37 protein-coding genes are annotated in these 41,443 nt (G+C 55.0%); 21 read left to right on the forward strand and 16 right to left on the reverse strand.

Going from position 1 to position 41,443, the window contains the following annotated elements:
- A partial coding sequence (locus tag IK012_RS11025; RefSeq protein WP_290954393.1) for a dihydroxy-acid dehydratase occupies window positions 1-1,191 on the forward strand: 1,191 nt, incomplete at its 5' end.
- A gap of 110 nt (window positions 1,192-1,301) precedes the next feature.
- On the opposite strand, the gene IK012_RS11030 is transcribed toward IK012_RS11025, so the two are convergent.
- Window positions 1,302-5,222: a response regulator gene (locus tag IK012_RS11030; RefSeq protein WP_290954395.1), complete on the reverse strand. Its 3,921-nt coding sequence runs from the start codon at window positions 5,220-5,222 to the stop codon at window positions 1,302-1,304.
- A 59-nt stretch (window positions 5,223-5,281) separates the two neighbouring features.
- Window positions 5,282-6,352: an HD domain-containing phosphohydrolase gene (locus IK012_RS11035; RefSeq protein ID WP_290954397.1), complete on the reverse strand. Its 1,071-nt coding sequence runs from the start codon at window positions 6,350-6,352 to the stop codon at window positions 5,282-5,284.
- A 268-nt stretch (window positions 6,353-6,620) separates the two neighbouring features.
- On the opposite strand from IK012_RS11035, the gene IK012_RS11040 reads away from it, so the two are divergent.
- Complete coding sequence (locus tag IK012_RS11040) at window positions 6,621-8,483, forward strand: glycoside hydrolase family 43 protein (protein WP_290954400.1); 1,863 nt, start codon at window positions 6,621-6,623, stop codon at window positions 8,481-8,483.
- Here IK012_RS11040 and IK012_RS11045 read toward each other — a convergent pair.
- The gene (locus IK012_RS11045) at window positions 8,480-9,094 is read right to left on the reverse strand and encodes a thiamine phosphate synthase (RefSeq protein ID WP_290954403.1); all 615 of its coding nucleotides are present in this window, start codon (window positions 9,092-9,094) and stop codon (window positions 8,480-8,482) included. The two genes, IK012_RS11040 and IK012_RS11045, sit on opposite strands and share 4 nt — an antisense overlap.
- Window positions 9,095-9,163: 69 nt before the next feature.
- Here IK012_RS11045 and IK012_RS11050 point away from each other — a divergent pair, with 69 nt between their 5' ends.
- The 3 genes from IK012_RS11050 to IK012_RS11060 are packed head-to-tail and all read left to right on the forward strand — an operon-like array spanning window position 9,164 to window position 11,178.
- Entirely contained in the window at window positions 9,164-9,367 is a 204-nt protein-coding gene (locus IK012_RS11050; protein ID WP_290954406.1) for a hypothetical protein, read from the forward strand.
- Window positions 9,368-9,374: 7 nt separating this feature from the next.
- Window positions 9,375-10,553, forward strand: coding sequence for a GTPase HflX (gene hflX, locus IK012_RS11055; protein WP_290954409.1), 1,179 nt, complete (start codon window positions 9,375-9,377; stop codon window positions 10,551-10,553).
- Between the two features lie 28 nt (window positions 10,554-10,581).
- On the forward strand, window positions 10,582-11,178 hold the full coding sequence (locus tag IK012_RS11060; RefSeq protein WP_290954412.1) for a phosphatidylglycerophosphatase A: 597 nt from the start codon (window positions 10,582-10,584) through the stop codon (window positions 11,176-11,178).
- Here IK012_RS11060 and IK012_RS11065 read toward each other — a convergent pair whose 3' ends face one another.
- Both IK012_RS11065 and fabF read right to left on the reverse strand, forming a co-directional pair.
- Window positions 11,179-12,132, reverse strand: coding sequence for a hypothetical protein (locus IK012_RS11065; RefSeq protein ID WP_290954415.1), 954 nt, complete (start codon window positions 12,130-12,132; stop codon window positions 11,179-11,181).
- 136 nt (window positions 12,133-12,268) lie between these two features.
- The gene (gene fabF / locus IK012_RS11070) at window positions 12,269-13,498 is read right to left on the reverse strand and encodes a beta-ketoacyl-ACP synthase II (RefSeq protein ID WP_290954417.1); all 1,230 of its coding nucleotides are present in this window, start codon (window positions 13,496-13,498) and stop codon (window positions 12,269-12,271) included.
- A 180-nt stretch (window positions 13,499-13,678) separates the two neighbouring features.
- Between fabF and orn the strand changes: the two genes are divergently transcribed.
- Genes orn through lgt form a run of 3 tightly spaced genes read left to right on the forward strand, consistent with a single transcriptional unit; the run spans window position 13,679 to window position 16,581 of the window.
- On the forward strand, window positions 13,679-14,224 hold the full coding sequence (orn, locus tag IK012_RS11075; RefSeq protein ID WP_173384363.1) for an oligoribonuclease: 546 nt from the start codon (window positions 13,679-13,681) through the stop codon (window positions 14,222-14,224).
- A gap of 18 nt (window positions 14,225-14,242) precedes the next feature.
- Entirely contained in the window at window positions 14,243-15,652 is a 1,410-nt protein-coding gene (locus tag IK012_RS11080) for a penicillin-binding transpeptidase domain-containing protein (RefSeq protein WP_290954422.1), read from the forward strand.
- Between the two features lie 44 nt (window positions 15,653-15,696).
- The gene (lgt, locus tag IK012_RS11085) at window positions 15,697-16,581 is read left to right on the forward strand and encodes a prolipoprotein diacylglyceryl transferase (RefSeq protein WP_290954425.1); all 885 of its coding nucleotides are present in this window, start codon (window positions 15,697-15,699) and stop codon (window positions 16,579-16,581) included.
- A gap of 102 nt (window positions 16,582-16,683) precedes the next feature.
- Here lgt and rpmA read toward each other — a convergent pair whose 3' ends face one another.
- Window positions 16,684-16,947, reverse strand: a complete 264-nt coding sequence (rpmA, locus tag IK012_RS11090; protein WP_173378830.1) for a 50S ribosomal protein L27 — start codon at window positions 16,945-16,947, stop codon at window positions 16,684-16,686.
- Window positions 16,948-16,950: 3 nt separating this feature from the next.
- Window positions 16,951-17,436 (reverse strand): 50S ribosomal protein L21, encoded by a 486-nt coding sequence (rplU, locus tag IK012_RS11095; protein WP_173378831.1) that lies wholly within the window; start codon window positions 17,434-17,436, stop codon window positions 16,951-16,953.
- A 120-nt stretch (window positions 17,437-17,556) separates the two neighbouring features.
- Here rplU and IK012_RS11100 point away from each other — a divergent pair, with 120 nt between their 5' ends.
- Window positions 17,557-20,391 carry a glycoside hydrolase family 2 protein gene (locus tag IK012_RS11100; protein WP_173384365.1) on the forward strand — a complete coding sequence of 945 codons (2,835 nt, stop codon included), beginning with the start codon at window positions 17,557-17,559 and terminating at the stop codon, window positions 20,389-20,391.
- Window positions 20,392-20,455: 64 nt separating this feature from the next.
- On the opposite strand, the gene IK012_RS11105 is transcribed toward IK012_RS11100, so the two are convergent.
- Window positions 20,456-21,004 carry a hypothetical protein gene (locus tag IK012_RS11105; protein ID WP_290954432.1) on the reverse strand — a complete coding sequence of 183 codons (549 nt, stop codon included), beginning with the start codon at window positions 21,002-21,004 and terminating at the stop codon, window positions 20,456-20,458.
- Between the two features lie 86 nt (window positions 21,005-21,090).
- Window positions 21,091-21,585 carry a hypothetical protein gene (locus IK012_RS11110; RefSeq protein ID WP_290954435.1) on the reverse strand — a complete coding sequence of 165 codons (495 nt, stop codon included), beginning with the start codon at window positions 21,583-21,585 and terminating at the stop codon, window positions 21,091-21,093.
- A 439-nt stretch (window positions 21,586-22,024) separates the two neighbouring features.
- Here IK012_RS11110 and IK012_RS11115 point away from each other — a divergent pair, with 439 nt between their 5' ends.
- From IK012_RS11115 to IK012_RS11150, 8 genes are all read left to right on the forward strand, one after another.
- Window positions 22,025-23,296 (forward strand): glutamate-5-semialdehyde dehydrogenase, encoded by a 1,272-nt coding sequence (locus IK012_RS11115; RefSeq protein ID WP_290954438.1) that lies wholly within the window; start codon window positions 22,025-22,027, stop codon window positions 23,294-23,296.
- A gap of 1 nt (window position 23,297) precedes the next feature.
- On the forward strand, window positions 23,298-23,648 hold the full coding sequence (gene hisI, locus IK012_RS11120; protein ID WP_173378837.1) for a phosphoribosyl-AMP cyclohydrolase: 351 nt from the start codon (window positions 23,298-23,300) through the stop codon (window positions 23,646-23,648).
- A gap of 55 nt (window positions 23,649-23,703) precedes the next feature.
- Window positions 23,704-26,115 carry an MMPL family transporter gene (locus IK012_RS11125; RefSeq protein ID WP_290954442.1) on the forward strand — a complete coding sequence of 804 codons (2,412 nt, stop codon included), beginning with the start codon at window positions 23,704-23,706 and terminating at the stop codon, window positions 26,113-26,115.
- Window positions 26,112-27,311 carry a pyridoxal phosphate-dependent aminotransferase gene (locus IK012_RS11130; protein WP_290954445.1) on the forward strand — a complete coding sequence of 400 codons (1,200 nt, stop codon included), beginning with the start codon at window positions 26,112-26,114 and terminating at the stop codon, window positions 27,309-27,311. Before IK012_RS11125 ends, IK012_RS11130 begins: the two co-directional genes overlap by 4 nt.
- 5 nt (window positions 27,312-27,316) lie before the next feature.
- The gene (locus IK012_RS11135; RefSeq protein ID WP_290954448.1) at window positions 27,317-29,392 is read left to right on the forward strand and encodes an ATP-binding cassette domain-containing protein; all 2,076 of its coding nucleotides are present in this window, start codon (window positions 27,317-27,319) and stop codon (window positions 29,390-29,392) included.
- Window positions 29,389-30,894, forward strand: coding sequence for a serine/threonine-protein kinase (locus IK012_RS11140; RefSeq protein ID WP_290954450.1), 1,506 nt, complete (start codon window positions 29,389-29,391; stop codon window positions 30,892-30,894). Before IK012_RS11135 ends, IK012_RS11140 begins: the two co-directional genes overlap by 4 nt.
- A 116-nt stretch (window positions 30,895-31,010) precedes the next feature.
- Window positions 31,011-31,445: a YraN family protein gene (locus IK012_RS11145; RefSeq protein ID WP_173378842.1), complete on the forward strand. Its 435-nt coding sequence runs from the start codon at window positions 31,011-31,013 to the stop codon at window positions 31,443-31,445.
- 60 nt (window positions 31,446-31,505) lie between these two features.
- A complete protein-coding gene (locus IK012_RS11150; RefSeq protein ID WP_290954454.1) occupies window positions 31,506-32,099 on the forward strand; it encodes an L-threonylcarbamoyladenylate synthase in 594 nt (197 codons plus the stop codon).
- Window positions 32,100-32,121: 22 nt separating this feature from the next.
- Here IK012_RS11150 and IK012_RS11155 read toward each other — a convergent pair whose 3' ends face one another.
- From IK012_RS11155 to IK012_RS11170, 4 genes are read right to left on the reverse strand one after another with little or no spacing between them, the layout of a single operon-like run.
- Window positions 32,122-32,568, reverse strand: a complete 447-nt coding sequence (locus tag IK012_RS11155; protein ID WP_290954457.1) for a hypothetical protein — start codon at window positions 32,566-32,568, stop codon at window positions 32,122-32,124.
- On the reverse strand, window positions 32,565-34,313 hold the full coding sequence (locus IK012_RS11160; RefSeq protein ID WP_290954460.1) for a c-type cytochrome: 1,749 nt from the start codon (window positions 34,311-34,313) through the stop codon (window positions 32,565-32,567). Before IK012_RS11160 ends, IK012_RS11155 begins: the two co-directional genes overlap by 4 nt.
- Window positions 34,310-35,188: a 4Fe-4S dicluster domain-containing protein gene (locus IK012_RS11165; protein ID WP_290954462.1), complete on the reverse strand. Its 879-nt coding sequence runs from the start codon at window positions 35,186-35,188 to the stop codon at window positions 34,310-34,312. Before IK012_RS11165 ends, IK012_RS11160 begins: the two co-directional genes overlap by 4 nt.
- A gap of 3 nt (window positions 35,189-35,191) precedes the next feature.
- Window positions 35,192-35,719 (reverse strand): cytochrome c3 family protein, encoded by a 528-nt coding sequence (locus IK012_RS11170; RefSeq protein WP_290954465.1) that lies wholly within the window; start codon window positions 35,717-35,719, stop codon window positions 35,192-35,194.
- 326 nt (window positions 35,720-36,045) lie between these two features.
- On the opposite strand from IK012_RS11170, the gene IK012_RS11175 reads away from it, so the two are divergent.
- Together IK012_RS11175 and IK012_RS11180 are read left to right on the forward strand one after the other, a co-directional pair.
- Window positions 36,046-36,315, forward strand: coding sequence for a type II toxin-antitoxin system RelB/DinJ family antitoxin (locus tag IK012_RS11175; protein WP_290954468.1), 270 nt, complete (start codon window positions 36,046-36,048; stop codon window positions 36,313-36,315).
- Window positions 36,312-36,608 carry a type II toxin-antitoxin system YafQ family toxin gene (locus IK012_RS11180; RefSeq protein ID WP_290954476.1) on the forward strand — a complete coding sequence of 99 codons (297 nt, stop codon included), beginning with the start codon at window positions 36,312-36,314 and terminating at the stop codon, window positions 36,606-36,608. Before IK012_RS11175 ends, IK012_RS11180 begins: the two co-directional genes overlap by 4 nt.
- A 9-nt stretch (window positions 36,609-36,617) precedes the next feature.
- On the opposite strand, the gene IK012_RS11185 is transcribed toward IK012_RS11180, so the two are convergent.
- From IK012_RS11185 to IK012_RS11195, 3 genes are read right to left on the reverse strand one after another with little or no spacing between them, the layout of a single operon-like run.
- Window positions 36,618-36,986: a c-type cytochrome gene (locus IK012_RS11185; protein WP_290954480.1), complete on the reverse strand. Its 369-nt coding sequence runs from the start codon at window positions 36,984-36,986 to the stop codon at window positions 36,618-36,620.
- A 2-nt stretch (window positions 36,987-36,988) separates the two neighbouring features.
- Window positions 36,989-38,038 carry an NAD-dependent epimerase gene (locus tag IK012_RS11190; protein ID WP_367273790.1) on the reverse strand — a complete coding sequence of 350 codons (1,050 nt, stop codon included), beginning with the start codon at window positions 38,036-38,038 and terminating at the stop codon, window positions 36,989-36,991.
- A gap of 43 nt (window positions 38,039-38,081) precedes the next feature.
- Window positions 38,082-38,987 carry a hypothetical protein gene (locus IK012_RS11195; RefSeq protein ID WP_290954489.1) on the reverse strand — a complete coding sequence of 302 codons (906 nt, stop codon included), beginning with the start codon at window positions 38,985-38,987 and terminating at the stop codon, window positions 38,082-38,084.
- A 52-nt stretch (window positions 38,988-39,039) separates the two neighbouring features.
- On the opposite strand from IK012_RS11195, the gene IK012_RS11200 reads away from it, so the two are divergent.
- Together IK012_RS11200 and IK012_RS11205 are read left to right on the forward strand one after the other, a co-directional pair.
- Entirely contained in the window at window positions 39,040-39,711 is a 672-nt protein-coding gene (locus IK012_RS11200; RefSeq protein WP_290954491.1) for a hypothetical protein, read from the forward strand.
- A gap of 19 nt (window positions 39,712-39,730) precedes the next feature.
- A complete protein-coding gene (locus tag IK012_RS11205) occupies window positions 39,731-40,861 on the forward strand; it encodes an FISUMP domain-containing protein (protein WP_290954496.1) in 1,131 nt (376 codons plus the stop codon).
- Window positions 40,862-41,443 lie beyond the last annotated feature (582 nt).

Consider the following 41,443-nt stretch of genomic DNA (forward strand, 5'->3'; position numbering starts at 1 on the left):
GCCACCCACGCCGAACGCAAGAAGCTCTTCGAAGCCGCCGGTAAGCGCATCGTGGAACTCTGCCACCAGTATTACGACTTGAACGACGAAAGCATCCTCCCGCGCAGCATCGCCACGAAGGACGCCTTCGAAAACGCCATGCGCCTCGACATCGCCATGGGCGGTTCCTCCAACACCGTGCTCCACTTGCTCGCCGTGGCCCAGGAAGCCGGCGTCGACTTCACCATGAAGGACATCGACCGCCTCTCCCGCAACACGCCCTGCATCTGCAAGGTGGCCCCGACCGTTCACAACATCCACATCGAAAACGTGAACCGCGCCGGTGGCATCATGGGCATCCTCGGTGAACTCGACCGCATGGGCCTGCTCCACAAGGACGCCAAGACCGTTCACGCCAAGACCATTGGCGAAGCCCTGGAACTCAACGACCTCAAGCGCAACCCGACGGAAGAAGCTAAGCAGCGTTACCTCGCTGGTCCGGGCCGCAAGTACAACCTGGTCGCATTCTCCCAGAACTTCATGTACCCGGATCACGACCTCGACCGCGCTAACGGCGCTATCCGCGACGGCGAACACGCCTACACCAAGGACGGCGGCCTCGCTGTTCTGTACGGTAACCTCGCTGTGGACGGCTGCATCGTGAAGACCGCCGGCGTCGACGAATCCATCTTCAAGTTCACCGGTCCCGCCGTGGTGTTCGAAAGCCAGGAAGATGCCGTGAAGGGCATTCTCGACCCGAACGTGGTGAAGGCTGGCGATGTGGTCGTTATCCGCTACGAAGGCCCGAAGGGTGGCCCCGGCATGCAGGAAATGCTCTACCCGACCTCTTACCTCAAGAGCCGTCACCTCGGCAAGTCCTGCGCCCTCCTCACCGACGGTCGTTTCTCCGGCGGTACGAGCGGCCTCTCCATCGGCCACGCTTCTCCGGAAGCCGCCAACAAGGGTAACATCGGCCTCGTGCACACGGGCGACGTGATTGAAATCGACATCCCGAACCGTTCCATCAACGTGCAGCTCACCGACGACGAACTCGCCGAACGCCGCAAGGAAATGGAAGCCCGTGGCGCCAAGGCTTGGCAGCCGGAAAACCGCGACCGTGTGGTGTCCAAGGCTCTGCAGGCTTATGCCGCTATGGCATCGAGTGCTGATAAGGGAGCCGTTAGAGACCTGTCTCTTATTGGTGTGAAGTAAAAACAAATCCTTCGACTTCGAGCTACGCTCTCCGCTCAGGATGACACACTCGAAGCCGGGGTGACAATTCAGGAAAGTCTCTGGTGACTCGTACTAACGAGTCGCCTTTTTTATCCCAGCTTGGTTTCGAGTTCGGCGAGCGTTTCGGCCGCTTCGCTGAATTCGTAATCGTCGACCTGGTTTACAATCTTCTGCAACAGGGTCTCGATTTCGGGATCGAACGCGATATTTTCGTATTCGTCCAAAATGCGCTTGCACCGCGTCGAAGAGCAGGAATCCAAAGCGACCTTCAGGTTGCCCAGCACGCCCTTCAAGCGACCCACAGCTTCCGGGTCTTCGCGTTTCGTAGGTTGCACCGGCATGTCGGCATCGATATCCTTCAACACTACGCTCAAATCCTCGATTAGGTTGTGAAGCGCTTCTTCGAACCTGTTGTATTCCGGGAAGTCGTGCTGCTTCTGCGAAAGCGTGTTCTCGACGGCAGCGCCGAGCGTCTGCACATGCGACGAACCGATTGTCCCGCAAAGGCCCTTGATGGTATGCGTGATGCGCGTGGCCTCCTCGAATTTCGAGGTTTCGACAAGCTTGCGCAATTCGAAATTGTTCCCGCTGTAATCGCGGACGAACCCGTGCAAGATTCTGATATAGATGGTCTTGTTGTTGTTCGCGTGGTAGAGCCCGACAGAAGCGTCGAAATCGCGGACCTTCGAGAACTGCGCGAGGAAATTCGCATCATCGTCGGCAAGCTGCACATTCCCGGTAGAAACAAGCGTCCTGTTGTGCGGCACGGAACTTTCAGAAGCAATCGCCAGGTAATTCGCGAGGTCTTCGTACAGGAGCGAAGGATCGATGGGCTTCACGATATACGAATTCATGCCCGCTTCGAAACACTCTTCCTTGTCTTTCTGGAACGCGCGCGCACTCATCGCGAGAATCGGTACATTCTTGAAATACGGGTCTTCCATGTCGCGGATTTCCTTCGTCGCCGTAAGGCCATCCATGATAGGCATCTGCAAGTCCATGAGCACAAGGTCGAACGAACCCGGCTTCAAAAGGTCGAGCGCTTCCTTTCCGTTGTTCGCAACCATCGTGGTAAGGCCGACGGAATTCAAAAGCGAAACGGCGAGTTCCTGGTTCATCAGGTTGTCTTCGACAAGCAAAATCTTCGCCGGTTTGAAGTATATCTTGCGGTTTTCCTTCTTGGTCGCCTTCTGGTACGTGAGCTTCATGCCCATCGCTTCTTGCAAGGCGCTGAGAATCGAGCTTATCTGTGGCGGCTTCGCGATACAGCTGTTGTACCCGAGCTTCGTCGCCGTATCCTGTTCGGCTTCTTCGAAATGCAGCGGGTGCATGAGCACCTTCGGAATCTTGCGCATTTTCTCGGGAATTCCCTTCGCAAAATCGAAGCCGGTCTCGAGCCCCATCTTGTAATCGACAAGGAAAATATCGTACGGGTCCTCGCCCGCTTCTTCGTGAGCCTGGATGAGGTCGAACGCTTCCGCAGCCGAGCACGCCTCCTCCACGACAAGGTGCAACTTCGTGAGGATATGCCGGAGCACGGAGCGCATATTGGCGCAGTCATCCACCAGCAAGATGTTCTTGCCCGCGAAACTGTTGACCGATTTCCACTTGGGTTCACCCGCCTGCGGCGCAATCGGGAGCGATATGCTGAAGAAGAACCGCGAGCCTTCGCCGGAAGTACTTTCGACCTGAAGCTTGCCGCCCATGAGTTCCACGAGGGACTTCGAGATGACAAGCCCGAGGCCCGTTCCGCCATACTTGCGCGTAGTGGAGCCGTCGGCTTGCGTAAACGCGTTGAACAGGCGCCCCAGTTGTTCGGGCGTCATGCCGATACCCGTATCCTTCACGCTGAAGGCAAGGCGCACGTTCTTTTCGGTAACGTTCTCCATTTCCACCTTGAGGGTGATATCGCCCTTCTCGGTGAATTTCGTAGCGTTGTTCACGAGGTTCGTAAAAATCTGGGACAGGCGAAGCGGGTCGCCCATGAGCGTCTCGGGAATATCGGGATCCACGTCCACGATAAGTTCAATCGGTCGCCCGGCGATACGCACTTCGGCAAGGGAAGCCACCTCGCTGATGACATCCTGCAGCACGAACTGCGTGACTTCGAGTTCCTGCTTCTTCGCCTCGATTTTCGAGAAGTCCAAAATGTTGTTGATGATACCGAGCAAGGACTTCGCGGCATGCCCGATGCGGTCCACAAAGTTGCGCTGGCGTTCCGAAAGATCCGTATCGGAAATCAGGTGCGCCATACCGATAATCGCGTTCATCGGCGTGCGGATTTCATGGCTCATGTTGGCAAGGAATTCGCTCTTCGCCTGCGTCGCCTGTTCCGCAATTTCGCGGGCCGCGATGATTTCTGAAATATCCGTCATCGAGAACATGTAGCCCACCACGGCCTCGTCGGCCTTGAGAGTCACCGCCTCGCCGCGGAACCAGATTTCGCCATGCCCTTCGTTCGAGGGCAACATGAACGAATCCTTCCAAATTACGCCTTCGTCGAACGCCTTCGCGGTCGCTTCCATCACGTTGTCCGGAATGCCGCAAGAAGCAAGGTCTTCTAGCGCTAAGCCCACAAGGCTCCGCCAGTCCTTCTGGAAAATATCGCCGAGATGCTTCGACATGTACTTGATATGCCGCGTGCGGTCGAAAATCATCAAAAGCGAGCGGTCGGCCGAAAGCATGATGGTATCAAGAATCGTATCCTTCTGGATGCCGCTCGTGACGTCGGTAATCATGAACAGGTAGCGAATACTGCCGTCATCTTCTACGAGAAGCTGGAAGAATATTTCCCACCAGAAATCCTCCCCCTTCGTGTTCCTCACCTTCACGAGCGTCTTTCTCTCGCTGTCGTCGAGCTCGCCGCCCATAGCGACCTTGTGCGCAAACTTCTTGAACTGTTCCGAAGGTATGAATTTCCACAACACTTCGCCCTTGATATCGTCGGCATCGGTGAAGAACTTCACGACATTGCTGCTCGCCTGAAGGATATCGAACGAGTCATTCGTAAGGATAAGCGTAAAGTTCGGGCTCGAAAGCAACGTATCGAACAGCGTACTCGAACTCACGCTGTCCTTGAGGTCTTTCTCGATATAGCGTTTGAAAAGTATTCGGGCGACAAGACCCGCAAAAGACATGAGGACAATCACCGCAAGGATAAGCGCGAACTTGATTCCCTGAAAACGCTCGTTGAACTTGGCGACCACGGTATTCTGGTGCAGAATACGAACAAGGTAATAGGGATTCTTCGTCATCGCCGACGCCATGAACACGAAAGTCTGGCGGTGGTTGGTCGTCTTTTCCATACGGACGACATTCCCGTTCCCGTACATCAACAGTGAATCGGCATCGATTGCGCTCGTGACCATATCGAGCAGCGTGCCGATACTGTCGAGATCGATTCTACCCAGGTTCGTCTGTTCCGGATAATACGAAATGATATTGCTGCTGTTGTCCAGCATCAGGATGATTCCGCCATCGGACTTGTCAATCCCGTCGCTCATCGCCTGGTTGATAATCTGGATATCCAGATCCTCGCCGACGATACCCTTGACCCGATTGTTCTTGTCGCGAATCGCCTGCGAAAGCGTCAGAACCTGCTTGTTGAGCGACTTGCGCATGATGGGTCCCGTAATGGCGACACCCTTGTTTCTGGAAGCCTCCAGGTACCAGTCCTTCGTGCGGAACTCGGATACACCCTTGTCGAGAATGTTTCCGCGGCCACTGATGTATTCGCCTTCCACGGAACCGTAGAACACGTCGAGCACGCCTTCGTTCTTATGCACTCGCTTGCCGAGAATGGACTTGGCGTTCTGCTTGTTGATAGAACCGACATTCGAAATGAACTTGTCGAAATCGGCCTGGTGTTTGTTCAGTATGTTTTCGCAGGCCTCGACCGTCTTGTGGAGGCGCAACTCGGAACTGCTGTAGGCAGTCGATATAAGCGTATTTTCGAGATAAAAAAGGAATGCAAAGACCAAAAGTACCGTTGCGACAACAAGCGGTACCATATAGACAATCGATATGCGCCAGCTAAGTTTCCGGCGTTTGGAATTCACAATATTCCTTGTCAATGAGTCTGGTCCTTAAACAGTTCGTAGGTTGCGGGCAATTCATCGGCGATTGCAAGGAAGGCGTCGACCACGTCGGGATCGAACTGCGTCCCCTTCGCCTTTACAATCTCTCCAACGGCAAACTGGTGCGGGTAGGCATCCTTGTAGGGCCTGCGCGAGACGAGGGCGTCGTACACGTCGGCTACCGCCATGAGGCGCGCTCCAACGGGAATCTCCTCGCCCTTGAGCCCGCTCGGGTAACCCTGTCCGTCCCAGCGTTCGTGATGGGCAAGCGCGATATCCGCCGCAATGCGCACCATCGGGTTGTCGTGCAGTTCCTTGGTGGCATCCATGAGCACGTCGTAACCCATTCTCGGGTGCTTGCTCATGATTTCACGTTCCTGCTCGTTCAGTTTTGCCGGTTTACGCAAAATTTCGTCTTCGATACCAACCTTGCCGATATCGTGAAGCGGGGCTGCCGTCGCATAGAAGTCCACATACTCGCTCGACGGGATGGCCTGCGTATACTTCGGGTTGTTCTGCAAGACCTCGGCGAGGCGCTGCACGATTACCTGAGTGCGCTTGATGTGACCGCCCGTTTCAGGATCGCGGAATTCCGCAAGCGATCCGAGACTCGTGAGCATGACCTTCAAGGTACGGCGCAAGTCGGCCGTCTTCTCGTCGACAAGTTCATGCAGGTGGTCGCGCTGGCGCTTGTATTCAAGCTGGTTCTTCACGCGCAACAAAACGAGCTGCGGGTTGAACGGCTTCCCGATATAGTCCACCGCGCCCAAGTCAAGCCCGATCTGCTCACTTTCGTTATCCGATTTCGCAGTCAAGAAAAAGACCGGAATGTTCTTGAGTGATTCCATCCCCTTCATGGCCCTCATTGTTTCGTAGCCATTCATCTCGGGCATCATCACATCGAGAAGAATCAAGTCCGGCAGGACCTTTTCTGCGATTTCGATAGCCTTCTTACCATTCTTCGCAACAAAGACGTCATAGTGATCCATCAAGACATTTTCAAGGACTTCAATGTTCGTCTTAGTATCGTCAACAACTAAAATTTTGGCTTTTGCCTGTTCCATAGCCCAAATATATGCTCAAAAAACCAAATAAATCAACCTGTTCTATTCCAAAATGGAATATGTATGTTTTTTTTAAACAACAAGTTACAGTTTTTTCAGTTCAGGAAGCTCCCAGCGCACCTTTTTTCACCAAAATGGACAATTTTTCAACACAAAAAATCGCTGTATACACATTTTTTCGAAACGTAAATTTATATTGTGAAATAGCGGCTGCGCATAGGGAAGCGTGAGAGATCTTCAGCCGTTTTTTTGTATACAGGAAAATGACATGAAAAAATTTTTCGCCACAGCCCTCGTCATGAATTTTGCGATTGCGGGAGTATCCTTTGCGCAGGATGATATCACTCCGTTCTGGCGCGCGGTCGATAGTCTGAACCTGGGCAACGCGGCAAACGACCTGTACGACGACCTCTCTCTCCTCGACACCATAAAGCTTGGCGGGAAGACCTTCCCCATCACCTGGCAAAGCAGCGACACACTCTTTTTGGGCCATGACGGCCACATCAACGGCAGGTTTGTCGGCGAGAACAAGGAAGTGACGCTCACCGCGACCGTACACGATGACATGTCCAACAAGAAACAGGACGTGGCGTTCAAGGTTTCCATCCACGGCTACGAGCCCTATTCCAACTACCTTTTCGCGTACTTTCCGGCCAACAACAACGAGAACATCTACTACGCGCTGAGCAACGACGGCTATAACTTTACCGTGATGAACAACGGGAACCGCGTGGTGGCCGCCGATACGGTGAGCATCAAGAAGGGACTCCGCGACCCGCACGTGCTGCGCGCGCCCGACGGATGGTTCTACATGGTGAATACCGACATGAAAAGCGACGAAGGCTGGTCGAGCAACCGCGGCATGGTTCTCATGAAATCGCGCGACCTTATCAGCTGGAAGCACGCCACAGTGCATTTCCCCGACAAGTATAAAGGCAAGAACTTCGCGAACGTGACCCGCGTGTGGGCCCCCGAAACGTTCTGGGACGACACCTACGACAACGGCGACGGCACCAAGGGCCGCCCACTCGTATACTTTTCGCTGTTGACCAACGACGGCACCATCAGCTACGACAAGGTATTCTACGCCTACGCGAACAAGGACTTTACCGACCTGGAAGGCGACCCGGTACACTTCTTTGACCGCGGCAAGTCGACCATCGACATGGACATCGTCTACAATCCCATCGACAAGAAGTACCACGCCTTCTACAAGAACGAAGGCGACGGCGGCATCTGCAAGGTGACCGCGAGCTCGCTCATGCCCAAGAGCGGATCCGCCACCGGATCGCAGTGGAGCAAGCCGAGCAAGACTTTGCAGCAGACGACCGAGGCCGTGGAAGGAGCCGGAGTATTCAAGCTCATCAACCAGAATTCCTGGGTGCTCATGTACGACTGCTACGCCAACAACCATTACCAGTTTACGAGCAGCCCGGACCTCGAAAACTTCAAGTTCGTGCAAGACACCAAGACGAGCGGCGCTTTCACACCCCGCCACGGGACCATTCTCCCGATTACCGCCGAAGAAACTGCTAAACTCATAAAGGCCTTCCCCATCAAGGATTTCGAACCGCGGGTGATCGACATCCCCGATTCCATCGGCGTGTGCGACGGCAAGAAGGTCGTGGGCCCGTGCAGCGGCACGAAGATTGTCCCCTACGTGAAGGTCGGAGACGACGGCTGGAACGAGACACTCGATTTGATGGTTGCAAAGGGCGCCACGGTGCAGTTCGGCCCGCACCCGTGGGACGGCAAAATTTGGAAATGGGAAGGTCCGGACGGTTTCAAGTCCACCACCCGCGAGAACACGCTCAAGAACGTGGATGGCGACAAGAGCGGATACTACACGGTCACCTACACGAACGAGACCGGCTGCAAGAGCCAGGCGAGAATCAAGCTGGTCGTCGACGATCCGGACAAACCGTATAAGGAACCGGATACAACGACGCATATCGTCGAGCGCGGCATGAACTCTCTCGACCTCAAGATTTCCGGAAAGGTCGTCCGCACGGAATACTTCAGCGTCAACGGTCAAAAACTTCGGGCAAAACCGGATAATGACGGTGTATACATCAAAAAAGAAATTCTGGACAACGGAGTATCGAGAATTTCTAAAATACGCAGCCGCTAGTTATTGCAAGCACGCCCGAGCTTGATGAAGGCGTTGACGGGGTCGGCGTAGTTCCAGATTCCGCCCAGCACGGAGATTCCCTGTAAAGGGAGTTTCTTAAATTCGTCCAGATTTTCGTGGTCGATTCCCCCGAAGGCGATTACGCGCGGGAGATTCTCGTTCGCGTTCTCGAATATGCGGGCAAATGACTGAGCCCCGAGAGTCTTTACAGATTCAAGTGCCGACTGCGGCTGATAAACAGGGCCGACAAGGACGGCGGAAACCCATTCGGGCAAATTCACGAGTTCTTCCGGGTCACGGCAAATCACGACGCAGTCGATGCGCTTCCAGCGTTCGGGAACATCGCCCGCAAGCACGCCCGCATCGACAACGCAACCGCGAACTTCCAGACGCTCCGCCATGTCGGGAGTGCCGCGCACCCAAATGCGATCGCGGTATTCCAACGGGAGAGAAAGGAGCCAGCGGTCATATTCGCTTTCGCTCGCGGAAGGAGCGCCCCCGCGGCCACGCTTTTGCAAGATGAGCCTCGTGAGCCCACGCTTGAACATTTCCTCGATGTCATCGAACTCGGAGGAGAAATTGTCAAGGCATGTCGATAGCCAAAGCCGCATATCCGCAATATAGTTTTTTGCCCCTCACAAAACTGCGCTTTTTTCACCAACATTTATTATATTCTACGCATGGAAGAAACAATAGACAGTTCCGCAAAGAACGAAGCCCAAGGCAATGCGCCCGAGGCCGAAAACAAAGCGCAAGCCGACGTGCAGAACAATGCACAAGCAGGTGCGGAAGACCTCGCGAAACTCGCCGATGCGACAAGTTCCGAAGGGAGCAGCATCAACAGCGAAGACTACTGGTTCCTGAAACTGAACGGAAATTGCTAGAACATAGATGAAACAGCCCGCAGAACATAAACAGGAAAAGGAACGCTGCATTCTCGTGGGGATTTCCACCCCGAAGATTCGAAACTGGATGGCAAGCGAACAGCTTGCGGAACTCGGGCGACTCGCCGAAACTGCAGGCGCAGTCGTCGTCAAGAGCTTCTTGCAGCGCGTCCAGAATTTCAACCCGGCCACCCTCATCGGCGAAGGCAAGGTGAACGAAGTCAAGCGCGCCCTCGAAGAAGAAAACGCGAAGATGGTCGTGTTCGACGACGACCTTTCCGGCTCGCAGGTGCGCAACCTGGAACAGCGGCTCCCCGGCATCAAGGTGCTCGACCGCACGGGCCTCATTCTCGATATTTTCGCGAAACACGCCATCACGGCAGAGAGCCGCCTGATGGTGGAAGTCGCGCAGTTGCAGTACATGATGCCGCGCCTCACCGGTGCATGGACGCACCTTTGCCGCCAGCACAACGGCGGTATCGGCACCAAGGGCCCGGGCGAAACCCAGCTGGAAACGGACCGCCGCATGATCCGCAAGCGCATTCAGGAACTGAAGAAAAAACTCGAGAAAATCGAGGAGGCGCGCGAAAGCCAGGCCGAAAACCGCAACGACATTTTCCAAGTGGGCATCGTCGGCTACACGAACGCCGGCAAGTCTACGCTCACCAACCGCCTGACCGGTGCCGACGTGTACGTGGAAGACAAGCTGTTCGCGACCCTCGACAGCACGACGCGCAAACTCTACCTGGACGGAGAAAACATCATACTCTCCGATACCGTCGGGTTCATCCGCAAACTCCCCCACAACCTCATAGAGACCTTCAAGAGCACGCTCGGAGTGGCCGCACATGCGGACTGCATTCTGGAAGTCGTTGACGGGAGCGCGCCGGACTACCGCGACCACCTAGAAGTCACGCACAAGACGCTCGAAGGCATCATCGACAAGGAAACGCCCCGCATCCGCGTGTTCAACAAGGCCGAAATCTGCGACGAGGCGCGCCGTACCGAACTTCGGGAAAACTACCCCGAGGCAATCCAGATAAGCGCCCGCGAAAACATCGGGATGGAAAGGCTCAGGGCCGCATTCAAGGAGCAGCTCGAAGCCTGGAAAAAGCGCAGGTTCGCCCGCGAAGAGCAGAAAAGGGAACGCGCCGAAGCCCCATGGCCGGAGGCACCTGCGGTATAAACCAGCGACCAGCAACAAGAGGCCAAATATGAATCGCGATGAACTGAAAGAGAAATACGGAAAGAAGCGTGTGCCGCACGAATGGCGCAAGACGGACTGGTTCACCACTCTCGTCGTGACGTTTTTCGGTTCGGGAATGAGCCCGAAGGCACCCGGCACCATGGGAAGCCTCGCCGCCGCGATTGTCGCCTACCCCATGGCCATCCTGAGTTCCAGATACTGGTTCCAGTACACCCACGTCATCAACGAGCAGACCACCGGCACCCGGTCTTACGGGCTATTCCTCGTCGCGGCCCTCATCGTATTCTTCGCCTCTATCCCGTTCGTGAAAAAAGCGATGAAGGATACCGGCACCGAAGACCCCGGCTGGATCGTCATTGACGAAGTCTGCGGCATCTTCATGAGCCTCGCATTCATTCCGGCCGAAATCATCATCGCCCACCCCTGGATTCTGGCCGCCGCGTTCGGGCTGTTCCGAGTCTTCGACATCCTGAAACCGCTCGGAATACACAAATTTGAGAAATTCCCCGGAGCCTGGGGCGTGATGGCGGATGACCTTCTGGGCGGATTCTACACAGGAATCCTGATCTGGCTCAGTTTCATCGCTTTTCCCTTTCTAGGCTAGCTAGAACTTAATCGGGTAAAGCAAGAACCAGTGGAATTCCGGATAAACTTGTATTGCCGGGGCGGGCAGCTTGAAGTAATTCAGGTACTTGATGAGCGAGCGCGCTAAACGGCTCTGCGGGCGGAAAGCCTCAAGGTCGTAGTCGATGGCAAGATAAACTTCGCGACGCCTATCCGCGTCATCCGCATGGAAATCCATCGCCTTTTCGTTGATGCTCAACCCCGCGGCGAACGCAAGCCAGCTCGGATAATACTTCTGCACCACCGAAGGCAAAAGGCGGTACGGCTTGAAAGAGGCCCAGAAAGTCTGGTTCACGTAGTCGTCGGTAAAAATCGCTTCGCCACGATGGGTCGTCTTGTCGTAGTAGTACGTGGTATTGATCCAGTAACTCCACTTGAGGTCCACATACTTGAAAACAGGCACATAGCGTTCCGCCATCGGCAAAAATCCGCCCAGGGTTCCTGACAGCACGTCAAATATGCTGAAGCCCCAAGCAGGCGAATAGCCGTCCTTCACGTCGATAGCGATATGCGTCGCCATTGCGGAAAGGCCAGCGAACAGGTAAGACTTGAATTCCGAAAGGCCGGCCCAGCGGTAGCCTTCATAAAAACTCTCACCGAGAATCACGCCGGCGGCAAAATGCCCGAACTTGTCCAAGTTCAGCGCATAATCGAAATCGTTCTCGAAATGGAAATGGCTTGAATCGTTATCCCACCAGCCCTTCGCAAACACGAACACATAGGCGGCCGCATAAGACGAAAGCGTTATTCCGCCAACAGCCCCCGCCTTCCACCAAGAAACCTCAGACTTAATATCAACGGAATCCTCGCTGCGGTAATCCCATGTGGAATCACGCCAGGTCGGCGGGTCGAAAGGAGCCGCCAGAACCGGCTGCGCGAGGCAAGCCAACGCAAACGCAAAAACAGCAAAACATTTTGAAAGTGAAAATTTCACGCCCGTAAAGATAGATTTTTATGGTTAATAGTCAATGGTCGCTGGTTACTAGTTTTTCCATCAAGAAGAACAAAGCAAAAATCCCCAGAGTTTATACTCTAGGGATTTTTAAAGATCTATTGACTAGCAACTATTATTAGTCGCGGGCCAAGAGGAGCACGCTGTTCTGGCCGCCGAAGCCGAAGCCGTCGGAGAGGGCGTACTTGAAATCGTGGCTCGTATTCTTGTTGGCGCAGACATCCAGGTGGATGCGTTCGTCCTGGTTGAACACGTTGGTGGTCGCGTGGATCATCTGGTTCTGCAGCGACTTCACGGTGATGATGGCTTCGAGAGCGCCAGCGGCACCCAGGGCATGGCCAATCATGCACTTGGAGGAGTTCACCTTGAGGTTGTCAGAAGCACCGAAAACCTTTTCGAGGGCGGAGCATTCGGCAACGTCGCCAAGCGGAGTCGAAGTACCGTGGGTATTCACGTAGCCCACATCCTTCGGGGAAATACCGGCATCGCGGAGAGCCATCTGGATGGCGAGACGCACGCCTTCGCCGTCTTCACGCGGGGCGGACATGTGGTGAGCATCGGCGCTCATGCCAACAGCGGCAACACGAGCCAGGATGTTGGCGCCACGCTTCTTGGCATGGCTCAGGCTTTCGAGAACGAGGATACCGGAACCTTCACCCATGACGAAACCATCGCGGTCCTTGTCGAACGGACGGGAAGCGGTAGCCGGATCGTCGTTGCGCTTGCTCAAGGCATGCATCGTGGTAAAGCCAGCGAGAGCGAGCGGGTTCACGGTTTCGTCGGTACCACCGGCAAGCATGATATCGGCGCGGCCAAGACGGATGGCGTCAAAAGCGGCGGCGATGGAATGGTTGGACGTAGCGCAGGCAGAAACGACTGCGAAGCAGGGGCCCATCCAGCCAGTGCGGTTGGAAACCTCACCTGCCGGCATGTTGGTAATAGACATCGGAATGAAGAACGGGGAAACGCGGTTCGGACCACGGTTCGCAAGCATCACCGCGTTGTCCGTATAGGCCTGCATACCACCGATACCGGCACCGATAATCACGCCCGAGCGGGACGGATCTTCGGCCTTCGGGTCGATTCCTGCATTCTTCATGGCCTGGAAAGCAGAATAGACGGCATACTGAATGCACTTCGAGTACCTGGACTGGTCACGGTTGCTGAAATATTCAGAGCTGTCAAATTCCTTGACCGCAGCAGCGATCTTGACGGGAAGCGTAGAAACATCGAACCTGTCGATGGTAGCAACGCCGGACTTTCCCTGCAGCAGGTTGTCCCAGAGGATGTCGGGGGAATTGCCAAGGGCCGAAACACAGCCCATACCGGTAATTACAACTTCTTCCATAGTAGTTTCCTGTATAACAAATTAACGAGGCCGAATATAGCAAATAATTTTCTTACATTAAAGTGTTTTATTTCTCATCATCCTGTAAGTTAGACAAAACAACAAAAAAGGCGGACAAATAACACTAATTGTAAAAGAGGCTCATTGACCGCCACACAAAAAACTACATTTGCACCCGATATGACTAAAAAGAAAAGCTCTTCCAACCTGGTCTGGATGGACCTTGAAATGTCCGGACTCGACCCTGAAAAGGACGTCATCCTGGAAGTCGCGACCATCGTCACCGATGCTGAACTGAACATCCTGGCCGAAGGACCGGTCATCGCCATTCACCAGGGCGAGAACGTCTTCGAATCCATGGACGAATGGAACACAACGCACCATACCGCAAGCGGGCTCGTGGACCGCTGCCGCCGTTCGCGCTACTCCACCGCCGACGCGGAAGCCGTGACGCTCGATTTCATAAAGCCTTTTACCGAAAAGACCAAGAACGTCCTGTGCGGGAATTCCATTACGCAGGACAGGCGCTTCCTATATAAATATATGCCTAACATTTCGAACTGGCTTTGCTACAGGAACATCGACGTCAGCTCAATCAAGGAACTGACCTTCCGCTGGTACCCGAAACTCGAGGAATTCCAGAAGGAAAAGCGCCACGAGGCCCTGAACGACATCCGCGAAAGCATCGCCGAACTCGCCTACTACCGTAAGACGATTTTCAAATGATAAAGTTTTTCAAGTGAAATGAAGTATTATTACGACCCCCAGAACCGACTCCCTTACAAGAAAAGACTCCGCAACCGCTGCATCGCTATTACTTTGTTCGTCATCATATGCGCATCCATAGGATCGTGCATATATATATCCAGTAACGCCAAAGAAAAAAGCCTGATAGTAAACGGCGTCAAGCAGACTTCGTCCGCAGCGGACCCTTCCGACCAGATTGAAGACGGGATTTCCACAGCGGAATCCAACAACGATTCCCTCAAGAAAGCCCCGAATGACCCCATAACCGAGCCCGCCTTGAAGAGCCTTATTGGCCAAGCCGTGGCAACAACGGATGCGGCACCGGAAGCGAGCAATTCCGCGGACATCGATACCGCGGCAAAGGCCATTCCCGAAAACGACCCCGTAGATTCCGCGCACATCAAGGCCCAGAAAGACGTGTTCCTCGCCGAGAAAATCGACAACATGCTCCGCCGATTCAGGCCCATGCACAGCGCCATCCTGGTAGTCGAACCCAAGAGCAACGAGATTATCGCCTGGGGCGAAACGAAGGGCTACAAGGTGCAGAACAGCCCCGACTACTTCGTGAAGGAAACCTTCCCCGCCGCATCGCTCGCGAAGACCATCACGATCGCCGCCGCCATGGAAAGCAACCGCTATTCGCTGAATTCCCCGATTCCGGACAGAGGCGCGCACCACACGCTGTACAAGAACCAGCTGCGCGTGCCCGAGAACTACAAGGGCGCGACCATAGAACTACAAGACGCCTACGCGAAATCCGCGAACCCGCCGCTCGCCATCATCGGCATGAACACGGGTGCAAAGCGCCTGCGGGAAGCGGCACGGAACCTGGGTTACAACATGAACTTCCCGGGCGGAATCCCGGCGCGCTCCGCCTACAACCCGCCCGATTCCGGTTACGGCCTCGCCGAAGCAAGCTGCGGTTTTACCGAGGCGACGACCCTCACGCCGCTCCTTGCCGCAGCGCAGGTCCGCTCCATCCTCCTGAAGCAGCCGCTCGAAATCCCGTGGGCAAAAGACATCCCCGGCTTCGCCCCGAAATCGCGCATCGCGCTAGACGTGGGCAAGTTCAGCGAGAACACCTATTACGGGCTGCGTCAGGCAATGATACGCTCCGTCACGAACGGAACCGCAAGGAGGCAGATTTCGACCCGCAACATGGCCCGCAAGAATTTCAACGCGCTCACCATCGGCGGAAAGACCGGCTCTCTCGACGGGCAGGACCCGCACGGGCGATACGAATGGTTCATGGGATTCGCGCAGTCGAAGGACGACCCGTCGAAGGCGGTCATCGTCGTCATCATGCAGGTACACGACCTGCAGGGCTACCGCTCGCAGCCCGCATGCCAGGTGGCGGCGATGATAATGAACTACTGGGCCCACCAGACGCTCTGGCCCAAAAAATAACAGCGCAGTAATTACTAGATTTAGAATAAAATACGAGGATTTTTATGGAACCTTCCTGGTGGAACTTGATACCGACCTACTTTGACGGAATAGCCTTCACAATTCCCCTGTTGAACTTTGAAGTCCACTGGTACGGCATGATGTACATCTTCGCCTTCGTCACCGCCTACTTCACCATGTGGAAAATCAATTCGAAGGAAAATCTCGGGTACACGAAGGAACAGTTCGACAACCTTTTCGTGTGGGCCATCGCGGGCATCCTCATCGGCGCCCGTCTGGGGTACGTATTCTTCTACAAGCCGGCCTACTACTTCGCGAACCCGACGGAAATCATCCTCCCCCTCACGCACGACGCGCTCGGCTGGCACTTCACGGGAATCGCGGGAATGAGCTACCACGGAGGCATGATTCTCGGTACCATTTTCGCAGTCATCGGGATGAAGCGCAACAAGATGGATTTGTGGAAGACGCTCAACCTCTGCTTCCTCGCGGCCCCGCTCGCCTACACCTGGGGACGCTACGGCAACTTCATCAACGGGGAACTCTTCGGCGAAGTGACCACGAGCCCCATCGGCATGTATTTCCCGCTCGCGCACGACAGTCCCATCACGAACCCGATTCTGCACCACCCGAGCCAGCTCTACGAAATGCTCTTCGAGGGCGTCATCCTCTTCGCCGTTCTGTACAACCTGAGGCGCATCCCGCTGCTGCGCGACAAGATGCCGTGCCTCTACCTCATCGGCTACGGAACCTTCCGCTTCTTCATCGAGTTCTTCCGCAGGCCCGACGCTCATCTCGGGCGCGTCGACCTGTTCGGCATGAGCCGCGGGCAGACGCTCTGTAGCCTCATGATCCTCGCGGGAATCATCTGGTTCGCCATAATCGTCTACAGGCAGAAAAAGGCCAGCCAGCAGGCCAGTTCCAAATAAGATTTCCGAAGTCCCGAAAGGGCTTCGGCATTTTACACTATATTATATATACAGAAAACCGGGCGCCTGAGCGTCCGGTTTTCAAATTCGACTTGAACGAACTTAGTTGGCTTCTTCCGGGTAGACAGAAACCTTCTGGCGATTCGCGTCAATGTGTTCGAACTTCACCTTGCCATCAACGAGGGAGAACAGGGTGAAATCCTTGCCCATACCGACGTTGGTGCCCTTGTGGAAGTGAGAACCGCGCTGACGAACGAGAACGTTGCCAGCCTTGACGGTTTCGCCCGCGTACTTCTTAACACCAAGGTACTTGGCGTTACTGTCGCGGCCGTTACGTACGGAACCTTGACCTTTCTTGTGTGCCATGGATTAAGCCTCCTTAGCCTTGCGGAGAGAGTTCTTCTTGACCTTGGCCGGCTTCGGAAGACCCTGGGCAATCTTTTCCTTGCGAGTGAGGGGCTTGTTCTGCTCCTTCTGCTTGGCAAGGGCAGCCACGCGAGCGCGGTTGCGGGTAATTACTTGAGGATCGACAGCAGCGGATTCTGCGCCGGAGCGAAGTTCCGTGACCAGCACCTCGGTATAGCCCTGACGATGACCGTTACGGCGTTCGTAACGAGTGCGACGCTTCTTCTTGAACACGATGACGGTGTCATACTTGCCGTGGGCAAGAACTTCAACCTTCACGGAGGCGTCATTCAGGACAGGGGTGCCGACTTGCACTTCTTTTCCGGAGAAAAGAAGAACGGACTTGAGCTCCAGTTCGGAACCAACAGCGGCGTCAATCGTGGGGACCTTGTAGGCCTTGCCCAGTTCGACTTTGTACTGGAAACCACCTGTTTCAACAATAGAATACATTTTTGTAATCCTTTTAGGGTTGCTATTGGGGCCACGAAATATAGAAAAATTGCATCCATTGTAAAGGGATTAGCCCGTTTTTTTCTATCTTTACGCTGAAAATTTATAAAGGAAACACGAATGAACAAGATTATGAGCCTTGACGGCGACTGGCAGATGAAGTGGGACACCGAGGATTCCGGCATATCCAACCGTTGGTACGCCACATTCCCCGAAGACACCGAGACAGTTTCGGTTCCGCACATCTGGGAAAGGTCGTTCGAGAAGCTTCTGATGTCGCAAGACTGCGCATTCTACTTCAAGCGTTTCACTATCGACGACGAAAAACAGGTCACCAAGCGCATATTCCTCCGCTTCGAGCGCATCGCCACACACGCCACCATCTGGCTCAACGGCAAGCTGCTCGGCGACCACTTCGGTGCCTACACGCCTTTCATTCTCGAAACACAGAAAGCCATCAAGCTCGGTGAAGAGAACGTGCTCTGCATCCGCGTGGCCAACATGGGCGCCGCAAACAGCCGCATCGACTTCGGGCGCGAGAGCAAGGAAGGCGCCAACGACCGTTACGCCCACCCGGGCGAAGTGCCGGTCGGCCTGCCCTGGACGCAGTACCCGTTCGGAGGCATTTTCGGACACGTGGACCTGGTTCTCGGCAACGCGGCCTTCATTTCGGACCTGCATGTCGAGCCCGACATGGACCAAGAACGCGTGACGCTCGAAATCGCGTTCAACAACCCGCGCGGATTCAGCACGCGACTCCGCATCCTCATGCGCAACCCGAACGGCGACGTGTACGAGTGGTTCAAGGAAAATCCGAAGCTCGACAAGGAAAACACGACCATCCGCATGACGCTCAGCATCAAGGATTTCAACCGCACCAAGTGCGTGTGGAGCCCCGAAAAGCCCAACATGTTCGCGATCGAAGTCCAGATGGAAATCAAGGGCGGCAAGGGCAAGGCTCCCGAATACTCCTTCCCCGTCGTGCGCACATTCGGCTTCCGCAAGTTCGACTGCATCAAGGGCGACTTCTACCTGAACGATTCCATCCTCAAGCTCCAGGGCGTGTGCTACAACCAGCAGTGGAGCGAGGGCGGCCTCTGGACCACAAGCAACCCGAACCTCAAGAAGGACCTCCTCGCCGTGAAGGCGGCGGGCTTCAACACCATCCGCAGTTGCGGCGCACCGCTCAGCACCGAAGCCCTCGACATCTGCGACGAAATCGGCCTCCTCGTTTTCCAGGAATTCCCCATCCACACGATGCGTTCCACGCTTACCGGTCTCGACTACGCGAAGGACCTCATCAACGACATCGTCAGGGAACAGCACAACCATCCGTGTATCGCGGCCTGGGTGCTCGGTTCCGAGAACGGCACGTTCATGCTCCAGAACGGCAACAAGCTCTTGAACACCATCAGCCCCGTCGACATGACGCGCCCCACCATCAGCAACCTCGACAGTATCTACATCGATAACGAGGGCAACTTCCACAAGGATACGGGCAAGCTTCTCCCCGTCTCAGTCGACCGCATTTCGCAGTTCGCATCGCTTTCCGTGCGCCCGAGGATGAACCCGAACGCCGCCTACACGCACTACCTCGCCCACTGCTTCAACAAGGACGAAGAAGAGCTCATGGTGCCCGATTCCGGATTCGGCGACAGCCACTTCCAGGACGGCGACGACAATTCCGCGACCGACGTGAGCAACAAGATGCTGGTGACCATCAAGAACCACACGCTGCTCCCGAACACGGCTACGAACATCAAGGGCCCGCGCGCCAACAAGAACCAGAAGGCAGTCAAGAACACGTACAAGTCCATCGAAACCTTCATCAAGGAATCCGGCTTCTCCGTGTGGGACTCCGTACCCGCGTTCATCGAAAGCTCGCGCTCGATTGCGGCCAAGAGCAAGCTCGACCAGATTACCGCCTTCCAGAGCAACCCGCAGATTTCCGGCTTCTTCCTGGACCAGTGGGCGGACTTCGGCACGGACTTCTCCGGTGTCTGCGACGAAAACCGCAAGAGCAAGGGACTCGAAGGTTTCTGCAAGGAAATCACGACCCCGAGCCGCGTGCTCATCAGCGAACTTGAACACGTGGTCGCCCCTCAGAGCGAAGTGAGCTTCCAGCTTACGCTCCTGAACAACGACCGCCTCGAGAACGTTTCTGTCGACGTGAGCCTCGTCGACGCTTCCGGCAAGGAACTGAGCAAGCAGGAAATGCTCCCCGAAGAAACGACCGGCAAGACAAGCCTTACGCAGCTCGGCATCTGCACACTCATGGCGCCGCGCAACACGGGCAAGTTCCAGATTCGCATCGTGCTCAAGGACAACGGCAAGGAAGTCCATTCCTCCGCCGAAGACCTGATCGTGATCGAAAGCGCCGACGTGAAGAGCGCGATGGACAAGGTATGCTTCCTCGACAACAGCGAAGAATCCAGCGACGCACTCGCCGCCCTCTCCGGTCCGGAAAAGATTATCTTCACGGCAAACCTGAGTTCCTGGCCCGATGAAATCCTGAACAAGATTGTCGACGTCACGAAGAATGGTGGAAAGACGCTCCTGCTTTCGGACATGACACCCGAAGACATCGACTTCATGAACCAGAGCCACAACTTCGACTGCACGGTCGAAGCAAACTGGAGCACCGGTGCAAACGGCATCAGCCTGCACTACCTCCCGAAGGGCTCTGCTCTGCTGCCGGTGTTCGGCGGTGCAAACATCCTCGACCACAACGCCGCCGCGGTGATGCCGGGACTCTCCCTGAACGAACTGCCGGGCGCAACCGTGTTCGCGCGTTCCGTGAGCATCAAGGACGGCGAAGTGAAAACCGGCGTGGACATGCAGATGATTCCGTTCGGCGCAGGCAAGATCATGTTCAACCAGTTCAGCGTGTTCGAAGGCCTCGAAACGAACGCCCTCGCCGACGCGCTGTTCACCGCCATCGTGAACCTGCTCTAAGAAGCCAACAAAACGAAAAATTTAAGGTGCGGTCTTGCCGCACCTTTTTTTACACACAAATGAATTATCGTCTGTTCACCGATTTGAGAAATTCTTTCGAACATTCTCCGACAAGCACTGCATCAATTCGATAATTCAAAGTCGTATTGTTTAAACTATCCCCTTGGCAAACAAAAGACGTTTTCCAATAGGCTTCAACTTTCTTTCCATAAAAAGCCTCTACCTCATTTCTTGATGCAAGATTTTTCGCAAAATGAACCTGTCTGCCATCGAAAGTTTCCAAGGCAACCGTTGGTGGTCTAGGCATCGAAATAGTCCTTTTTTCATTACTTCCAATATGCGAACACGACGAAAAAGACAAAGCAGGCAAAGCCGTTCCCGGAAGACCATGTAATGTGTACAAGGGCTTCGCCCAAGAGCCACATTTACACGATACCGAGTCCTTCAAATTCCATACGGGATGTTCTTCTATAGGTTTGGCATCAGCAATATAGATTGAATAAGTATCGGAGCAGTCACCGCAATCATCACGTCCAAAAGCGGCGCACAATTCCACACTTGGCTTTTGCGCATAAAGAATTCCACAAAAGAACAATACAAGGTATTTTCTCATTATTCACTGACTCATTTTGTACACTGTTGAGAAAACCAAATCGCTTTTTGCTCGGCAACCGCTGCTTTAATATAAGATAATTTCATCTATTCTTGCATGTATTCAGTCCAGCAAGAATCAAAAACAAACTTGAAACGAACCGAATCTTCGAGAATATTTACTTTTTTTGATTTAAGGCACTGCGCATGTTGGTTGAACTTGCCCTGCACTTCTTTTCTCTTTTCTTGTTCAATAGTTTTCGCAGAGTCTACGATTTCAATGTGTTTATTTTGAAACTGCCGTGATACATTTCTGCGACAATTATATTTGGTTCCGTCAATAATAACAGTGCCAGAAAAATTGCTCCTTTCACAGAAGCATTCATTGTATTGGGCCTTCCCTTTACAATGATTATGAATTTCTTCTAAAATCGACAGAATCTTTTTTACGCCTCCTTCATTCGGCAATGGAGGAACAGCCGTTTGGAGCGTATTCTTTCCATTAGAAGGTTCGATGATTTCGCTCTCTTTTTTTAGCGTGTGATCATCTCTGTCAGAACATCCAGAAAACAATCCCAAGACGAGCGAAAATAAAAAAGCCATCAAAATCTCATAAGGAACCCATTCGATGAAAAATAACAAACCGTGAGCGACAAAGCCCCTGTTCTTAAACAGGGGCGGTCGCGACCTTTGACCACTTAGCGCTTTAGCGCTTATGTGGGCATGGCCCCCCTTGCGGGGGTAGCGAGCGCATACCAGAGCAATTTAATACCCTAGACGTAGCGCGAGCGGTCGTACCGTGAGCGACAAAGCCCCTGTTCTTAAACAGGGGCGGTCGCGAGAGCGAGCGCATACCGGAGCAATTTAATACCCTAGACGTAGCGCGAGCAGTCATAAAAAGACTCGGCGTGGAGAGAACACGCCGAGCCAAGCACCCAAGTCCGATACCTCGCGACTATAAGTTAATGTCGTGGGTAAAAACAAACCTGTATCAGTAAAATACACAAAAGTGTGAGCAAAATCAATTTTCTATATTAAAAACATGACTCAAAATTATTCCAACTTGGAAGAATATTCCGAAATCTTGGCAAAAAACGCCAAAAACGCAAGTAAGACTATCCGCACCCTGAGCGCCGACAAGCGTAGCGCGGTGCTGAACCTCGTGGCAAAGCTGCTCCGCGAGCAAAAACAGGCCATTCTCGCCGCAAACAAGCTCGACCTCGAGGCCGCAGCCGGCAAGCTCGACGACGCGAAGATGGACCGCCTGACACTGAACGACGCCCGCATCGAAGCCATGGCCAAGGGCGCCGAAGAAATCGCCGCCTTCACCGACCCGCTGAACAAGGTCCTTGAATCCCGCGAACTCAAGAACGGCATCAAGATCAGCCGTGTTGCCGTGCCTATCGGCTCCGTGTTCTTCATTTTCGAAAGCCGCCCGAACGTCACAATCGACGGCGCATGCCTCTGCTTCAAGGCGGGCAACGCGGTCATCCTCCGTGGCGGCAAGGAATCTATCAATTCTGCAAAATGCCTCGCCGGAATCTTCCACAAGGCTCTCGCTGAAAACGGCATCGACGAGAACGCCGTGCAACTCGTGACCGAAACGAGCCACGACCTGGTGGGCATGCTCCTGCAGAGAAGCGACTGCATCGACCTCGTCATCCCCCGCGGTGGCGAACGCCTTATCCGTGCGGTTGTGGAACAGAGCAAGATTCCCGTCATCAAGCACTTCAACGGCATCTGCCACGTGTATATCGACAAGTCCGCCGACATGGACAAGGCCGTGAACATTCTCATCAACGCCAAGACGCAGCGCACCGGCGTGTGCAACGCCATGGAATGCGTGATTATCGACCGCCATATCGATGACGCAAACGTGAAGAAGCTTCTGGACTGCCTCGCCGACCGCGGCGTAGAACTCTTCGGCAACAAGGACGCCCAGAGCCACGACAGTCGCATCAAGGATATCGGAGACGATTCCAATTACCACCACGAATACCTCGCCCTCAAGGCAAGCGTCAAGTTCGTGGACAATGTCGCCGAAGCCTGCGACCACATCGAAAACAACAGCAGCCGCCACACTGAAGCCGTGGTCGCCGAAGACGCGTCCGTGCAAGATTACTTTGTTGCAAATGTGGACAGCAGCAGCGTGATGGTGAACGCGAGCACTCGCTTCGCCGACGGTGGCGAATACGGTCTCGGCGCCGAAGTGGGCATCTCTACCGACAAGCTGCACGCTCGCGGTCCCATGGGAGTCGAGAGCCTTTGCACCTACAAGTGGGTGCTCCGCGGCAACGGCCAGGTGAGAGGTTAAGATGAAATTCGATGATTTAATCAAAGAGATCAAGTTCGAAGTTGAATTCGGCGGCGTAAAGCTTGCGCCGGCTATCGTGCAAGACGCCGACAAGGGCGACGTGCTGATGATGGCATGGATGAACGAAGAAGCCCTCCGCCGCACGGTCGAATGCGGAGAAATGGTGTTCTGGAGCCGTAGCCGCAAGGAATACTGGCACAAGGGCGACACCAGCGGCAACGTGATGACCGTAGTGGAATGGGCCGCCGATTGCGACTCCGATGCGCTACTGTTCAAGGTCCGCATGCAGGGTCCGCAGGTCGCTTGCCACACGGGCGCCCGCAGCTGCTTCTTCAAGACGTGCGACAAGTAGTACATTCGTTACAATCGGGAAATACGCAGGCGAACGATTAGTTATATTGTAACTGATGTTCTCACTTGTCAGCAAAATCGTCAGGAGGCTAACGCGTCTACCGTTCTCGGTTCTCGCGCTAAGTGCGATTCTTGCCGTGCTGAGCATTTTCCCGATCAGCCACCTGCGCTGGGACATCCAGCTACAAGACACGCTCTCGTTCTCCAATCAGGAAAACAGCGACTACAAGAAAATCGGAAAGGATTTCGGCGGGCTCGGCAGCCTTACCGTCATCCTCCGTTCCGATGACAGCCTGTTAAACTACAACACCGCGAAGACGCTCGCCGAGCACCTGCAAAAAGATACGCTCGTCCATTTCGTCGACTTCGAGACCGACGCTGAATTCTACACGCGCAATTCCCTGCTCTACATCGACGAAAGCGACCTCGACACCATCATCGACAGGGTATCGACGCTCAAGCGTACCGCGCTCGCGAAAAGCAACCCGTTCCTCATCGACCTGGTAAACGAAGATACCGTCCCGGCCCTGCCCGCAGGCAAGGCGCAGGCCGACCTCGACAAACTGCAGGACAAGTACTTCGGCCTGATGGCGACGCGCTTCTCGAACAAAGAAGGGACGATTCGCGTGGTGGACATCTACCCGACGCATTCGCATTCCGACCTTTATACCAGCAGGGCCCTCCTCTCGGCAACAAGCGAATACCTCGCCGAAATCAATAACGGGAAAGAAATCGACGTCTACTACACCGGCAAGGTGTACGACACCATACGCCAGGGGAATACGATGCTCCCCGAAGCGAAGTTCGCCGGCAAGCTCACCGCGCTCCTCATCCTGCTCCTGTACATCATCAATTTCTACAGGCAGCCCCAGCTGATTTTCATTTCCTCCATCGCAACCGGGCTCCCCATACTCTACACGCTCGCGCTCGCTTCGCTCCTCTACGGGCGCATAAACCTCTTCACGCTCCTGCTCGCGCTTGTTCTCCCGGGGCAGGCCTGCCAGGTCGTAAGCCACGTGCTCAAGCGGTACTTCCTGGAACGTGCCAGGAACCTCACCCCGCAACTCTGTATCGAGAGCGCCGTGCTCGGAATCGGGCCTTCCACATGCGCGTACTCCTGCATCATGGCGGGGCTCTTTGCGTGCCTGGTCTTCGTGCCCCTGCCCGGCCTGCAGGAACTCGCCGTACTCGGCACCCTCGGCACCCTGCTGAACTGGTTCGTCACCATCCTCGTCACCACCGCACTGCTGCGCGTATTCCAGAGGAAGCAGCCGTTCACCGTAAATGACTTCCGCATCAACCGCGAATACACCATCCAGCTTTTGCCCCGCGTCCTGAACATCGTCCTCATCGTAATCATCTCCGTCGCAAGCCTCGCGAGCCTCATATACGGGAGTTCGAACCTCAGGTTCTTCTACGACTTCAAGAAAACCGAAATCCAGAAGCCGCCTTCCATCGCGGACTCGCTGCTCGCGCAGACCGGGTTCCCCGAATACGACCCCATCATCGTCGAATTTGCGAACGAGGAAGCCGGCAAGGAACTGTACCGGAACTTCCTCACCCTGAAGAAGAAGGGCGCCATCCCGACCATCAGCCACCTGTACACGCTCGCGCAGTTCAGCCCGAACATGAGCGAATCGCGTAAGGCGAAACTCGACTCCCTGCAGGGCATGCTCACGGGCAGTTTCCTCTCGAAAATGGATTCGAGAGAAAACAAGAGCTTCGCGCTCATCAAGGAATCGCTCGCCCGCCGGAACCTGGACGTGCACGACCAGCCGAAAAACGTTTTGAACAAGTTCCGCGACAAGAGGGGCAACAACGGCGTATTCGCGTTCATTTTCCACAACATAGACCCCAATGACGGTCTTGCGTGCAGGCGCCTCAACAGGGATATCGAAAAATTGCAGGGCATCCAGGACGACGAAATCCGAGCCACCGGACTTCCGGTGATACGGGCGACCGTACTCGACATGATTTTGCAGAACCTCGACAAGACCATCGCAGCAGGAAGTTTCCTGGTGTGCCTGATGCTCCTGATTTACTACAACAGGCTATCTCGCGCCATATTCACGCTGTTGCCATCCATATTCGCCATCAGCTGGCTTCTCATTCTGATGAGGCTTTTCGGCATCGAACTTTCCGTGTACAGCTCTCTCGCCTTCCCCATCATCATAGGCGCAAGCGTCGACGGCTCACTGCAGCTATGGACCGCTTTCTACAACAAGCAGGGCGGCACGGCCCTCACCGTAATGCAGAAGAAGTTCTCGGGCATCGCCGTAAGCCAGATGGCCTCGCTCATCGCCTGCTACGGTCTCATGATTTCTTCGCATCCCGGCCTCCGGAGCATCGGGCAGGTCTTGCTGCTCGGGCTGATATGCATTTTCATGGCGCAGTTCACCATATACCCGCTAATCGCGGGCGCGCTTGACCACTACAGAATCAAAAAGGCTTTAAGAAAATCAAAATGACACGCGCACTCTCTACAAGAACCGAAAATATCGCAGCATCGCTCACCGTAGCCATCGACACGCTCGCAAAACAGATGATTGCCGACGGCAAGGACGTCGTGAGCCTCGGGGCCGGCGAACCGGATTTTCCGACCCCAACGCCTATCCAGGACGCAGCCTGCGAAGCCATCCGTGCCGGAAAAACGCGCTACACCGCGCCCGTGGGCATTCTGGACGTGCGCAAGGAAGTCTGCAGCAAGCTCAAGCGTGAAAACGGCCTGGACTACGCACCCGAACAGATCATCATGACAAGCGGCGCGAAGCATGCCGTATTCAATGCGCTCGCAGCGCTAGTGAACCCGGGCGACGAAGTCATCATCCCCGCGCCCTACTGGGTCACCTACCCCGAACTCGTGAAATGGCTCGGAGGCACCCCGGTGTTCGTGCAGGCGGGCGTCGAAAACGATTTCAAGATTACCGCGGCGCAGTTGCAGGATGCCGTCACCGAAAAGACGAAGGCGATTCTCCTGAACAACCCGTGCAACCCGACCGGTTCCGTGTACACGCGCGAGGAACTCGAAAGCCTCGCGAAGGTCATCGTAAAGAACGACATTTACTGCATCTCGGACGAGGTGTACGAATACTTTGTCTACAACGACACCTTCTACAGCGCAGCCGCATTCGACGGGATGGCCGAACGCACGATTGTCGTGAACGGATTCTCCAAATCGTACTGCATGACCGGATGGCGCATCGGCTACGACGCCGCACCGGCGCCGATTGCAAAGATCATCGGGAAAATCCAGGGCCAGGCGACACACCACCCGAGCAACGTGGCGCAATACGCCGCCCTTGCCGCACTCCAAATGGGCAAAACCGAAGCCGACAAGATGTGCGCCACCTTCAAGAGGCGCCGCGACTTCATGGTGGAACGCATGACCGCCATTCTCGGCGAAAGTGTCAAGGCACCCGCAGGGGCGTTCTACCTGTTCCTCCCCATCGCGAAGCTCTACGGCAAAAAAACGCCCGACGGCAACAAGATCGGAGGCTCCATCGATTTCTGCAAGTACCTGCTCGAAAGCGAAGGGCTCGCCATCGTCCCGGGCGCAGCCTTCGGCGACGACACGTGCGTCCGATTCTCCTATGCGGCAAGCGACGAATCGCTAGCCAAGGCCTGTGAACGTTTTGAGCGCGGAGTAAAATCCCTCCGCGAGTAAATGCCATGTTCCGCATCGTCAAGCCGAACAAGCAAAAGCCCTTCACCATAGGGCGAAAGGAAGGGAGCGATCTCCACTTCCCCGAGCGCTTCGTTTCGAGAGAACATGCCATCATCGAATGCAAGGAAACCGCATCTGGCTGCGAATGGCATATCCGCAGCCTCACCACGAACAGCTTTACGCTCCTGAACGACGTCCAGGTCACCGAATCGGAAATCCACGACGGCGACATCATCGGAATCGGCGTGAAGCAGATGCGCGCCAACCTGAAGGACGGGGAACTATCGCTGCTGCTGTTCGATGCAAACGACGAAGTGGAAAGAATCGAACTCGAAGACACGCCCGCAACGCGCGAGATTGACGACGAGGGATCGAAAAACGAAATTCAGTTCCGGGCGTACGAAAACGGAGCCGAAATCCAGTTCCGCCATGCCGTAACCGACGAGAAAGGCAAGCGCTACAAGAAGATCGTCCTCGGCGAAAACGAAACCACCCGTTACGACCAGACGGAAATCACCGCGAAGGATGGAGCGCTGCTGCTCCGCAAGGCATCCGTAGGCTTCGACATCCACGTGCGCAACCTGGACGTATTCACCGGAAAAAAGCAACTCCTTTCGGGCATCGACTTCGACCTGCCCGCAGGCGAAATCCTCGCCATCATCGGGCGCTCCGGGCAAGGAAAATCCAGCCTCCTGAAACTTTTCGAAGGAATCTACCGCAAGGGCGAACAGAGCGAAGTGCATATCGGCGGTGTCGACTACCGCTGCAAAAAAATCCGCGAACACATCGCCATACTCGCGCAAGATCCGCCTCTGCGCGGTGACCTTACCGTAGACGAGACGCTCCGTCACGGCGCAAGAATCGCGATGGATTCGCACGACTTCCACAAGAACGCCGAAGGAAGGCTCGAGAAGTTCTGCGAACTCTTCGGGCTCAGCGACCGCCGCAAGAACCGCATCAAGACGCTCAGCGGCGGCGAACACCGCCGCGTCGCCCTCGCCGCAGAACTCATGGGCAACCCGGGCCTCATCATCCTCGACGAGCCGCTCTCGGGCCTAGACCCGTTCAATTCGCGCATCCTCTGCTCGCACTTGAAACAGCTCGCCTTCCTCGGGCATACGATAATCCTCACCACGCACAGTTACGAGGCGCTCCACATCGCGAACAAGGTACTCGTGCTGCACCGGGGCGAACAGGGTTTCTACGGGACGCCGCAGGCCGCCTACCAGTATTTCAAGACGAACGATCCCGAGACAATCCTCTCCAACCTCGGGCACGACGCCTCTTCGGCCTGGAAGGAATCGGGCATCGCGAGCCGCGACACCGTCAAGGACAACTGCAACCACATTTACTTTACGAGCCGCAAGAACAGCGAATCGCTCCTCTACGGCATGAAGCTAACGCTCAAGCAGTGGCTCCGCGACAAGGGAAAGACTGCGGCGCTCCTTCTGCAGCCATTCATCATCGGGTTCCTCTTCTCGCAGATATTCTCCGCGACGTCTTCGCTGTGGACCGTCTCTTTCGCGATTATCCTTTGCGCCAACTGGTTCGCGCTCTCGCTTTCCATCCGCGAAATCGTGCAGGAAAAAGACATCGTGCGCGGGGAACTGCGCAAGGGGCAGAAGGTCATTCCCTACTACTTCGGGAAATTCCTGCTCCCCACGCTGGCGGCGTTCCTCCAGACCGCAATCGTATACGCCTTCGTGGCATTCCGCATTCCCGTCCATCCTTCGCCGGCACTGCTTGCGGCCACGTTCGCATGCACGGTAGCACCCGCGGTGGCGATGGGCCTGCTCGTCAGTTCCCTCTCCAAGAATTCCGGCCAGGCGAACGCATTCCTCCCGCTCCTCATCATCCCGCAGGTGGCACTCGCTGGAGCGCTCGTCCCCTTCGACCAGATGCAGCATATCGGCAAATGGCTTTCGACCATCGTCTGGTCGCGCTACAACCAGAGTTCGCTGCTGAACATCTTCCTGGAACGCCCCGATAACATACGGAACGCCATTTCCGCGCTATCGCTATCCCTTATATTTTGTATAATTACCGCAATCATTCTCCACAGTTCGAAAAAAGCAAAATGACCGTAAACGACGTACAGCATTTTCCCCGTCCATTCAACGACAACTACGACCTGATCGGAACTCTCGGCAAGGGGGGAATGGGGCTAGTCTACAAGGCTCTCGACAAAAAGCTCAAGCGCGTAGTAGCATTCAAGATCTTGGACGCCTCCGCTGACGGCGAAGCCATCCAGAGATTCTACCTGGAAGCCCAGGCCATGAAGGAACTGGACCACCAGAACATCGTGCATGTTTTCGACTTTGGAAAGCAAGACAACCAGCTCTTTATCGCGATGACGTATGTGCAGGGCTACTCGCTCTCCGACGTTCTCCAGAAGCAGAGCAAGCTTCCCTTCGACGCTATCGAACTGATTGTCCGCCAGATTGCACGCGGCCTCCTTTACGCCCACAGCAAGGGAATCGTCCACCGCGACGTGAAACCCTCGAACATCATGCTCACGCGCGACAACCGCGTCTACGTGATGGACTTCGGCATTTCGTACATCCAGGAGATGGAAAAAGACAGGCTCACCAAGACGGGCATGACGATGGGAACGCCCGAATACATGAGCCCTGAACAGTGCCACGGCGACGAAGTGACGCTCCAGTCCGACATTTACAGCATGGGCGTCATCCTTTACGAAATGACTTGCGGCCGCCTCCCCTTCCAGGGAAACCGCCCCGTCGAAATTGCGCTCAAGCACGTGCAGGAACCGCCTCCGGATCCCAGGCAGTTCCGCCCCGACATGCCGCCGGGACTTTCGGAACTCATCCTCAAGTGTCTCAAGAAAAAACTGAACGAGCGATTCCACGACATGCAGGAATTCCTCGACGAATGCGACCAGGTGTTCCCGCAAAAAGAAACGCACGGGAACATGAAAATCGGCAAGAAGCAATCCCTGTTGCGTCACGGCACCACTTCCATAGCCGAAGCCGCCACGAAGCTCCCCTCGCACGTGCGCGTCATCCGCAGGCGCCTTACCGCGCTCGCCATATCGCTGTTCCCGCTCATCATTCTGCTGCTTGTGCTCCTGATGCTCACGTACAAGCCCGAAAACATGCTGCAGCAACTCGAGTGGGACGACGCCATCGGCAACTTCGAGCAGACCGCCATAGAGGCGGACGTTTCGGGTGGATACTCGCTCGACAACCTCACAGACGGCGACCTCAAAACCGCATGGCTCACCGCGATGCCCGCAAAGCCGCAGAACCCCGTGCTCACGATCTTTTTCGACAACATAACGCTCATCACGCACATCGGTTTCGCCGTCGGTTACCAGAAATCCGTCGACGACCCGTTCGGTGACCGCTTCCGCATCTTCAAGAAGCCCAAGTCGCTCACGCTGGAAACTAAAGAAGGATTCAAGCAAAAGGTGTTGCTCGAAAACATCAAGGGCATGCAGTACCCGAAAATCCAGGCCATGGAAACGAGCGAAATCAAGGTCTACCTCGACGAAGTCTACGAAGCCGACAACAAGGATTTCGCGATTTCCGAGATAAGGATGCTCGGAATGCAAGTCCACTAAAATTTTTGACATAGTCCCGCATGCGGGGCGACCTTATTGGAACATGCGATTTTCGCGTGTTCTTTTTTTTATCAAGAGAGGAAAAAATGATAAAAAGGGAATACGGCAATTTGCAAATGATTCGCAAATTTGAAAACTGGCGAAACGGAGGCCGCAAGGCCTCGAACCGGCCCAAGGGCAACTTCATCGAATCGCAGGCGGCGGCATACCTGCGCAGGCTCGGCTACGAGATTCTAGAGCGCAACTACGCCTACCAGGGAGGCGAGCTCGACATCGTGGCGAAGGAAGGCGAAACCATCGTCTTCGTGGAAGTGAAGTCCGTATGGAACAACCAGCAGGGGAACCCGGCGGCGCGCGTGAACGTAGCGAAGCAGAAGAAGATTTGGAAAACCGCCTGCCATTTTTTGCACACGAAAAGCGAATTCGCCCCGAAAGGGTTCGACCAGCCCTGCCGTTTCGACGTGCTTTCGGCGCGCGTTTACCAGAAACCGCTGCAATTCAGCCACATCAAGAACGCCTTCGAAGGCACGCAGGTAGTCCCGCAGTGCTAGCGGCAGGCAATCCGTAAAGCCCCGGAAGCCGCATGTGCGAGCCTTTGTTATATTATCGCCATGCGTTTTGAAGTCCATCCCGATAATCCGCAGGCGAGAATCGTGAAACTCGCCGCAGCCGCCCTCGAAGACGACGGCCTCGTACTCTACCCTACCGAGTCCGGCTACGCCATCGGCTGCAACGCCGAATCCCCGAAGGCCATCCACAAGCTTTACGCCCTCAAGAAGCCCATGAAGAAGTTCTTCATGGCGCTCATCATCCCCGACATCCGCTCGGCGACCGACTACGCCCGCATCGACAACTTCGCCTTCAACATCATGAAGCCCCGCGTGCCCGGGCCCTACACGTTTATCTTGCCCGCCGATCCGCACATCGCCCGCCGGCTCGACGTCAAGCGCCCCGAAATCGGCGTGCGCATGCCTACGCATCCGTTTTTCAAGGAACTCTTCCAGCACTTCGACAAGCCCATCCTGAGCACGGCGGCGAAGCTTTCTGAAGAAGATATCTACGAGCCCGACGAAATCTGGAAAACCTTTGAGCACTCCGTCGAAATGATGGTAGACTGCGGTCCCATCGAAATCAACCCGACGAATATCATCAGCCTCATCGGCGACCGAATCGAAATACTGCGCGGCGATCTGCTCGACCCGTAGTCACGCCCGCATCTATCCTATCTCAGAAGAACACCCAGACGGCAATCCAATAAGCCATCAGGGCGAATTCCATGCCCTGCGAAATTTTCGAAAGGAACGTGGAGCCAAATACCGAAACGCATAGAGCGATGATGCGCGTCCACGGCATGTCGAATCCCCGGTAGTACAACGATATCCCGCCGAACAATTCAACCCACAGCCACATCACCTGCGCCATAATCAAGAAGCGACGACGCTTGTTCGGGAGCGCCGTAGTCGAGACGCACAGCGCAAGCGAAATCATTCGCAACGGGTACGATTCCATCGCCGGATCGCGCATATCGCCCGCCAAGAATGTATAGGCGCCAAACAGCAGGAGCGAGCCCACGATGACAAAGGCTTCCTTGAACAACCTTATGGGGCGACGCCAGAAGAACTGCGCCAAGGCGAGCGCAAGGAGGCATGCGACAGCATTCATCAACGGAGTCATGGGGCAACCTCCATTGTGTCCGCCGGGGCAAGCGAGCGCATGTACCGCACGAGGGCGCGGGCTTCCGATTCCGTCAGGCGGCCTTCGTACGGATTCATGTTCGCACGTCCATTCAAAATCACATGCACAAGCGAATCCTCGCCGAGGGAATCGAGCCGAGCCGCAATCAACTTTTGCGGTACCGGATAGAATTCGCGTATGAATTTTTCATTGAACTTGCCGTCAGTCCCGTGGCAACCGCTGCAGCGCGCATTCCATACCGCGCGGGCATGGAGCGAATCGGGAACTGTCGCATCAGTAATCACTTCGGACGGGATATCGGCCGACGATTGCCGAATTGCATTTTCCGATGCACCGCCGGCATAGAACATCCCCGCAAGGAACCCGACAGCGGCAAAAGAGAACACGGCAACAATTTTCCACGCCAGCGAATGCGTCTTCGAATTCGAGACCAAGTCCGCAGCACTCTTATCCGTCGCTATTTTCCAGAACGGGCGCACGCACAAGACGACAGCCGCCACGAGCGCCACAATCGGGTAGAAGAGCGGAGCCACATTCGGCAAAACGACAGAGACCGTATCGAACGCAGGCCGGGACACGGCCCAGAGCGTGTAGACAAGCGCCACGAGCACGCCCACCAAAAGAGGGAAGCGCAGCACGATAAACTCCCGGCTCGTCAAGGGTTCCGTGTGGTGTTCCACGACAGGAGCAGACTTTTCATCCAGTTCGCCGAACAAAAGTTCGTTGCCTTCGATGGGCTTGCGGAGCTTTATGCGCAGAAGCACGAGCAATGTCGTGAACAACCCGACGGAGAAGGCGACAAGACCTGCATCGATTTTCCCGAAACTCCCGACGGACGGGGACACAAGGAAGAAGCGTTCAAGCCAGAGCCCGAACAGCACGGAGAACGACACGGCGAGACGCCCGAGCGGACTTTCGCGCACAGGCGATATCCACCAGAGCTGCGGGAGAAGCGCGCCGAATGCGAATACGGAGAAGTTCCATTCCCCCTTCAACGCGAAGATCCAGCCCCAGAACAGGAACATCAGGAACGAGAAGGCCATCATGAGCTTTTCGAGCAATCGCACGCGGCAGCCTTCCGCCACAAGGAGCATGTTCACCATCGCAAGGCCCGAATATATGGCGCCCGCGATGAAGTACAACGGGAAGAACGCCCCCTGCCACTGCGGCACGAACGTCACCGCAAAATCGAGGCTCACCACCGTATGCACCCAGAGCACAAGCGGGAACAGGAGCCACGCCATCGGGCGGCGCAAGTCCTCGAGCACCTGGAAACGTTCCGAGAACAAGTGTATGGAGAAGTAGACCAGCGAAAGCAGCGCATAGACGGCGATGCAGCAGAAGTCCCACACCAACGGGGAACGAAGGTTCGCAAAACTCCCCCGCGCATCCGCGAAGGGAATGACCATGTAGAAGTTCTCCACCACACCGAGATGCATGAGCGGGAAAATCGCCGCGACCACGAGCGCACACAGCGTCGTGAGTTCCGCAAGGAGCGACGTGCGCCGGTCTAGCCGCACGCCGAGCGCCAGGAGGATTGCCGAAATGAGGGTCCCAGCATGCGCGATGCCTATCCAGAAGACGAACAGGCTTACAGGCACGCCCCAGAAGGTACGCGCATCCGTCGTCCAGGCGGCAGGGCCTTCCCACAGGCTGTAGCCGAGCGCACAGAGCCCGGGCAACAGGAGCGCAAGCCCCGCATATAGGAGAATCCTGAAAATCAACGGCGCTCCCCCATGTAGACTATGGACGGATCCAGCGAAGCAACCGCCTTTGGGGCATAGAGCACGCGGTCTTTCGCGGCAAGCACCATCGGGGACTTTTCATCGAGCCAGTTGCCGAATATGATAGCGTTCTTCGGGCAGGCGACGGCACAAGCAGTCGTCACATCGCGACCACGCCAATGCTCGCCGGGATGGAGCGCCTTGAAATCGTGGCGGTCATCCTGCAAGCGCTGCAGGCACAGCGAACATTTTTCCATCACGCCCTTCGTGCGGACAGGAACGTCGCTGTTGAACTGGAGCGAACGGCCCGAATCGACCGGATCATCGAAATTGAACTTGCGGGCACCCACAGGGCAGTTCGCCCCGCAGAAGCGGCTCCCGGTACAGCGCTTGTACATCATGGCGGAGATTCCGTCGGGCGTGTGGTTCGCGGCCCCCGTCGGGCAGACCTTCTCGCAGGGAGCATCTCCGCAGTGGAAGCACATCGCGGGAACACCGCCGCACATCTCGATCCAGTGCATGAACTGCCCGCGGGCAGCCTGCGCCCGGCCCGAAAGCGGAATGTTGTTCTCCTGGATGCAGGCGAGCACGCACTTGCCGCAGCCGTCGCAGGCATCCAAATCAATCGCCATGCCGAAGCGATTCTCCGTAGAGGCGCCAGGAGTCTTGAGCGCCGAGGGCATCGGGACGCGCACGAGCTCCATCGCGGGCTTCATCTTCGAAAGCGCGAGACGGACCTCGTTCTCGAAATCGGCGAACGCCGGAGTTTTCTTCGCAGCCTTGACTGAAGGGCCAAACAAGCCTTCGCGGCAGCCGAAAAGGGCAAAGCCCGCCACCGTCACCGAGAAAAGCTTCAGGAACTCGCGCCTATCCATAAACTACCTGTGGCACGCGGCGCAGTACGTGGCCGCCCGTTTGAAATTCTTTGAACTTGCGGTCTCGCCCCTGTGGCAGGCAAGGCACGACTGCATCGTGAAATTGTCGCCGCCGTACACGTCGGCCATCGAATTATTTTTCGCAGGTCCGCGACCCGCATTTGCCGGAACAGCAGTGCCGGCCGAACGGTGACAATCCGCGCACTGCACGCCTGCGGCCGCGTGTACTCCGTGGTGGAACACCACGTGCTCCGGCAGTTCGGAGTCGTGCCACCAGGGGTATGCCGGAGCGGCGGCGAGCGCCGAATCCAGCTTCTCGATTCCGGGATTTTCAGTGAGCGGCAAGCGGTGGCAATCCATGCAGTCCGCCTTCGCAGGCAAGTACGCCTTCGCCCCGGATGTGGCACCCGTATGGCAGTGACTGCAATCGAGCCCGATGTTCTCCCCGTGGAGCGCATGCAAAAAAGCAATCGTATTCGGGCCACTCGTATCCGCGCCCACGCGCACCGGAGCAGCCTTCTGACAAAACAAAAAATCCGCCAAAAAGAAAGCGAAGACAACGGCAAAAACGAGCCCCGCCCACTTGAACGGGGTTACTCCTGAAAATGCGCCTTGTCGTTTCAACAGACTCATCCCTGTAATGTAAATCTAACATCTTTTAAAGCGCAGCAAAGTTCCGGTTTTTTGTAAAAAAACGCATGTAAGCAAAATTTTCCGGCATATTTTGCCCGCGAAACCGTCTATATAAGTAGACAGGAGCGTCTCCTGTTCGCTACGCAGGGCCGCTGCGTCCGATTTTACAACACAAATACAACAATTGCTTTACATTTGGAACTTTTTGTTGTATATTTAGAGGTATGAGTACCGTGGTTACAAATATCCGAATAGATAAAGAGCTCAAGGCTCAGGCTACCGAACTCTTCAACGACTTGGGGTTGACTCTGTCCCAGGCCTTCACCGTTTTCTTGAAGCAGGCAGTACTTCACCAAGGCCTGCCATTTGCCGTCACCAGACCCCCGTCCAAAGAACTCCTCGAGGCGATAAAGGAGGGCGAACAACTCGCCCACGACCCCAACGCCAAGACGTACGCAACGCCACAGGAACTTTGGGACGAGCTAGGCATATGACGACAGCTTCTTACAAGTATACCGTTCGGGCGACAAGCAGTTTCAAGAAAGCCTCAAAGCGATTAGCCAAACGGGGAAAAGACTCCCAAAAACTGAAAGATGTTGTTGACATCCTTGCCAAAGGGGAAGATCTTCCTGAATCCTATAAAGACCATCCTCTTGTAGGTAATTGGGTTGGTCATAGGGAACTGCATATAGAAGCCGATTGGATGTTAATCTACAGAATCGAAGAAAACATTTTAATTCTTGAACTCGTAGATACGGGGACGCATTCCGATCTGTTCGGGAAATAACGCTCCGGCTTATTTCGGCCGGGTCGCGTCATCCGGATGTTTCAGGATGTACAGGAGCCATGCAGCCATCATCTTGGCCTCGGCAGAATCCATCGGGGCGATTTCCATCGGGTCCCACTGGTCGGGGTGCTTGGGCTCGGGCTTCATCAAATAGCGCACGAGGCCCTGCGGGTCTTCCGCATACTGAGCGACGTTATCCTTCATGGGAGGCGCCGCAAACTTGCGTGCCCAGCGGTGGCATCCCTTGCACTCGTTGTTGTAGTATTCCGAAGCCTTCGTCTTGAGTTCGGGCGTCACGGACGGCAACACGAATGCGTCAACCGCGAAAAGCAGGCTCACGGCGACAACAATCAATATGCAAATCCGTGAACCGCGCATATCTACCTCAGCGGGTTCTTGTCGCTCTTGTACCACTTCATGAACTCGGCGATGCCGTCGTGCAGGCTCCAGTGGGGCTTGTAACCGCATTCCGCCTCGAGCTTCGTGGTGTCGGCGTTCGTCTGGTAAACATCGCCCGGCTGCATCGGCAGGAATTCCTTCTTCGCGGGCTCGCCGTAAGCGTTCTCGATTTCGGCGATAAAGTCCATCAGCTTCACCGGATTACTGCACCCGATGTTGTACACCTTGTAGGGCACACCGTTCGGGCACTTGTCGGCGACCGGCATGTGGTCAAGCGCATGCACAGAACCTTCGGCGATGTCGTCGATGTAGGTGAAGTCGCGAATCATGTCGCCGTTGTTGAACACCTTGATGGGTTCACCCTTCGAGATGGCACGGGCAAAGAGCATCGGGCTCATGTCGGGCCTCCCCCACGGGCCATAAACCGTAAAGTAGCGCAAGCCCGTCATCGGGATGCCATAAAGTTTCGCATAGGAATGCGCCATCAACTCGTTGCTCTTCTTGCTCGCCGCATACAAACTAACAGGGTTGTCGACCTTGTCGTCTTCGCTGTAAGGCACCTTCGCATTCAGTCCATAAACGGAACTGGACGAAGCGTAGAGCAAATGCTTCACCTGGTTGTGGCGGCAGGCCTCGAGAATGTTGAGGAAGCCGACCATGTTGCTCTGCATGTAGGCGTACGGGTTCGTGATAGAGTAGCGCACGCCCGCCTGTGCCGCGAGGTTCACCACCTTGTCGAACTTCTCGGCGGCAAAGAGCTTGTCGATGGATTCCTTGTCGGCGAGGTCCATGCGAACAAAGCGAGCACCGGAAAGCGTCGCGCTTTCGAGCATGGAACCGAAGGGAACGTCGGCCAGGACGCCCCCATTTTCAGTGCGGAAACCGTTTTCCCACAAGCGCCCGTACTTGAGGCGCACATCGTAATAGTCGTTGATGTTGTCAAGCCCGACAACCTCGTCCCCGCGGGCCGAAAGCATCGCCATAATCTTCGAAGCGATAAAACCCGCTGCACCTGTCACCAGAATCTTCATTCCAATAGTCCTATTTTTCAAAAAAAGTAGAAAATATTTTCACCTATTCTAAAGGCAGGGTCAAGATTGAAACGGACTTACGCCCCACATGGTAATACGCCAAAAAGATTTTCCCGTCCCTTATGTCAAGACGGTATACACTCGCATCCGCGGACACGCGCTCCTGTTTCCACGTATGTCCGCCATCGGTACTATAAAGCAGGGCGAAGTTATCACTAGGCCATCCCTCACGAACGACAGCCGCAAAGACATCGCCTTTTACAAAGAAATCCTTCAACCAAACATCCTTGCCGCCATAGCTCGTTTCGTGTTGCAATTGAGCCTTCCCGTCTTCTATCCGATAAACGAGCACCCGGTTACCCGAAGAACCGAGTATCCAGCTTTTGTCATTCCGGGCAAAAATCGGAAGAGTACTTTCCACGAAATCACCCGCATACACCCTTTCCCCATTTTCCAACTTGCATTTCGGTCCCCCATCCGGAACCGAATCGTTCACGCAAACAATACGAACCTTGCGATAATCCCGATATTTACCAATGGAATCCCACGTCATATAGTCCTCACCCGACACATAAACCGCATCGAAGTCGGCATCCTTTTCGTAAGACTCGAGAATCATATGGTCATCCATGGAATAGAACTTCGCAAACGACGTCAAGTTCCTGATTTCGCTTTTTGTCCAGGTGGCACCCCCATCATATGTTCCAAGGACTGCGGGCAGTTGCTCTATGATACCATACGAACCGAACAAGAAAAGCGAATCGGGTCCCCGCACAACCATTTCTTCAATATGAAAGTCCTCGAATTCCGCAGGATAAACCGTCTTTTCGCGAAAGGCCTTCGAGGACGAATCCTTATACGACGCGTAAGCGAAAAACACGACGCCCAGCAGCATCAAGACAAGGAATGGTGCTGTAAAGAGGGTAATTACGATAGTTCTTGTCTTCATGCAAACGCTCCTATCCTGTATCGAAAAGTAGAAAAAATCTATAATTACAGGTATGAAGAAGATTTTATTCGCCATATTGGCCGTGTATTTCGCACAGGCTTTCGCCGACACTCCCGAAGAATGGATCACAAAAGCGAACGGCGTGATAAAACAAGAAATCCGGGCATCGAGCAACTCGATACACTCCGCCTATTCCCTCGGGAGCCTCCAAGAAGCCTCCGCCATCCTGGATTCCGCACTCCAACGGTTCCCGTACCGCATCGACATCTGGCTCGGGCAAGTCCAGCTAAACGGTGAAATGGAAAACTGCAAGGCGCAAACCAAGTATTTCGAGAAAATCCATGAACTGTTAAAGACAAACAAAGACAAGTGCGAACTCAAGGGCGGGCAAAAGATCGCCGATGCCGACAAGCTCCTAGAAGGAGAATTCACGATTGCCGCCAGAAAGTACTTCGAGACAGAAAACGACCCCTGCTACGAAATGCTTGCGCGCCAGATGCTCAAGTACCTCCCCAACAGCGTAGAAGCGCTGAACGCCATGAGCGTCGTCCACTTGCTACAACAGAACGACAGCGCGATAGTTTATCTAGAACGCGCCCACAAGGTCAACCCCTCCGACTGCATCGTAATCCACAACATCGCGGAATTCTACAAGCGCAAAGGCAACACGAAAAAGCACGAAGAATATACCATGAAAGAAGCGCTGATGTGCAGACAGAAATAGAAAAGGCTATATTAGAACTATGATGAAAAAGAGTTTCGCATTTCTTTTGATGGCGTTCCTTCTCGCAGCGTGTGGCGACGACGACAGCAGTTTCGCCCCGCGCGACGACGAGTCGTCCAGCAGCATTGAAGAGGAGTCTTCTTCTTCAGTCAACGCGAAGTCGAGTTCTAGTGCGAAGTCCAGCAGCAGTGTGAAGTCTTCCTCGAGCGTCGCGTCTAGCAGTTCCGCGAAGTCCTCTTCGAGCGTCACACCGCAGTCGAGCTCTAGTGCGAAGTCCAGTAGCAGTGCGAAGTCTTCCTCGAGCGTTGCGTCTAGCAGTTCCGCGAAGTCCTCTTCTAGTGTCACGCCGCAGTCGAGCTCTAGCGCGAAATCCAGCAGCAGTGTGAAGTCTTCTTCGAGCGTCACTCCGCAGTCGAGTTCAAGTGTTCCCAGTAGCAGCGGCTATGTCCCGTATGACCATAAGGCTGATTTGGGTGATGCTATTCGTATCAAAAGCAGCGATTACAAGACCTTTGTTGATGAACGCAATGGTCGTAGCTACTACTACCTTACGATTAGAGGGAAGAACAAGGCTGGTGAGGTGGATTCCGTAACCGTGATGGCGGAAAACCTCAATATAGGCAAGATGATTGGTTGGGCCTTGGATCAGGCAAACGATACGTTAATCGAGCGTTACTGCTACGATAGGGATACTACAAATTGCGATCGTTATGGTGGCCTCTACCAGTGGGCCGAGATGATGCAGTTGCCGAGCCGCTGCAATACCGAGAGCTGTGCCGATTTGATTCAGCCGAATCATCAGGGAATCTGCCCCGATGGCTGGCGCCTGCTGACGCAGGATGATTTTTATATAGTGCTGAAATCGGACAACGCCGAACATGGTATTGAAGATGTCCGAGCTAGAGGTTTCGGTGGCTATAACTACACCGGCTATTCCCTTGTCGGTGCCGGGTATGTGCTGGGTCGTAAACTCAAAAATATAGGGGAAGCCGCTGGCTGGTTTTATACCGAAGAAGCGGAAGAAGCTCCCGCTGAAGGGGCCTTTGCCTCATCTACAGCAAAAATTGGAGAAATTTTCAGTACCTACGAGATGGCAAAAACAAATGGTCTCTCCGTCCGTTGCGTAATGGTGGAAAAACAGGCCGAATAAAGCATGTATTCGGGAAAAGAATCGGCGACCCCGGAACAAGTCCGGGGTGACAGCAGGAAAAAACATCTTCCTGCAGTTTAATACGACACCCGCGGTTCGCGAAAGCCGATGGGACTAACTAGTCACGAGGCTTTCGCAGTACCCGATTCTTGCATTTTCCTGCAATAAGCAGTCCCATTCCATAGCCCCTCTCGTGTTTCTTTGCGGAGAGAGGCTCTTCGCTAAACGAACACTCGAACGAAGTGAATGTGTGAGTGTGCAAAGAGCCTCTTGTAGCAAACTTACTTATAGAGAGCGGTTCTGATAAGGAGAGGTGATTCCGGGACAAGCCCGGGGTGACAGGCTCCGGAAAGAACAATCCGATGCTGACCTTCGTCAGCATGACATCTGGCATGACGTCGGTATGACAAGCCGGGGCGTTGCGGGGCGGCGAGCGCCCGCTCGTGATGTGAACCCCAAAAGTTAGACACAACTTTAGAGGCTAGCATGACAAAAATACACACAGAAGAAGAATGGCAAAGAGTCCTCGACCTGCACAAGGAGGGTATGTTGCCTAGGGCGATAGCTCGCCTAGTTGGCATA

Origin of the sequence: Fibrobacter sp. (genome assembly GCF_017551775.1) — a bacterium.
Lineage (GTDB): Bacteria > Fibrobacterota > Fibrobacteria > Fibrobacterales > Fibrobacteraceae > Fibrobacter.

Coding starts and splice junctions, on each gene's coding strand:
- IK012_RS11030 (WP_290954395.1), bottom strand. CDS start 5,222: ATGGTACCGCTTGTTGTCGCAACGGTACTTTTGGTCTTTGCATTCCTT.
- IK012_RS11035 (WP_290954397.1), bottom strand. CDS start 6,352: ATGGAACAGGCAAAAGCCAAAATTTTAGTTGTTGACGATACTAAGACG.
- IK012_RS11040 (WP_290954400.1), top strand. CDS start 6,621: ATGAAAAAATTTTTCGCCACAGCCCTCGTCATGAATTTTGCGATTGCG.
- IK012_RS11045 (WP_290954403.1), bottom strand. CDS start 9,094: ATGCGGCTTTGGCTATCGACATGCCTTGACAATTTCTCCTCCGAGTTC.
- IK012_RS11050 (WP_290954406.1), top strand. CDS start 9,164: ATGGAAGAAACAATAGACAGTTCCGCAAAGAACGAAGCCCAAGGCAAT.
- hflX (WP_290954409.1), top strand. CDS start 9,375: ATGAAACAGCCCGCAGAACATAAACAGGAAAAGGAACGCTGCATTCTC.
- IK012_RS11060 (WP_290954412.1), top strand. CDS start 10,582: ATGAATCGCGATGAACTGAAAGAGAAATACGGAAAGAAGCGTGTGCCG.
- fabF (WP_290954417.1), bottom strand. CDS start 13,498: ATGGAAGAAGTTGTAATTACCGGTATGGGCTGTGTTTCGGCCCTTGGC.
- orn (WP_173384363.1), top strand. CDS start 13,679: ATGACTAAAAAGAAAAGCTCTTCCAACCTGGTCTGGATGGACCTTGAA.
- IK012_RS11080 (WP_290954422.1), top strand. CDS start 14,243: ATGAAGTATTATTACGACCCCCAGAACCGACTCCCTTACAAGAAAAGA.
- lgt (WP_290954425.1), top strand. CDS start 15,697: ATGGAACCTTCCTGGTGGAACTTGATACCGACCTACTTTGACGGAATA.
- rpmA (WP_173378830.1), bottom strand. CDS start 16,947: ATGGCACACAAGAAAGGTCAAGGTTCCGTACGTAACGGCCGCGACAGT.
- rplU (WP_173378831.1), bottom strand. CDS start 17,436: ATGTATTCTATTGTTGAAACAGGTGGTTTCCAGTACAAAGTCGAACTG.
- IK012_RS11100 (WP_173384365.1), top strand. CDS start 17,557: ATGAACAAGATTATGAGCCTTGACGGCGACTGGCAGATGAAGTGGGAC.
- IK012_RS11105 (WP_290954432.1), bottom strand. CDS start 21,004: ATGAGAAAATACCTTGTATTGTTCTTTTGTGGAATTCTTTATGCGCAA.
- IK012_RS11110 (WP_290954435.1), bottom strand. CDS start 21,585: ATGGCTTTTTTATTTTCGCTCGTCTTGGGATTGTTTTCTGGATGTTCT.
- IK012_RS11115 (WP_290954438.1), top strand. CDS start 22,025: ATGACTCAAAATTATTCCAACTTGGAAGAATATTCCGAAATCTTGGCA.
- hisI (WP_173378837.1), top strand. CDS start 23,298: ATGAAATTCGATGATTTAATCAAAGAGATCAAGTTCGAAGTTGAATTC.
- IK012_RS11125 (WP_290954442.1), top strand. CDS start 23,704: ATGTTCTCACTTGTCAGCAAAATCGTCAGGAGGCTAACGCGTCTACCG.
- IK012_RS11130 (WP_290954445.1), top strand. CDS start 26,112: ATGACACGCGCACTCTCTACAAGAACCGAAAATATCGCAGCATCGCTC.
- IK012_RS11135 (WP_290954448.1), top strand. CDS start 27,317: ATGTTCCGCATCGTCAAGCCGAACAAGCAAAAGCCCTTCACCATAGGG.
- IK012_RS11140 (WP_290954450.1), top strand. CDS start 29,389: ATGACCGTAAACGACGTACAGCATTTTCCCCGTCCATTCAACGACAAC.
- IK012_RS11145 (WP_173378842.1), top strand. CDS start 31,011: ATGATTCGCAAATTTGAAAACTGGCGAAACGGAGGCCGCAAGGCCTCG.
- IK012_RS11150 (WP_290954454.1), top strand. CDS start 31,506: ATGCGTTTTGAAGTCCATCCCGATAATCCGCAGGCGAGAATCGTGAAA.
- IK012_RS11155 (WP_290954457.1), bottom strand. CDS start 32,568: ATGACTCCGTTGATGAATGCTGTCGCATGCCTCCTTGCGCTCGCCTTG.
- IK012_RS11165 (WP_290954462.1), bottom strand. CDS start 35,188: ATGGATAGGCGCGAGTTCCTGAAGCTTTTCTCGGTGACGGTGGCGGGC.
- IK012_RS11175 (WP_290954468.1), top strand. CDS start 36,046: ATGAGTACCGTGGTTACAAATATCCGAATAGATAAAGAGCTCAAGGCT.
- IK012_RS11180 (WP_290954476.1), top strand. CDS start 36,312: ATGACGACAGCTTCTTACAAGTATACCGTTCGGGCGACAAGCAGTTTC.
- IK012_RS11185 (WP_290954480.1), bottom strand. CDS start 36,986: ATGCGCGGTTCACGGATTTGCATATTGATTGTTGTCGCCGTGAGCCTG.
- IK012_RS11190 (WP_367273790.1), bottom strand. CDS start 38,038: ATGAAGATTCTGGTGACAGGTGCAGCGGGTTTTATCGCTTCGAAGATT.
- IK012_RS11195 (WP_290954489.1), bottom strand. CDS start 38,987: ATGAAGACAAGAACTATCGTAATTACCCTCTTTACAGCACCATTCCTT.
- IK012_RS11200 (WP_290954491.1), top strand. CDS start 39,040: ATGAAGAAGATTTTATTCGCCATATTGGCCGTGTATTTCGCACAGGCT.
- IK012_RS11205 (WP_290954496.1), top strand. CDS start 39,731: ATGATGAAAAAGAGTTTCGCATTTCTTTTGATGGCGTTCCTTCTCGCA.